Raw genomic sequence first — 57,346 nt, forward strand, 5'->3', positions numbered from 1 at the left:
GGTTTGTCAGGACCACCGCGATCACAGTCAGCGGAATGGCGAGGCCGAGGCCGCCCGTGATGAACTGGGCGCTGCCCGACCATGTCAGGGCGCGCATGCCGCCGAGAATTCCCGTCGCGGCAATGAACACGATCACAATCAGCACGGCCACCCAGTACGCCGCAGGCAGGAAGAGCGCGACCACCATCGCCGCAATTTTCGCTTCGGCGGCCAGCAGGAGAAAGATCGGTGCGATCTGAAGCGCGCTTGCCACCATGCGCGTCAGAGGCGATCGGAAGCGGAGACCAAAATAGGCCGGCAACGTGTAGGTGCCGACACGGCGCAAATAGGGCACGAACAGCACGGCGGCGAGCAACAGACCGCAGACCCAGCCGACACCGATCGCCAGACCGTCGAAGCCGACGAAGAATAGCGCGCCCGTATAGGCGAAGAAGCCCGTGCCCCCGACGGTGATCGCCGCCATGAGGAAGCCATTATAGATTTGTGGAACGCGGCGCCCCGACGTGAAGAAGTCCTCGATATTGAGTGTGCGTGCCGCGACCGCAATCGCCATGTAGAGGACCATGGGCATCAGGATCATCAGCCGCGCGATTGATCCGCCGCCCCACCCCAATTGTTCCGCCATGGCCAGCAGGATCGCGAGCGACACGAAGGCGCTGGCCACGATGCCGTAATAGGCGCCGAGATGGGGGTTCGGCGTGCGCTGGCGCGATTGCAGGGCCATCGCCTAGGTGATCTCCTCGTTCATGCTCCGGGTCAGGTCGATCCGTTCCTGGACGCGCACGTACCAGAACGTGACGAAGACCGCGAAGAGGACGAGGCCCTGCGCGAGCAGGTAGAAGCCGAGCGGGAAGTTCAGGAACCAGATGCGGTTGAGCGGAACCGCATAAAGGATGGCGACGACCACGGCGAACAGCACGACCGAGATGGAGGTGATCGCTACAGCGAGAGTCCGCAGCTGGTGACGGTCGCGGGCTGCGTTCTCGATCTCAAGGTCGTGCTGCGCGTCCTGGTCGGTGTTGTGCGTCGTCACGCGTCCTGCCCCGTTGCATGGTTGAGGTGCCGCCGAGACCGCCTGCCATCAGGGCACGGTAGCCAGACCGCCCCTTAGCGGTACCGTGAATGCACTTAGCAGCCGGGCCAGCCAATGCAAACCGTCCTTCGCCAACAAGGAGGCCAAAATGCGGTGGGCGCAGGAAGCGGACCCCGCGCGACTTGCGTTCCGGGAAGGGAAGCGCCTACCAGGTGAGGCGCATGCCGCCTCTGGCGCTGACGCCTTCCGTCTGATCCGCGAAGATATAGTCCACCTTGGCGAACACGGCGGTTTGGGCCTCCGGGTTGAAGAAATTCACGCCGCCCGATACTTCGCCCCAAACCTCGTCCGGTTTGTCGGTGAAGACGAAGTCCGTCCCCCGGGAGGTCAGCGTCGCGCTGTGTTCTCCGGAGAGCACGCCCCAAAAGCTTCCTGTCACGAAGGGCTCGAACGTGGTGCCTTCCCAAATCTGCGACGACGTGCCCACGCGCAGGCCGAGGCGTCCGCGGACCTGCTCGTCGTCGCCGAAGTCGACGGCATTGCCCTGGTGGGAGAAGTCGTCGACATGCGTCCATGAGATCGCGATCGTACCAAGCGGCTCGACGAACGGCCCGTCCTTCAGACCGCCGAAGCGGTAGCCGCTGTCCATGCGAAGGCCGTAGGTTTGCGTATCGAGCGTCTCTGGATACTCGACCGCTGCCGTCGGCTCGACCGTGCCGAAGAAGGCCTTGAACAACGTATCGAGGAAGAATCCGCCGCGCAGATAGGTTGCGTAGGCGCCTGCTTCCAAGGTGCTGATCTGAAACGAGCGCGCGATGGCGGCGTACTCGAGCGACGACTCCACCGCGCCGCCAAGCAGGCCGAAGACGAGCATATCGTCCGGTGAGAGGATGTTTTCCTTGCCGAAATCCACGCCGGACTCGACCTGCCATATGTCGAGGGTGCGGCCGAGGTCATACCGGTAGGTGCGGCCGTTGGCCTTGGTCGTTCCATTGTCGTCGAGATTAAGCCAGGTGCCGCCACCCCGCGCCCATACAGCGGGGACAAGGTCGTATATATCCTGACAGCGGATCCGTTCTTGAGGATCCGAAATGTCGTCGCATACAGATCCGCGCGCCAGGAGCGCGCGCAAATCGACGCTCTGATCGAACCACGTTTCCGTCGATTGATGGAAGACTTCGTGTGTCGCGGTGATCACATGCGGCAGGATATGGGACCCGCCGCCGGCATGGCTCTTCAGGTCGAAGCGTCCGCTCCCTGTCGGCGTGAACACCAAGTCGTAGTCGAAAAAGCCCGCATCGATCGGCTTCTCCAGGTAGAAGTTGGCGGCATTCACGTTGCCGTCCACAAACACGACCGGAATGCCCTGGCGGTTGAGCTGGCCCGGTCCCGGATTGACATTGTTGACCAAAAGGCGTGTGCGCCCGGTCGTGGTGCCTTCGACGGTCAGCGTATCGGACTTCGATCCCGGACCGCCGAGAAAGGCGTCGACGCCAAGCGTGGATTTGCCGGAGCCTCTGAACCGCAGGTCGGTTCCCCCTGGCGTATTCGACATGGTGAAGGAATCGCCAATCTTCCCGTCCACCAAGGTGATGAGGCCCTTGTTCTGAAAACGCTCGAGGCCGGTGATGCGCGTGCTCTCGCTCGCTGCTGAATCGGCGGTGCGCAGCGTGCCGCCGGCTTGGTTGACGAAAAGGTCGGAGCCGTCTCTGAACCGGCTGGTGCCGCTCGCGTTGAACTCGCCGCCTGACATATTGGTGAACGTGTCGCTGCTGTTCGTCAGGTCCACGAAACCCGTGATCAGGCCTGAGTTGCTGATGGACGAACTCGCGCCGATCGTGTCGATGGCCAAACCCGAACCGGCGGAGATGTCGCCGCTATTGTTGATCTTCGTCGACGTCGCGCTGTAGCTGAAGAGGCCGATGGTCGATCCATACAGCTCACCGCTATTGTTGACGGTAATTTGCGACCCTGGCCCGGTGGACAGGGCGGCGATACCGTAGCCAAGTCTTCCTTCGGCGCGGACGGAGCCCGAGCTATTGATGGTAATGTCGCTGTTCACGTTGCCGGTATAGGCGAAAATGCCATCCGCGAGCGCGCCTCTGACCTGAATGTCGCCGTCGTTGGTGATCGTAATGTCGGACTTGCGCCCAAATGTGCTTGCTCTGATGCCTTCTGCCGAAAAGCCGCTTGTTGCGATTGTGCCGCTGTTGTTGGCGGTGATCGATGACAACTGGCGATACGTCGAGAGATACATACCTTCGGCGTCAAAACCCCGGGTGCTGATGTCGCCGGTGTTCGTGGCGGTGATGTCGCTGTTCCGGCGCAATGTGTAGCCGTAGATGCCTTCCGCGTTGAGTCCGCGCGTGGTGATCGTGCCGTCGTTGGTAACTTTGATGTTGCTGTTGGGGCCGTAGGTGTACGCGTAGACGCCGTAAGCATTGAAGCCGAGGGTCGCGACGTCACCGTTGTTCGTAACTGTGACATGGCTCCGGTTGCCGCCTGTGATGCCCACGATTCCTGCGGCCCGTGCCCCGGCGGTGGCGATTTCGCCGTCGTTGGTGATTTTGACGCGGCTTCTATTTCCGCCCGTATAGCCGACGATCCCTGCGGCGCCGGCGCCCAACGTCGCAATATCTCCGGTATTGGTGATCGTAATCGAACTGCCGTTGCCGCCGGTGTACGTGCTGATGCCCGCGGCGACGAGCGCCAAGGCTGCCAGGTCGCCGTTATTTGTGAGATTGATTGGACTGTTCGGAGAGAACGTCGTTGTCGCAAAGATTGTCCCGGCGACGGGTCCGGTCGCGGCCAGGTCGCCGTTATTAGTGAGATTGATTGGCGCGGAAAAGAAGGGATTGACTGTTGTGACGGACAGGCATGTCACGAGGAACAAGCAATCCGTGTTTTTGGTGAAATTGACGGGGCCTGCCGAGGCGATGATGGTGGCTTGCGCCGCCGCGGGCACGGGATCGGACAGAATGAAGGCTGTCGCCAGGGCTGTTCCCGCCAAGAGAACGCGTCGTCGCATACGATTTACGTCGAAGTGCCTGGCTGTGCCGCCGCACGAACCCCCTGTGCGGCGAAGCGCCCTTTGACGTCCCATGATCCCCCCGGAAACTGTCGGTACGACCGTAGCAAAATGGCGGAAAAGTGTGATGGGTGCCAGGGGATGCGCCCGAATGCTCCACAGCCGAATGCTGATTCACAGCAGCAGTTGCTGGAAAGAAACAGTTTTCCGCATTGCACCCCTGCCGGAGAATTCGTTCGCCAATCCGTCTCGTGAAAGAAAAATTTCCTTCGGTTTAGGTTTATTAGGAACAATTTTGCACTAGAACCAGCGTATGGACATTTATCGGGGAATGATTTTTCTGTAGTTCTTCCTATTTACGGGACTGAAAGTCCTCTGTCGGGGTGTTGGCGCGGTATCCGACCAAGGCAGGTTCCGCCCGGTCCCCGCGGGAGCCGAGCGGGCGGTCAGGATTTGCCATTTTGCGGACTTGCGGGGCGGACCGCCGCCAAGTACACGGGCCGTTCCTTTTCAACCTCGACGCCTTTTGGAAGGTGGCATGAGAGATGTTTATCAACGTGCGCATGCCGGACGGATCCACGCACCGCCTCGAGGCCATGGAGGGGTGGCGTGTGATGGAGGTCATCCGCGATTGGGGTCTGCCCATCAAGGCGGAGTGCGGCGGCGCCTGCGCGTGTGCCACCTGCCATGTCTGGGTGGCGGAGGAGTGGGTCGACAAGCTCGTTCCGCCGACCGACGAAGAGACCGAAATGCTCGATGGTGCTTTTTCCGTGGACGACCGGCGCTCGCGGCTTTCGTGCCAGCTCCTGATGACGCCCGAACTCGACGGGCTCGTGGTTGAGCTTGCGCCCGAAAGCCTCACCGACATTGTCGACAGCACGGCAGCGACAGGAACATCTGGGTGATGCGGACCTTTCCCATCTTTGTGAGATTCGATGGCAAGCCGCCGCTCGTGGTCGGCGGGGGTCCGCTTGCGGCCATCAAGACGCGGCTGCTCCTGAAGCGGGCCGACCGTGTCGACGTGGCGGCTGAAGGGCTGAACCCGGAACTGTCGAGCCTTGAGGCCGAGGGCAAGGTGGTCATGCAGCCGGCTCACCCGGACATGGATCAGATTCGCGGCCGCCCGCTCGTGATCTCGGCCACCGAGATCGAGGACGAGGACGCACGAATCGCCGAGATCGCGCGCGCCTTGGGCGTTCCCGTTAACGTCCCGGACCGCCCGGCTCTGTGCACCGCAGCGCTGCCGGCGATCGTGGATCGCGGCGAGGTCACGGTGGCAATCGGAACGTCGGCCGCCGCGCCGGTCTTGGCCCAGCGTCTGCGTGCTTGGCTGGAGAACGAGTTGCATCCGCGGCTTGGCGACTTGGCCGAACTTGCGGGGCAGTTTCGCGAGCGCGTGGCCGGCAGTCTCGCCGAGGGGACTGGACGGCGCCGCCTGTGGGAGAAAATTTTCGACGGCCCGGCCGCACAGGCCATGCTCCACGGCGACGAGGAGACGGCCCGCAAGCTGATCGACCGGGAAATTGAGAGCGCCGCTTCTGCCGGCAACGACGCAGCCCACGCGCCGCATGGCCGTGTTTTTCTCGTTGGCGCCGGTCCCGGGGACCCCGAGCTACTCACCATGAAGGCGATTCGGGCGCTCAAGGCCGCCGACGTCGTTCTATACGACAAGCTCGTAGGAGACGGTGTCTTGGAACTGGCGCGCCGCGAAGCGGAGCTGATCTCTGTCGGCAAGGCAAAGGGGGCCCATAGCGTGCCGCAGCCGGAGATCAACGCGTTGCTGGTCGCGCGCGCGAAGGCCGGGCGCACCGTCGTGCGGCTTAAGGGTGGCGACCCCTTCATCTTCGGACGCGGCGGCGAGGAACTCGATGCGCTCCGGGCCGAGAACATTGCCGTCGAGGTCATTCCCGGTGTCACGGCCGGTGCTGCTGCTGCGGCGAGCTTGCAGATTCCGCTGACCCATCGCGACGTGTCGCACACGGTGACGTTCGTGTCGGGCCATGAAGCGGGCGGTAAGGCCCCGAGCTTCGAGCATCTCGACCTGAAGGCGTTGGCCTCCGGCAACAACACGCTGGTCGTCTATATGGGCGTCACGACGGGGGCGGTGATTGCACAGCGCCTTCTGGAGGCCGGGTTCCGCGAGGCCCTGCCCGTGATCGCCGTGGAGAACGCGAGCCGTCCGAACGAGCGGCGCGTCGCCACGACGATTTCCACGCTGGCGAACGACGCCGACAGCCTCGGCTTGAACAGTCCCGCCGTCCTCATCTTCGGAGAGGTCGCCGGGCTTCCCGCCGCCGGCGCGGTCGAAACGATTTTGGCTCATGAGGAGGTTGCGCGCGCCTATGCCTAGCGTCGTTACAGCAAACCGCTTGGATGACGGCATCGTTGTCTATCTCGCGCCGGGAGGTGCGTGGACGGAGGACATTGCCGAGGCGGCCCGCGCCGAGAGCGAGGACGAGGTCAAGGCGCTTGAGGCGACCGCGGAAGAGGCCGTCCGCAAGCGCCTCGTCATCAGCGTCTATCCCATGCCGATCGAGGTCCGGGATGACGGCACTGTCGATCCCATTTCCGTGCGCGAACGCATTCGCGCTTCACACCGCACGACACTGACAAAGGACTGGTACGATGTACCGCTATGATGAATTCGATCATGCCTTCGTAAACGAGCGCGTCGCTGAGTTCCGCGACCAGGTCGGACGACGGCTGACCGGGGAGCTTTCCGAGGAAGAGTTCCGTCCCTTGCGCCTGCGCAATGGGCTCTATCTGCAGCTGCATGCCTACATGCTGCGGATCGCCGTCCCCTATGGCCAGTTGTCGCCGCGCCAGATGCGGCAACTCGCGATGATCGGACGCAAGTGGGATCGCGGCTACGGCCATTTCACGACGCGCCAGAACATCCAGTTCAACTGGATAAAGCTCGTCGATGTGCCCGATGTGCTGGCCGCGTTGGCTGAAGTTGAGATGCACTGCATCCAGACGAGCGGCAATTGCGTGCGCAATGTCACCTCCGACCCGTACGCGGCCGCCGCGAACGACGAGTTGGAGGACCCGCGGGTCTGGTGCGAGATTCTGCGCCAGTGGTCGACGCTGCATCCGGAGTTCAACTGGCTACCGCGCAAGTTCAAGATTGCCGTTTCCGGTGCCGCGGAAGACCGCGCTGCCACGGCATTTCACGATATCGGACTGCGCATCGTGCGCGGCCCGAACGGCGAGAATGGGTTCCGCGTACTCGTCGGCGGCGGCATGGGGCGCACTCCCTATGTAGGCCAGGTGATCCGCGAGTTTCTGCCGAAGGAGCATTTGCTCTCTTACGTGGAGTCGATCCTGCGCGTATACAATCTGCTGGGGCGCCGGGACAATCTGTACAAGGCCCGCATCAAGATCCTTGTGAACACCCTCGGCATCGAGAAATTCCGCGAAGCTGTCGAAGACGACTGGAATGCGACGGTCAAGGTCGGCATCGATCTTCCCGACGGCGAGGTCCGCCGCATCGCGTCCTATTTCGCGCCGCCGGATCTGCCGGAACGCGCCCCCCGCGATGAGGCCCTGGCAGCGCGCCGAGAGAGCGATCCGGGTTTTGCGACCTGGTACCGCAACAACGTGCTGCCGCATCGCGTGCCGGGTTATGTCTCCGCCGTGATCTCGCTGAAGGAGCCGGGACGCACGCCGGGCGATGCCTCGTCGGACACGATGGATCTCGTGGCGGATCTCGCCGAACGCTTCGGTCACGACGAGATCCGGGTCAACTACACGCAGAACCTGGTCCTGCCGCATGTGGCGCTGGCGGACATTCCCGCGCTCTATGACGCGCTTGCGGAGGCAGGGCTCGCGGTCGGCAACAACGAATTGCTGGGCGATATGATCTGCTGCCCGGGTCTCGACTACTGCAACCTCGCCAATGCGCGGTCCATCCCCATCGCGAAGGAGATCGCCAAGAAGTTCGAGGATCCCGCGCGGCAGGATGAGATCGGTAAGATCCGCGTCAACATGTCGGGCTGCATCAATGCCTGCGGTCATCACCACGCCGGCAATATCGGCATCCTCGGTGTCGATAAGAAGGGTACGGAGCTTTACCAGATCACGCTCGGCGGCAGCCCGAAGGATGACGCCGCGGTTGGTACCATCATCGGTCCCGGCTTCCGCGCCGAGAAGGTGCCGGAAGCGATCGATACGATTGTCGAGACCTATGTCGAAAACCGAAACGAGGGAGAGAGCTTCCTCGAGACCTGGCGCCGTGTCGGCGCCGCGCCGTTCAAGGAGGCTCTCTATGGTGCTCGTTGATTTGTCGACAGGCGGGCTTGTCGCGGACCCCGATGAGCCGGCCACCGTCTTGGAACCGGCCGCGGACCACGACGCGCTGGCCTCCGCCGCTGGCGGCAATGCCGGGCCGATTGCGATACTGTTCCCGAGTTTCGCGGATGGGCGCGGCTTCAGCCTTGCCCGCATTCTCCGCGATCGCCTCGGCTTCACCGGCGAGATCCGCGCCGTCGGGTCGCTTATTCCGGACCAGTCGCAGTTTCTCTTGCGGTCCGGTTTCGACACAGCCGAGATCGCCGACCCTGACGCGGCCGAGACGTGGAAGAAGACGCTCACCATCATTGGCCGCAGCTATCAGCCCTCGGCACGCAACCCGCTGCCGCTGCGCTGGAACGCATCCGCTACGGCCGCGGCCGAGCTCGATCAAGCGCTCGCCGCGACGGACGATCTCGTCGAGCGCATCAGGTTGATCGCAGAGCGCATCGAAGGCCGCATCGCGTTCTCGACGAGCGTCGGTCTCGAAGACCAGGTAATCCTGCAGGCCATTGCCAAATCGGGCGTGGTGAAGGCGGGCGCCGACATTGATGTTTTTACGCTCGACACTGGCCGGCTGTTCCCGGAAGTCCTGGAGACGATCGAACTGTCCGAGCTGCGCTACCGCACCCGGATCCGGCTTGTCGCGCCCGACGCGCGCGAGGTCGAAGAGCTGGTGTCCCGCGATGGCGTATACGGCTTCCGCCAATCCGTCGAAAACCGGAAGAGTTGCTGCGAGATCCGTAAAGTCCGTCCCTTGAACCGGGCCTTGCAGGGCGCGCAAGGGTGGATCACCGGCCTGCGGCGCGAGCAGTCGCAGGCCCGTGCGGATGTGCCGCTGGCCGAATGGGATGCGGAGCGCGGGCTCATCAAGATCAACCCGATTGCCGATTGGCCCGATAAGCGCCTGAACGACTACATCGACGCCAATAATGTCGTGATCAATCCGCTGCACGCGCAAGGCTTCGTCTCGATCGGCTGCGCGCCGTGCACGCGCGCGATTGAGCCGGGCGAAGACCCGCGCGCAGGCCGCTGGTGGTGGGAAAGCGAAGACAAGAAGGAATGCGGACTGCATGTGGCCGAATCCGAGCGTTCGGTAGCGCCAGTCGCACACCGGGAGAAGGCTGCATGACCGCACTCACATCTCACCTCAAGCTTCTCGAAGCAGAGAGCATCCACATCTTCCGCGAGGCCGCGGCGCAGTTCCGTGCGCCGGTGCTGCTGTACTCGATCGGCAAAGACTCGACGGTTCTGCTGCATCTGGCGCGCAAGGCGTTTTGGCCGGCTAAGCTCCCGTTCCCGCTGCTTCATGTCGACACGACATGGAAGTTCCGCGAGATGATCGCGTTCCGCGACCGGACCGCATCCGAAATGGGGCTCGATTTGATCGTGCATACCAACCATGACGGCGCGGCAAAGAATATCAACCCGTTCGATTATCCGCCGTCTGTCTATACGGACATCATGAAGACCCAGGCGCTGCGCCAGGCGCTCGACAATGGCGGCTACGATGCCGCGTTTGGCGGCGCGCGCCGCGACGAAGAGGCATCCCGGGCGAAGGAACGCGTGTTCTCGTTCCGGGCTGGCGGCCATAGCTGGGATCCGCGCCTGCAGCGACCGGAGATGTGGCAGCTCCTCAACGGGCGTCTGGGCAAGGACGAAACCGTCCGGGTCTTCCCGATGTCGAATTGGACCGAGGCGGATGTCTGGCGCTACATCACGCTCGAGCAGCTCGACGTGGTGCCGCTCTATTTTGCGAAAGAGCGTCCCACGGTCGAACGCGACGGTCAGATCCTGATGGTCGACGACGAGCGCATGCCTCTCAAGCCGGGCGAGAAGCCCACGATGCGCAAGATCAGATTCCGCACGCTTGGATGCTACCCGCTCACCGCGGCGATCGAGTCCGAAGCGGCCGACCTTGACTCGCTCGTGACCGAAACCTTGGGCGCGCGTGTTTCGGAGCGGGCCGGGCGTCTGATCGACCATGACGAGGCCGGTGCGATGGAGATGAAGAAGCGCGAGGGGTACTTCTAATGACTTTGGCAGCGGTCTCTCAAACGGAAGCCTTGCAGCCGGTCCTCCAGCCCGGCGACAAGTCCGAGGCCATGTTGCGGCTCCTCACCTGCGGCTCCGTGGACGACGGCAAGTCGACCCTGATCGGCCGTCTGTTGTGGGATGCGGCCGGCGTGACCGACGATCAGCGTGCGCAGGTCATGCACGCCTCGCACGCCCGTGCCGTCAACGGGGAACGCATCGACTTCTCGCTCCTGCTCGACGGCCTCGTTGCCGAACGCGAGCAGGGCATCACGATCGACATCGCATGGCGCTATTTCGAGACCGAGCGGCGCCGGTTCGTGATCATCGACTCGCCGGGGCACGAGCAATACACCCGCAACATGGCGACCGGCGCCTCGCATGCGGACGTCGCCATCCTGCTGGTCGATGCGCGCCATGGCGTGAAGCGTCAGACGCGGCGGCATGCGGCGATCTGCAACCTCGTTGGCATCAAAAAGGTCATTCTCGCCGTCAACAAGATGGATCAGATCGGCTGGTCCGAGGAGCGCTACCGCGCCATCGAAGAAGACTTCCGCTCCCTCGCGGGCAACTTCAGCTTTACGGATATCACCTCGATTCCCGTGGCGGCGTTGACGGGGGCGAATGTCGTTGCGCGATCCGAGGAGATGCCGTGGTACGGCGGCCCAACGCTTTTGGAATACCTCGAGAGCGTCGAAGCCAGGACCGAGCCCGAGGACGCGCCGTTCCGGATGCCGGTGCAGATGGTCTTGCGGGCGGCGAACGACTTTCGCGGTTATGCGGGCACGGTGACGTCGGGCACGATCCGCGTCGGCGAGCGCATCGTCGATGCGCGCAGCGGACTCGGTGCGACCTTGCAGCGCATCTCGACCATGGACGGGGATCTGGCAAGCGCGTCGAGCGGCGATGCGGTCACGCTCGTACTCGATACCGACCTCGACATTTCGCGTGGCGCCGTGCTGACGGAAACGCAGCGGCGGCCCACCAATGCCGATGTCATCGAGGCGCGTCTCGTTTGGCTGTCCGAGAAGCCGTTCGATCCGGAAGCAGGCTACCTGCTGCGCACGGCGACCGATCTAACGCCGGTCACTTCGGTGAGCGTCTCTACACTGATCGATTTCGAGACGCTTTCCTCGACACAGGCCCACACCTGCAGCATGAACGACATCGCCGACTGCCGCATTCTCCTCGGCCGGTCGACGGCGTTGGACCTCTTCGGCGATCTCCCGCTGACGGGCAACTTCGTCCTCGTCAATGCACTGGATGGCGCGACCGTCGCCGGCGGCGTGATCACATGGGTACAAACTGGTGCGGCGGCCGTTGGGGACAACGTACTGGTGCTTGACCGGGCCCGGCTGTCTGGCCTATGCGCGGACCTTGGCGATTCTCCGGAAGACAGGGCCGAATACGACAGACGTGCCCAAGAGGTGGCGATTCTGTTACGGTCGGCCGGCGTTCCGGTGCTGATTGAGACGGATCGCTGAAAAACCGTTGGATCCGTCTCGGTCCTGATCGTGCGGGATAAGTCGGGGGAGGCCCTCATAGATGATTGATCTCAGCGGGGTCGTCGCCCTGCTGCCCCTCGCTGGTGCCGGATTCGGCGTCGGCTTCTTGGTGGGACTGACAGGCGTTGGCGGCGGCGCACTGATGACGCCGCTGCTTATTTCGAGTTTCGGCGTTCCGCCTTCCGTCGCGGTCGGTACGGACCTTCTCTACGCGTCGGTGACCAAAACGGTCGGCGGCTGGCGGCATCATGTGCAGGAGAATGTCGACTGGCCGATCGTGCTGCGGCTGGCGATGGGATCGCTGCCGGCTTCGATCGTTCTGTTGGCCATCATCGCCTATGTGCCGTTGGACACCGAAGCGATGGCCGGGTGGATTCGCTTCGGCCTAGCCTTTGCGCTCCCCGTCAGTGCGCTGGCGATCGTGCTCTATCCCATCATGATGAAGGCGCACGTGAACGGGACCGAGACGGACGGTCCGCCCAAGCGTGCTGTGCTTACGGTACTGTTCGGCGCCGCCCTTGGGTTTCTCGTTACGCTCACCTCTGTCGGTGCCGGCGCCATCGGTGTGGTCGTGCTGGCGCTGCTGTTCCCGGCTCTTCCGGCCAAACGCATCGTCGGGTCGGACATCGCCCATGCCGTGCCGCTGACGCTCGTCGCGGGGGCAGGGCACCTTGGACTGGGCCATGTGGATTTCGGGATTTTGGCGGCGCTACTGGTCGGGTCGATCCCGGGCATCTTGCTCGGCACGCGCCTTGCGGGTGTCGCACCGGAGTGGCTGCTCCGGCCGCTGCTCGCGATAACTTTGTGCTACGCCGCGTACGCGCTCCTCACCAAGTAAGATGTGAGGAGCGCCCGAGCCCGGCGATCGTAGAAATCGTGCCTTAGGCAACCCGTTTCTCGGGTTCAACGCCGAGATACTCGTCAACATTTTGCTTGGCTGCCGCGAGTGCCTCCTCGGGCGTGGACGAAAGCGTCCGCAAGGGGGACATGGCCAGCATAGGAAGATCGTCCCGTGTAGGGATGATGTTCGCACACCAATTCGACCATTCCTGACGAAGCCGGATTTCGTAGCCTCGGTATTGGGACTTATCGCTTACCATTGTCGCTACCTCCGCGATTCACGTCCCCCGTGCCTCTAGACATTGGGATTGCCACGGAACTTTCAATAGGAACGGCCCAGGATCGCACGCACGGCGGGGCTGGAGACGTGGATCCCGCCTCTATGGTTAAGTAGGACTTATCAGAGTGTTAGCCGCGGCGGTGGTCTTTCCGGACCACTGGAGAGACGCCGATATTGCGAAGATTTAATCTCGGCCGCACCGGCGTTTTTTTTGGCCTACTTGGCCGTGGCGGCTTTTGTCCTCGCCGCCGGGGTTAGCACCTGTTCTTGAGGAATCCGCGGTTCATGAAGCGCGGATTGCGCATGAAGGGCGGCACGGGCGCTTTCTTGCAATCCTTGGCGGCGGTGCTCTTCTTCTTTTGCTTCTTTTGAACGCTCGCTTTTTCATCCGAATATTTCTTCGCGACGACGGGGCCGCTCGCGAGACCCACCGCACCGCACAGAACGATTGCGATGATCGTCGGTAGGCGGACTAGCATTCTCATGTGGCTTCTCCTCCGTGCGTTTTGTCGCGCGTCTTCCGCGCCAGGACGTGCTCGAAAGCAGTCGGCAGCGACACGTTGTGCGGCGCTGTTGCAAACATCGGCGCGATGTCTTCCGGGCTGTAGCCCGCCAGGCGGCAGCCGATGGGTGCGACGTCGAACAAGGCCCAGGGGCGCATCCGCGTGAAGCGGAGAAAGTCGTTCACGCTCGCGGCGATGTCTTGGCGCGGCCGTGGCCTGCCCGTACCGCTCCGTGTGGGAATCGCATAGGCGTTTCCTTGCGGCCCGCAACCCCGACCGTAGACCGCGCCACGGGTGCGCAGCGCGACCAGGGCGTCGCCGTCAGTATGGTGTCCGGCAATATCGGAACCGAACACAAAGACTGGACGGTCCATGTGCATCGTTTGGCCTCCCGATTTTGAGCGGCGCGCCCCGCCGGGCGAGGCGCGCCCGATACTAGCGAATGCAGGCGTTGTATTTATTGCGCCACTTGGCCGCGCGCGTTTCCTGATACCGCTTGCGGTAATACTCGCAGTTCCGCGTCAAAGCGGCGTGGCCCGCGCCGACACCGGCGCCGACCCACAGTGCGCGTGTGCCCCAGCGGGCGCCCTGATACACGCCGCGGCCCACCCCGCGCGCGCCTCGGTAGACACCCCGCGTTGCAGCGTTGAGCCCGTTGCCGACGCTCCTCGCAACGTGCGGCCGTGCATCCACGGGCGCGTGGAAAGTGACCGTCGCGGCAAGCGCGACAAAGCAAAAGATCGCAAGTGCTGTGATTGTTTTCATGGCCCGGTTTCCTCCCTGTCCTAGCCGTCGCAAAGCCTAGCACATTGCCACGGGGTGATCTGCCCTTTGCGTTTGTGTTGATCGCTGCGCGGAGTACTGGGCACCTGACGCCCCAGCAAGGGTCCGGTCAGTGCGCGGTGCCGGGTGCCGGCATCCCCCGCGGAGCCTTCAAACAAGCCGGGCGAGAGTTAAGGATAACAGCGCTTTGGCCTAGCTTGGGATTTTATCCGCATGCTGTATTTGCTGCTGTCCAAGGGAGAGAGATATGACCCGGAAATCCGCACTTTGCTTTTCGGCTGTTTGCGCTTCGATCTTTGCGTTTGCGCTGGTGATGTTCTCGCCGTCCCAGGCTTCCGCCTGCGGCCGCTATGTCGGCTATGGATACGCGACCACGTGCTGTTGTTCCTGCGTCACCTATTGCGGCGGCTATGCCCGTGGACGGGGTTACGGCCGTGCCTATGCTGGCTACAGCTATGCCTATCCCCGTTACGGCTACGCCTACCCGCGTTACCCGTATGCACGGGGCTATGCTCGGCGTCAGTTGCGCCGTGAGGCCATCCGCGGCTGGTAGCGGGCGCGAGTCCCACCCCGCCCGATCTGGGCACACGAGCAGGACCTGAGGCCTGACTGCCGTCGCACGCGGACACGCGTTCGCCGAGCACGAGGCTGCTGGGGCCGCCGCGAAGTTTTTGGAAACCTGGTGCCGCCGGACAGGATCGAACTGTCGACCTCGTCATTACCAATGACGCGCTCTACCACTGAGCTACGGCGGCGTTCCATTGACCTGACGGCGCGGCGCGATCTGTCGTGCGATCGCGAGGCTCCGTTGGTGGTCGGTGGGTCCGCGACGGGCGGGCTGACCTGAGAATCCCTTTTTAGGGAATCGTTGGGGGTGCCCCCTCCCGGTGCGGCGCGCAAACTGCCATAGCGGGCCTTGTGACGCAAGGATTCCGGATCCTCTTACCGCCTTCGAGACAATAGGGTAAAAGGCCCGGGCCCAGAAAGCCTGACAGGGGTGGCGGAATGGCCGGAGAAGACAAGCGCGCGCCGAAATCAGCGCCTATACAGGCAAAGGATGCAAAGCAGGAGCGCCTGGCCCAGGCGCTGCGGGCCAACTTGTTGAAACGCAAAGAGAACGCCCGCGCCAAGCGCACGGGCTCGAAGGCCCCCGATGATGGGGGACAGGGATGACGCGGAAAGGGTAGACTGGCCGCTTGCCGCATCGCCGATCGCGGCCAATCAGGGGAAACGGGGCGCGTAAGACTCAAGGCGCTTCAGAGGGAGTAGCGCGTTATGGATCGTATCCGCATTGTGGGCGGCGAACGGCTCAAGGGCACCATTCGGATCAGCGGTGCCAAGAACGCGGCGTTGCCGCTGATGATTGCGAGCCTTCTCACCGATGAGACGTTGACGCTCCACGGCATGCCGCGCCTCGCGGACGTGGCGTTGCTCGCGCGCATCCTCGGCAATCACGGTGTGGACGTGACCATCGCTGGCAAACGAGCCGGGCAAGACACGAACGATGGACAGACCTACAAGCTGACCGCGGCCGAGATCGTCGACACCACGGCGCCCTACGAGATGGTCGCGCGCATGCGCGCCAGCTTCTGGGTGCTGGCGCCGCTGCTGGCGCGGTGCGGCGAGGCCAAGGTGTCTCTGCCCGGCGGCTGCGCCATCGGCACGCGCCCCGTCGACCTTCATCTTGTGGCGCTCGAGGCGCTCGGCGCCGACATCGAGCTCGACGCCGGCTACGTCATCGCCAAGGCGCCGAAGGGCCTTAAGGGCAACCGGATCCACCTGGCCAAGGTTTCGGTGGGCGCGACCCACAATGCCCTGATGGCGGCGGTGCTGGCCGAGGGCGACACCGAAATCGTGAACGCCGCCCGGGAGCCCGAGGTTGGCGATCTCGCTGCCTGCCTGGTCGCCATGGGCGCAAAGATCGAGGGCATCGGCACCTCAACGTTGCAGGTCCAAGGCGTGTCCTCGCTGCACGGGGCCGAGCATCGCGTGCTGCCGGATCGCATCGAGACCGGCACCTACGCCATGGCCGCGGCGATCACGGGCGGCGACATCTTTTTGGAAGGCGCTCGCGCTGAGCTTCTCCAGGAAGCGCTCGAGGCGCTGCGCTCGACGGGCGTCGAGGTTTACGAAGAGACCGGCGGCCTCCGCGTGTGCCGCAACGGTCACGGACTCGAGGCCGTGTCCGTGGAAACGCAGCCGTTCCCGGGTTTCCCGACCGACCTCCAGGCCCAGCTCATGGCGCTGATGTGCACGGCAAAGGGCGTTTCGGAGGTGCGAGAGACCATATTCGAGAACCGGTTCATGCATGTGCAGGAACTGGCCCGGCTCGGGGCCCGCATAGATCTTCGCGGCGATACGGCGCTGGTGCACGGGGTCAACGGGCTCCGCGGCGCGCCCGTCATGGCGACGGATCTGCGCGCGTCTGTCTCGCTCATCATCGCGGGGCTCGCCGCGCAAGGCGAGACCACAATCGGCCGCGTGTACCATTTGGACCGCGGATTCGACCGGCTCGAAGAGAAATTGCGCAACTGCGGCGCTCAGATCGACCGCATCGCCGGCTAGGCGCCTGATTTTCGGAATGTCTTCCGAAGCAGACCGAAAGCATGGTAGGTCCAAGTCAGTTATGCTCTTACCGGTGATTTCTTCTTATGACGACGCTTAAGCTGCTCGCTCTCGACGAGGAAGACTTGCAAGTCGTGTCCTCGCAACTTCAGGACGCGGTCGTGCGGGTCGGTGATATGGCCTATTTGCCGTCGCAGAAGCGGTTCGCGGCTGTCCTGAACCGGTTCGACTGGCAGAGCGCCGCCGTAGACGCCGATGGAGAGCGTTTTCGCCGGCTGCGCACGGCGCTGCGCTTCGACCGGGTGCTCGGCGCCCGCCACAAGGCTCTCGCCCCGCAGAACAAGGACCGGGTCCTGTCTCTGCTCGCTATTGGCTTCGAGGAGGGCGAGGCGCCCGGCGGCAGGGTCGTGCTGTATTTCGCGGGCGATGTGACGGTGCAACTCGACGTCGAGTGCATCGAGGCGGAGATGCGCGACCTGGGGCCTGCCTGGCGGACCCGCAACAAGCCGAAACACCCAAGCGAAGGCGAAGCCCAAGGCGGCACCGAAGTCGACCCTCAGGTCGACCCGCAAGTCGATGCCCAAGGCGACGCTACGATGTCAGCCGAGACAGAGTCGAAACGCTCCAAAGCCGCGGGCGTTTGAGGTCGTATGGTTCAGATGCTGGATACCCGTGAGGACGGCTTCGCGGCCCGCTTCGAGGCGTTGCTCGGCATGAAACGCGAGTCCTCGGCGGACGTGAACGACGCCGTCGCCAAGATCATCACCGATGTCCGCGCCCGCGGCGACGAGGCTCTCATCGATTTCACACAGAGATTCGATCAGCTCGATCTTCGCGAAGCCGGTATTGCCGTGTCGGAAGCCGATATTGCGGCCGCACTCGCCGCCTGCGACGAGGAGACGGTCGACGCGCTGAAACTCGCTCATGAGCGCATCCTCGCTCACCACAGCCGGCAGCTCCCGTCGAGCGAGACCTATACCGACGCCACGGGCGTGGAACTCGGTCAGCGCTGGTCGCCGGTCTCATCGGCCGGTCTTTACGTGCCGGGCGGCACCGCCAGCTATCCGAGCTCGGTCCTGATGAATGCCGTGCCCGCCAAGGTCGCGGGCGTAGAGCGCCTGGTCATGGTGGTCCCATCGCCGCGCGGCGAGCTCAATCCTCTGGTGCTTGTGGCCGCCGCGCTCGCAGGCGTCGACGAGATCTACCGCGTCGGCGGCGCGCAAGCGATTGCCGCGCTCGCCTTCGGCACCGAAACGATCCGTCCCGTGTCGATCATCGTCGGCCCCGGCAACGCCTATGTCGCCGCGGCCAAGAGGCAGGTCTTCGGCCAGGTCGGCATCGATATGGTCGCCGGGCCGTCCGAAGTGGTGGTCATTGCTGACAACGAGAACGATCCGGCTTGGATCGCCAGCGATCTGTTGGCGCAGGCCGAGCACGACACTGCAGCGCAATCCATTCTCATCACCGATGACGCCAACTTCGCCGACGAGGTCGTGGCGGCCGTGGAGACACAGTTGAAGACGCTCCCGCGTGCGCAGACCGCACGGGCAAGCTGGGAGGATTTCGGCGCGGTGATCCTTGTCGAAAGCCTCGACGAGGCCCCAGCGCTGTCCGACCGGCTTGCCCCGGAGCATCTGGAAATCGCCACCGCGAACGCGGACGCGCTCACGGAAAAAGTCCGGCACGCGGGCGCCATCTTCGTCGGCCGCTACACGCCGGAGGTTATCGGTGACTACGTGGCGGGCACCAATCACGTCCTACCGACCGCGCGCAGCGCCCGGTTCGCATCGGGACTCGGCGTGCTCGATTTCATGAAGCGCACCTCGCTTCTCAAGCTCGACGCCGAGAGCCTCAAGACGCTTGGGCCTGCGGCCATGACGCTTGCGCGGGCCGAAGGGCTCGATGCCCACCGCCGCTCCGTCGGCATCAGACTGAATCTGCCGGATTGATCATGACCGAGACGGACGACGACAGCCCTTTTCCGGATACCGCCCGTTTGCTTGCCGTCACGTTGGACGAGGCCTCGCTGGGCCGCGACAGCGTCGAAGTCGAGCATGAGCGCGAGGTCGCCATCTTCGATCTCCTGGAGAAGAACAATTTTCTTCTGGAGGGCGACGGGTTGGATGGGCCCTACACGCTGCATCTGTCGCTGGCCGACAACCGGCTTGTATTCGCCATCTCCGATGAAGACGGCAACGCGCTGCAGCAGATCATGCTGTCGCTGTCGCCGTTCCGCCGCATCGTGAAGGACTATTTCCTGATCTGCGACAGCTACTACGCCGCCATCAAGACCCAACCCGCCTCCAAGATCGAGGCGATCGATATGGGGCGCCGCGGGCTGCACGACGAGGGGAGCCAGCTCTTGCTGGAGCGCCTGAAGGGCAAGGTCACGGTGGACATCGCCACCGCAAGGCGACTGTTCACGCTTCTTTGCGCGCTTCACTGGAAGGGCTGATCCGTTGAGCGCTGGCGGGGATCTGCCCGGCGCCGTTCTCTTCGCGTGTGCCAGCAACGCTATTCGCTCGCCGATGGCCGCGGCCATGTTGCGCCATCTGGCGGGACGGCGGATTTATGTGGAATCCGCAGGCGTCCGGGCAGGTGAGCCCGACCCGTTTGCGATCGCGGTCATGGACGAGATCGGCATCGACATTTCGGATCACGTGCCGCAGGCCATCGACGATCTCCATGATCTCGGCTTCGACCGCATCGTCACCCTGGCGCCCGAGGCTCAGCACAAGGCGCTCGAACTCGCGCAAGGCTATGCCATCGACGTGGTGTATTGGCCAACGCCGGACCCCACGCTCGCCACGGGGCCCCGCGACGTGATTCTCGATGCGTATCGCGCGGTTCGCGACCGCTTGTTCAGCAAGATCAAGGCCGAATTTCCGGTGCAAGGGGCCGGGGGCGTCTAGGCCTGGTTGCCGGGAGAGGAGATTCTTTCGCCGATCCGGGAACGCCTTGAGCGCGGAGCCGTTTTTCCTTCGTCCCCTAGTAACGATTGGACCGGACGATGAATGAAATTCCGCGAACAAACGGCGCGAGCCCGCACTCAAGCCCGCATCAGGGCCAGCCGCAACGCCTAGAACTGTCCACGGACCAGGCCGTCGAAACCGCCGCTCTTGCAGGCGCTGCCGCCGTTCAGAAATTGGTATCGGAGCGTAATGAGTTGCGCACGCGCCTTGCGGCACAGGAGCAGGAGACCGCTGCCTACCGGGCGCTGAACAACGAGCTGCGCCGGCGCCTGTTGATGGTCCACCAGACCTATGTGGAGATGGCCAAGGGGGTCGTCGGTGATCTCGAACGCTTCGACGCCGCGCTGCGGGATTCCGCGCAAGACGCCCATGCCACGATCGAGGCCCAGATGCAGTGGGAAGAGGGCGCGGCGGCTCCCGCTCAAAACGGCGCCGCAAGGGTCGCTGGAACGCATATCAACGGCGCGCACGCCAATGGCGCTCACCAGCCGAACGGCCCCACACAAATAAAGCCGTAGGCTATACACGGTTGGCGGCGATCTATCCCCCTCGTATCTCGCGGCTGTCTTGCGCCATCTTTCTGAAGTACCACAGCTTTCAGCCATTCTAGGGCTCCAGAACGGCTGTCCGCCGATTCCGCCTGGGCGAAGCCATGGCGCCGCAATCTCTAGTCGAGTGTTGCGCCCCTGCACTAGTTGTATCATGCAGCCTTTGATTACAGTTGGATCCACAAGAACGATCGGCGCGATAGGGTGCGCCGATGGGCAGGGGGTTTCGTGGATTTCGGATGCACTGCGAGGCGGCAGTGGCCGTCTGCGCGAACGCGCAGACGTGCCGGGCGCGTGGATCGCCCTAGACCCGCCCACAAGGTTCTTCATCCCCGAATAACAAGCGCAGCGCGCCATTCGCTGCTGCTCGGCACGGCGCTCGCCTCGACGCTTCTGCTCGCGACAGTCACCGCGCCGACGCCGGCTCATGCGGTCGTCACTTGCCCACCCGGCACTTTTCCGCCGCCAGGCCCGATCACGCTCAACCCTGCTGGAGACAGCGTCAATTGCGTGAATGTCTATGACCGCAACAACGCCGGCGATCCCGTTATCGACCTCGTCACCACCGGTGCTGGTCAATTCATTACGCTCAACAACAGCGGGGACCTGACGTCGCCCGACGACCGCGGCATCCGCGCCTATAGCCAGGGCCTCAACAGTCCCGTCGATGTTTTCAACACCGGCGATATCGACTCCTACAGGGCAGGCATTTATGCCAAGACCCGGTTCGGCGCGCTCGACGTCTTCAACGCCGGCCATATCACCGGCCTCTATTCCGGTATCCAGGCTGCGACCGGCACGGGTGGGGGCCCCAACAGTCCTCTCAGTCTCATCAACACCGGCGACATCGATCTGCAGCAAGGCACAGCCATCAGCGCGAGTACCTACCAGGCGCAGAGCGAACTCTCTGTGGTCAACACCGGTGCGTTGACGGGCGCCGAAATAGGGATACTCGCGAATACCGACAACGACGATAGCGATATCGACGTCACCAACCGCGGCAAGATCTCCGTGACCGGGAACAGCACCGACCCCGTCTTCGGCATTAACACCTTTGCATACGGCGCAAACAGTTCGACCACGATTGACAACACGGCCAATATTCGGGCGACGACGTCCTATGGTCGTGGCTTCGGCATTTATGCCCTTTCGGTTGATGACGACAGTGCCGTCACGATCACCAACAACGCCGCCATTAGCGTCGACGCAAAAAATGGCGCCTACGGCATCGTCGGCCTGACGTACGGAGACAACAGCCCCGTTAAAATCGACAACACCGGGGACATCACGGTGACGTCGACGGTAGGGGGCTTCGAGGCCGATGGCATTGACGCAATCACCGATGACGACGACAGCGCCATCACCGTCACCAATAGCGGCGACATCAAAGCCACGAGCCGGTCGTTTGCGGACGGCATCGACGCAGAGTCCGATGGCACGAATAGTTCCATCACCGTCACCAACAGCGGCAACTTGACCATCAAGGCGACGCTTGGGGGTGCTGAAGGCATCGACGCCGGTGCCTTCGACGACAACAGCGCGGTTGTGGTCATCAACGACGGCAGGATCCATGTCGACGGCTATTATGCGAATGGCATTGATGCGTATTCCACCGACGCTGGCAGCCCCGTCTCGGTTACAAATCGCGGCGACATTACCGCCAAGGCCAAGCAACGGACGTTGGGCATCTATGCCGGGACCTACGGCGACAACAGCCCGATAACCGTCAACAACAGCGGCGACGTCAACGCCACGTCGACGCAAGAGAACGCGGTCGCTATCTCCGCGTACACCTATGGCCGGAACAGCCCGATCAGCATCAACAATTCGGGTTCGCTCTACGCCAAGGGCGCCGCCGCCGACACGGGTATCGCCGCGTACAGCTACTACGCCAACAAGACGATGATCACCAACACGGGTGAGATCGGTGCGGCTTCTCACGTGGCCATTGACGTCAACGGTCAGGGAAGCGCCACGATTTTCAACGCGGGCCTCATCACGGGGCTCGTGGATCTGACGGAACAGAACGACCGCTTCTTCAACCAGGCGGGCGGTGTGTTCGAGACCAAGAAGACGTCGCTGTTCGGCGGCGGCGACGACCTGTTCGTGAACCAATCGGGCGCGACGGTGCTGGCGGCGACCAATCCGAATGGCCGTGAGATGAGCGGCTTCGAGGGTCTCGAGACCTTCAAGAACGCCGGCGGCACGATCTCGCTGGTGGACGGCGGTGTAGGCGACACGTTCACCATCGCCAACACGCCGGGCGGCGCGGACCTGAAGTTCGAAGGCGGCGGTTACTTGGCCGTGGATGCGAGCCTCAGTGGGCCGGGCTCGTCGGCGGACAATTTCATCGTCGACGGCGACGTGACGGGTCAGACCAAGGTGATGGTGAACAACACCAGCACCCAGCCCGGCATCTTCAACTCACAAGGCATCCCGGTCGTGTTCGTGGAGGGCAAGACGCCGAGCGCGGGCAACTTCGTGCTGGCGGACGGTCCCATCGACACCGGTCTGTTCGACTACGACCTGTTCTTTGTGCCCACAGGCAGCGGCTTCTGGGAACTGCGCAGCTTCGTGGGCGCAACCGCTCATGCCCTGCCGAAGCTGCTGACCGCGGCGCAGGACATCTGGCACGAGACCTCATCCACCTGGTTCGATCGCACGGCGGACCTTCGTGTCGTCCTCAATGGGGGCGGCGCCCCGGCCTATGACGCCGGCAGCAAGGGATTGGTTGAACCTTCATCAAACGGTCTCACGCCGGGCGTGTGGATCAAGGGCGGCGGCTCGCGCCTCGACAGGCAGGGCAACGCCACCACGCGGGCCTACGGCAACACGTATAATTACGATCTCGACACCGAGCTCTCCACGATCGACCTGCAGATGGGCGTGGACATGGGCCAGTACGATGTCCTCTCTCAAGGCGATGTGCTGATCTTCGGCGTGCTCGGCGGCTTTGTGGGCGCCGGGCTCGACTACGACAGCCTCGGCGACAATTTCGACTTCTCCGGCGGCCAGGTCGGGGCGTATGCGACCTATCTCAAGGGCGGTCTGTTCGTCGACACGCTGCTGAACGTCCACTTGTATGAGATCGACACGCCCAATCTCGGCTTCCCGGACAGCCTGAACGCCACCACGGTGGGCTTGCGCACCGATGCCGGCTACCGCTTCGGCAGCTTCACCGGCGGGGCCTTCTTCGAGCCGCTCGCCACCATCGAAGTGACCTGGGCCGATATCGACGGCTTCAACGTGGGCGGCAATAAAGTCAGCTTCTCGGACGACGCCAATGTCCGTGGCAGGATCGGCGGTCGTGTCGGCACCACCACCGAAGCGTGGGAAGGCACCATGATGGAGCCGTTCCTGATCGCGAGCCTGTGGGGGAACCTCTCCGAGGACAACTCCGCCACGCTGGTCTCGTCCGGCACGACCTTCAACTTCTCCGACGATCTCGACGACGTCTGGGGAGAACTCTCGGCCGGTGTGAACCTCTTCAACTTCTCCCAGACCACCGCCGTGTTCGCCAAGGTCGACTACACCTTCGGCGAGGACGTGCAAGGCCTCGGCGGCAAAGCCGGCGTGCGCGTCGCTTGGTAGGTCTTGCGACCGCAATGGCACGCAGGGCACCTGCCGAGCCCTCGGTCTCGGTTCGGGGGCTGACCCAGAGCAGACAGTCGGCGCTCCAGACTTCGAAAGCGGCCTTTCGCTGTGCTAAAGCTCCGGATCTCGGAATTAGATTCCGAACTGTGCATTAGAGGCTCGTTGGGTTACCGGCGGCCGCCTGGCGAGAGTTCTTGGCGGAAGAATGACGCAAACGACGAACACTTGGCTCGTAAGGGCGGCCATTGTTGCGATGGTCGCTGGTGCCGCTTACGTGCTGTGGCAGAACTTGCGCTCTGACGGGCCGCCCGAAGGCTTTGCCGAGGGTAACGGCCGCATCGAGGCGACGGAAATCGACGTCGCCACCAAAATCGCCGGCCGGGTCGAGAAGATTGACGTTCGCGAAGGCGACTTTGTCGATGCCGGCCAGGTGCTCGCGGTGATGGATACGGAGGTGCTCGACGCGCAGCTCCGCGAGGCGGATGCCGAACTCCGGCGCGCGAAGGTAGGGGTCAAGACCGCCGAGAGCCAAGTCTCGCAGCGCGAAGCGGAGAAGACAGCCGCCGAGGCCTTGGTGGCCCAGCGCGAAGCCGAGTTGGACGCGGCGGCCAAACGTTTGGCTCGCTCCGAAGAACTGGTCCCGAAAGGGGCGACCTCGGTCCAGGTTCTCGACGACCGCCGGGCGGCGTACGAAGGCGCCAAAGCGGCGGTCGCGGCCGCGAAGGCGCAAGTGTCCGCGGCGGAGGCGGCGATCGGGCTTGCGCAGTCGCAGGTCATTAGCGCCCATGCGGCGGTGGATGCGACCCAAGCCACGATCGAACGTATCAAGGCGGACATCGACGACAGCACGCTGCGCTCGCCGCGCTATGGCCGCGTGCAATACCGCGTCGCCGAGCCGGGCGAGGTGCTGGCGGCGGGCGGCACCGTGGTCAATCTCATCGATCTCAGGGACGTCTACATGACCCTCTTCCTGCCCACGATCGACGCGGGCCGGGTGAAGCTCGGAGCGGAAGCGCGGGTCATCCTCGATGCCGCCCCACAATATGTCATCCCCGCGAACGTGTCCTTCGTGGCGGACGTGGCGCAGTTCACGCCGAAGACGGTGGAGACGGAAGAAGAGCGCCTGAAGCTGATGTTCCGTATCAAGGCGCGCATTGATCCGGCCCTTCTCGAGAAGCATGTCCGCGACGTCAAGACCGGGCTTCCGGGCATCGCCTATGTCCAGCTCGACCCGGATATCCCCTGGCCCGACGATCTGAAGGTGCGTCTCCCCGAATGAGCGCGCCGCCCCCTCACGCCGATGGGCCGGGGACAGCGGCTGCCCCCGTGGCGCGATTGCAAGGCGTGCGGTTGCGCTACGGCAAGGCGCAAGCACTCGCAGGCATCGACCTCGATCTGCCCGCTGGTGTGATGGTTGGTCTTCTCGGACCTGACGGCATCGGCAAGTCGAGCCTTTTGTCGCTGATTGCCGGCGCGCGCGCGATCCAGCAGGGCCAAGTAGAGGTGCTTGGCGGCAGCATGGCCAAGGCCGGCCATCGGCGGCGCGTCTGTCCGCGCATTGCCTACATGCCCCAAGGACTCGGCAAGAACCTCTACCCGACCTTGTCGGTCGCCGAGAATATCGACTTCTTTGCCGCGCTGTTTGGCCACGCTCGCGCCGAGCGGGAACGGCGCATCGCCCTTCTCACCAAAAGCACGGGACTGGCCCCCTTCGTCGACAGACCTGCCGGCAAGCTCTCCGGCGGCATGAAGCAGAAGCTCGGCCTGTGTTGCGCGCTCGTGCACGATCCGGACCTTCTCATCCTCGACGAGCCGACCACCGGCGTCGATCCGCTGTCGCGCCGGCAGTTCTGGCGCATGATCGACGACATTCGCTGCGACCGCCCGGGCATGAGCGTCGTGGTCGCCACCGCCTATATGGAAGAAGCGGCGCGCTTCGATTGGCTGGTGGCGATGGATGCGGGCACCGTGCTCGCCACGGGCACGCCGGAAGAACTTGTCGCCCGCACCGGCACGGACTCACTGGAAGCGGCGTTCATCGAGCTTCTCCCCGACGAGAAACGGCGCGCCTACAAGCCCGTCTCCATCCCGCCGCGTCCATCCGACGATCACGAGACGGCGATCGAGGCAAAAGACCTGACGAAACGGTTCGGCGACTTCACCGCCGTCGATCACGTGAGCTTCGAGATTCAACGCAGCGAGATCTTCGGCTTTCTGGGCTCGAACGGCTGCGGCAAGACCACGACCATGAAGATGCTGACGGGTCTGCTACCGCCGAGCGAGGGCCAGGCTTGGCTTTTCGGCCATAGCTTGGATCCGCACGACCTCGCCACGCGGCGCCGCGTCGGCTACATGTCCCAATCGTTCTCGCTCTACACCGAGCTCACCGTCCGGCAGAACCTCGAGCTGCATGCGCGGCTGTTCGAAGTGCCGGAAGATGAGATTTCCGCCCGCGTCCAGGAAATGGTGGAGCGCTTTGCACTTGCCGGCGTAATCGATGCCTATCCGGCCGCGCTGCCGCTCGGTCATCGACAGCGCCTGTCGCTCGCCGTGGCCATGATCCACAAGCCGGAAATGCTGATCCTAGACGAACCGACCTCGGGCGTCGATCCGATCGCACGCGATGCCTTCTGGCAGATGCTGGTTGACCTCTCGCGCCGTGATGGTGTGACCATCTTCATCTCCACGCACTTCATGAACGAGGCGCAGCGCTGCGATCGCATCTCGCTGATGCATGCGGGCAAAGTGCTGATCACCGAGGCGCCCGACGAGCTCGTCCGCGCGTGCGGCGTCGACACGCTGGAAGACGCCTTCATCCACTATCTGGAAGAGGCTGTCGCAAACGAGCCGGCGGACGAGAAGGCCGAGGCAGAAGCCGAGAAAGCATTGGCAGAGACGATGCGCTGGCCCGAGCCAAAGCCGAGGACCGGCTTCTGGAGCGGCCATATCAATCTACGCCGTCTGCTCAGCTACACGAAACGCGAAGGGCTCGAACTGCGCCGCGACCCGATCCGGCTGACGTTGGCGATGATCGGCAGCGCCATTCTCATGCTGGTGATGGGATACGGGATCAACCTCGATGTGGAGGACCTGACCTTCGCGGTGCTCGATCGCGACCAGACCGCCCTCAGCCAGGACTACGCCTTCAACCTTACGGGCTCACGCTACTTCGTCGAGAAACCGCCCATCGTCGGCTACGAGGACCTAGACAGGCGGATGCGCTCCGGCGAACTCAGTCTCGCCATCGAGATTCCGCCGAACTTCGCTCGCGATATCGCGCGGGGGCGCGATGTTTCTGTGGCGGCTTGGCTGGATGGCGCCATGCCGACCCGCGGGGAAACCGCGCGTGGCTATGTGGAAGGCATGCACGCCCTGTGGCTTGCGGAGAAAGCCCGGCAGGCCGGGGCGGAAGACGCCCATTCGGGGCTCGCCAACGTCGAAATACGATTCCGCTACAATCCGGACGTCCGCAGCGTGGTGGCTATGGTGCCGGGCATCATCCCGCTGCTTCTGATGCTGATCCCGTCCATGCTGACCGCGCTTAGTGTCGTGCGCGAGAAGGAGCTCGGCTCCATCGTCAATTTCTACGTGACGCCGACCACGCGGCTCGAGTTTCTGATCGGAAAGCAAATCCCGTATATCGTGCTCGCCATGTTGAGCTTCTTCGTGCTTGTCATCCTGGCCGTGACCGTGTTCGGCGTCCCGCTCAAGGGAAGCTTACTGACACTGGTCGGCGCAGGGGTGCTCTACGCCGGAGCGGCGACCGGTTTGGGACTGCTCATCTCCACCTTCATGCGTAGCCAGATCGCGGCGATCTTCGGGACCGCGGTGCTCACGCTCCTGCCGGCGGTGAGCTTCTCGGGCATGATCGATCCGGTTTCATCGCTCGAAGGGCTCGGACGCGTCATCGGCGAGATCTACCCGACCTCGCATTTTCTGACCATCTCACGCGGCGTGTTCTCCAAGGCCCTGAGTTTCTCTGACCTGCACGCGCCGTTCCTCGCGCTGGCGGTTGCGAGCCCGGTGCTGCTCTTCGCGGCAACCATGCTGCTCAAAAAGCAGGAGCGCTGATCATGCGGGTAGGGCACGTCTGGGTTCTCGGCATCAAGGAGCTGCGCAGTCTCGCGCGCGATCGCGGCATGCTCGTCCTGATCGTTTATGCCTTTACGCTCGCCGTATACGCATCTGCCACGGCCATTCCGGAGACGCTTCATCGCGCGCAAATCGCCGTTGTCGACGAGGACCGGTCGCCGCTGTCCAATCGAATCGTCAGTGCGTTCTATCCGCCTTATTTCAAGACGCCTGCCCTCATTACCCATGCCGAGATGGATGAACGGCTCGATGCTGGGCTCGATACGTTTGCGCTCGATATCCCGCCCAACTTCCAGCGCGATGTGCTGGCGGGGCACGGCGCGACCGTCCAACTCAACGTCGATGCGACGCGCATGAGCCAAGCCTTCACCGGCAGCAACTACGTTAACACGATCGTCAGCGACGAGGTGCGCGCTTTCGTCGAGCGCTATCGCGAGACCTACGAGTCGCCCGTAGGGCTGACATTGCGGGCCCGCTTCAATCCGGAGCTGACCCAGTCCTGGTTCGGCGCGATCATGGAGATCATCGACAACATCACGATGCTCGCCATCGTACTGACGGGCGCGGCGCTCATTCGCGAGCGCGAGCACGGTACTGTCGAGCATCTCCTCGTCATGCCCGTCACGCCGTTTGAGATCATGGCGAGCAAGGTCTGGGCGATGGGCGCCGTGGTGCTGGTGGCCTGCGCTGTGGCGCTCATCTTCGTCGTACAAGGCATGCTCGACGTGCCGCTTCAGGGCTCGCTGAGCCTATTTCTGGTGGGCGCAGCCCTACAACTCTTCGCCACCACGTCGCTCGGCATTCTGCTCGCGACCTTTGCGCGTTCGATGCCACAGTTCGGCCTGCTACTGATCCTCATCCTTTTGCCGCTGCAAATGCTCTCCGGAGGCGTCACGCCGCGCGAAAGCATGCCGGAAGGGATTCAGATGCTGATGCTCGCAACCCCGAATACCCATTTCGTGCTGGCGGCTCAAGCGATCCTTTTTCGCGGTGCCGGCCTCGATGTGGTTTGGCCCCAGTTCCTCGCGCTTGCAGGGATCGGGCTCGTCATGTTCGGCATCTCGTTGCGCCGATTCCGCACCAAGCTCGGCACCATGGTCTAGGCATCGCCACGATGCTCACTCGTCCAGTCAAACGGGCGGCTTATCCTCCAGTTGCTGCTTGACCGATGGCGGTCTCGATCGCGCGGCCGGAGACGTCGGCCGATCGCACAAACCGGACGTGGCCTCGCCAACGCACGAGAAGAGCTAATGACTCTAATGGGGACTTCAGCGGAAAAATCTTACTCTGATGGTCGATGCTGCGTCTTGAACGGGACCAGGGCGTGCTTACTTTGGGAAAGAAACTATAATTCAGGCAGTTGCCTGGGCATTACGAGTTGCTTGTGTTTTGCCCGAGGTCAGGGATAACGGTTGGATGTTGATCGAACACAAGGTTTTGTCCTCCCTGCGTGAGGATGGGCCGCGTCCGGGCAATGCGCTGCTGCAGTCCCTGCCAGTGCACGAGCTTGCTGTTCTGATGCCTCTTCTCGAACGCGTGCCCCTCGCGCCTCGCCGGGTGTTGCAGCATGCCGGACTTCCTATCGAGCATCTGTTCTTCGTTGAATCCGGCCTCGTCTCTGTGCTCGCCAAGGTGGACGGGCGCAGCGGCGCGGAGGTGTTGCTGATCGGCCATGACGGCGCGGTCGGAGCCACAGTTATGCTCGGCGGCGACACGTCCGATCTAACCTATTTCGTTCAGATCGGCGGTAGTGCCTTGCGGCTAAGCGTCGATGATCTCAATCGAGTTGCGCCGGAAGTGCCGACCCTAAGCCAAGCCCTGAAGGGCTATCTGCATTTGTGCTTGATGCAAAGCTCTCAAAGCGCGGCGTGCAGTTTGCGTCACGCGTTTGTCCCTCGCCTGGCGCGCTGGCTGCTTGACGCGCGAGATCGCAGCGGGCTCGACCGTCTGCCTATTACCCAGGATTTGTTGGCCCGCAGCCTTGGCGTGCACCGTCCAACCGTGTCATGCGCGGTCAAGGATTTCGAGTCCGCCGGCGTTTGCGCGAAGGATCGGGGCGTTGTGCACATCGTCGACAGGCTCAAACTGGAACGCGTCGCCTGCCACTGTTACCGGTTCTTGCGTGCTCAATCAGACAAATGGGAACGGTCGAAGGTGAAGCGAAAGATTGTCATCGCCATGTCCTCCATGTTGGCCGCACTCGAAGCCGAGCTTCTCGCGAGCTAATGCGTGGCGCCCGTGGGGAGAGTCACCAGGGCGCCACGCAAACATTGCGCCGTTAGCCTACGACGACGCCCTCACACTTTTCGTCCTTGATCTCCGCAAGTGCCGCTTTTGCATCGTCCATGGTGGCGTAGCCATCAGTATTCGCGATGGCCGTCTTGCCGGCGCTCAGTTCCGTCCCCGGAATATCGAGGATGACAGAGCACATTCCGACCGTGTCGATGGTGACGAAGTACTTCTCGTCAGCCGCCGAAGCTGGTGCCGTCATGCCGATGGCCAGAAGGCCAACAGCCAGAGCACTGGTGCCAAACACACGCGTCGCGACAGATTTTTTCATGCTTCGCATTTCCTCCAAGTTATTGAACGGAGCTCTTACGAGCCAGCGATATGCATGTAGTCTCTCCCTCGGAGGTGCAAAGGCAGACGGTCCCTTGAGTCGGTATGCTAGATGACGGAGTTCGGTCACAACCGCCGCCCGGGAACCGCCTCTGCCGACCGAACTTGAAAGCGCTAGTCGTACTCCCTCAGGAGGCGCTGGACTTCATCGCGCGTCGGCAACGACGGCTGGGCGCCGTGCCGCTCTGTTGCGGCCGCGCCGGCGGCACAGGCAAAACGCAGGGCCGCGGCGTAGGACTGTCCCTCGACGAGGGCGACGGTCAAAGCAGCCGCAAAAGCATCGCCGGCACCGGTCGTGTCGATAGCCGCCACAGCCGGCGAGGATGCCCGCGCCAATTCTTCACTGCCGCGATAGAGCGCGGCGCCTGAAGCGCCGAATGTCTTCGCCACCAAGCCATCGCGCAACGCCAGACTTTCGCTATACCAGGCCGCTTCCGACTCGTTGACGACGATCAGGTCTGCATCGCGCAGCACGGTCTCGTCGACCTCAGAAGCGGTGGCCAGGACGACGCAAGTGAACCCATTGAACGTCGCGATGGCGCGCGCCACGGCATCCCCTGGCGCAAGGTGTTCACCGATCAGTGCGTCGGCGGCCGGAATTTGGAGGTTCTCGGAAATAAGGCGTAGGTTCGCTTCTGGCGCCACGACGATTTGGTTCTCGCCGCTCTCCGCAACGGCAATCAGTGCGACGCCGGTCGCCTCGTCAGGCACGGCAACCACGCCAGACAGGTCGACCTTACTCTCCCGCAACAGTGCCAAGGCGGCATCGGCCGCGGGGTCGCTGCCCACGCGCCCCATCAGCGACACGTCGGCCCCGAGCCTGCGCGCAGCCAAAGCCTGATTGGCCGCGCCGCCCCCTGGATGCCGCGTCAGCGAAGCATCTGTTACTTTTGCACCCGGGGTGGGCAGACGCGAGGCCGTCGCCACGATGTCGAGGTTGATGGAGCCGACGACGACAACAGACGCCATTTCTGAACTCCTAAGTACAACGGGTGTCGGCCTGTCGTTAGAGGCGGACAGCTTGACCCGTTCGCCACTCGGGACGCAAGCAGTCTGGGAGGAGTTCTTGGTGCGATGACCGGCGGCACTTATGCAATCGCATGCCCGCTCGAGCTATGTGAGTCAACGAAGCGCATTGTGCAGCGAGAGCGAGCGTTCTCTGATGCACTAATTTCACAGACGCGCTCGTTCAGACAGGTGGCCTATCGAGTATTGCCAAGACGAGCGAAACGGCGGCGACCGCGATGACGAACACGACGAATGGCAGCGCGTAAAAAACGGCACGTCGGTGGCCGACGTCCAACCAGTGCTCAAAACGTCTCGCCCACTCGAACGGATAGTCCTCGCCGGTCACATGGTGGCGGGATTGCGTGCCGGCGACAGTCTTCACTTGTGCTTTTTCGTGATCTGTCATTTGCGTGCTCCTTGTCGAATTTCGGGAAGACAGCGCAATCTCAGCGCGTTTGGACGAGCCACGCCAGGGGCTTGTCGACAGATCGTACTTTCTACCTCCGCCGCAGCCCGTCGAAACGTAGGCTTTGACGCTGGCCCCCGCGAGGCAACATTGGCCCGGTATCGCTGGACGCAGGCAATACACCTGCGCCATCGGCACTGCGCCCGCGTATCGTTACGGCCTTGCGGCTGTGGCCCCTTCGTTATTGGGAGCGCTGCGGCCTAGTGGCTGTGTGTTGCCGGCGGCGTATGCGCCACAGCTTCGGATGGCATGTGGGCATCCTCGGCCAAGATAATCAACAGCGTAAAGAGAATGGAATATGTGAGTGCCAGCGCCCAGGTGCGTCCGACGACAATGGCGTTGTTCTTCATGACCCAAGTCTCCCCAAAGCAGTGACAAAGCCTGCCAAAGAAAAATGGCTTTCTCGTGCCGATACGTCACGGTGCGCGAGCCAAGGTGCGGTCTCGAAAACGGCCCACGTCGGAGCTCCGCCCCGTACCCGATGAGAGCGCCCGCATCGCGACCCGAACGACGCCAGACGCGGCAATTTCCCAATGACTTGGCAAAGTAACTTGACTTTCCGCGATGCAAAGGCTCGTTTTGGGGCATGCTTCGCGGTGTTCATCAAGCCATGCGCATGCTTCTCACGATCGCATTCGTGGTCGGGGGTTTCGTCACGCATGCGGGATCTGTGTCCCATGCAGAAGGGGGCGACACGGGCGCTTCTCATCTGCACCTGAACTTGGCAGAAGCGGCGATGACGGAGCGAGCGCCCGATGACCATGTCGAAAGGTTCGCGCCTGGTGGCAAGGATTCGAGCCACGGGGCCGGGCTTTGTCTCGACGCGCACTGCTGCGTACCCGCTATGCAAGCCGCTACGCAGGACAGCCCGCGCCATGCACTCGAACGCGGCCGTCTTCGTGCCGCAGCTCCATCGCAGTACGCGAAGTCCATCGCCTACGGCCTCCTAAAACCTCCCCGCGCCCTCGCCTGATCTCGCGCCTGCCAATCGTGCGGGCGCAGTCTGCCTGATTGGGCGGCGGACGAGGTGAAGGGTGTCACTCCTTTGTGTGTGGTAGTCGCCTGACAAGGCACGCCTGTTCACCACCTGCTGCTCATCGTGTCCTTGCAGTCCAGGTGTAGGAACCATGCGCAAACGACTATTCGCGATCCTTTTACTGGTATCGGCGACGCCAGTACCGACATATGCGGCTTCCCCTCCGTGCGATGGTGCCGTCGTTGACTCCTCCTTACCCAGATCAGCGCGCGTCGAGCAGCTCGCAAACCGGGCTTTCGCGTGCCTTGAGGCGGGTAAATCCGTCCGAGCGATTGCCTTCCTAAGCGAGGTCATCGGTGCGGATCCCAACCGAGCTCAAGCCTATCTTAATCGCGGGAACACGTTCCTGCGATTGGGCGAGCTTGATGCGGGTCTCGATGACTACGGCCGCGTGATTGAGCTCGAGCCAAAGCAGTTCGAGGGTTGGTACAACAGGGGCTCGGCCCACATTGCGGCGCGTCAGTATGACGACGCGATCTCAGACCTCAGCGAGGCAATCCGCCTGAGACCCAATGTCGGCTATGCCTATTGCAACCGCGGCCTGAGCTATCTGCGCAAGGCCGAACGCGTGAAGGCGCTGGCCGACTTCGAGAAAGGGCTCTCGCTCTGGGCCGACATGCCTCTTTGCTACTACGGCCGAGGCGAAATCCGCCTGGCGGACGGCAAGTACCAAGAAGCCATCGACGATTTTACCCGGGGCATCAATTCCAAGCCGACGGCCGAGTCGCTGGCGCAGCGCGCGACCGCGTACGAGAGCATCGGCGAGAAAAAGAAAGCCCTGAAGGACTATCGCAGCGCGCTTTCTCTGCAGCCTCGTCTGAAAACGGCAGCGGCCGGAATCGCGCGGCTCACCCAGAACAACCAGGATTGAATTTGTGGAGAACGACATGACGAAAATCATCACTCTTGCGCGCGCGTCGGCTTGCATCGCAGCCGGCGCCATAAGCCTGGCTGTGAGTTCCAGCTGGGCAGAGGTGGAGAGACCGTCGACGGTCAACGTTGCCGAGGCGCGAGACGATCACGCGGGTCATGACCATGGAGACCCAGGCCAGGGCGCCAAGGACAAGCATGATCATGACGAAGGCCATGATCACGGGGACGCAAAGGATGTGGACGGGTACGAAGATCACGACCACGGCTCGGAGGATTCTCATGGCCACGAAGACGACGATCATTCAAGCCACGAGGGTCAAGACGATCACGGGGATCATGACGAACATGGCAGCGTCGGCCTGACCCAGGAGCAGTTGGACAGGTTCGACGTCCGCATGGTGACTGTCGCGGGCGGTCCGATCCCCGTCACCATCGAGCGCCCCTCGGAAGTCATCTACAACGAGAATGCCCTCGCACATGTCGTGCCGCGCGTCCCAGGCATCGCGCGCACCGTCGAGGCAAATGAAGGAGACGAGGTTTCGGAGGGCGACGTGCTCGCCGTTCTGGACAGCCGCGAACTCGCCGATGCGAAAGCGGCCTATCTGGCGAGTCTCGAACGCTTGGCGCTAGCCAAGGAAAACTTCGATCGGGCGGAGGCGCTCATCGGCAAGAGGATCGTTTCCGAGAGGACGCATCTTACGGCCAAGACAGACTTTGCCGAGGCTCGTATCAACTTGCGCAGTGCACGGCAGAAACTGCTGGCGCTCGGTATTGGCGAGTCGCGCCTGAAGGAGATTGCCGAGCAGGATGAGGCGGATCTCACAGCATACGTCATGCACGCTCCGATCGGTGGGACCATTGTTGCCCGTCATCTCACACACGGCGAATCCGTGTCGACCGACCGTGAGGCCTTCATCGTCGCGGATGTGTCGACGGTATGGGTCGACATCAGCATCTACGCTCACGATCTGGAGCGGGTCGAGAAGGGCCAGCCCGTGACCGTTACCACCGACGGCGGCCTTCAGGTCGACGGCAAGATCGCATTCGTGACGCCGAATGTCTCGGAAGAGACGCGCACGGCAAACGCGCGCGTGGAGCTCGAGAACGCGCCGAGGCACCTGCGGCCCGGCATGTTCGTGACGGCGCAGATCGCGTTGACCGAGGACCCCGTCGACGTCCGCATTCCAGCCTCCGCCCTGCAGTCACACGAAGGCCAAAGCGTTGTCTTCGTCAGGGAAGGCGACGATGGACCGCTAAAGCCGCGGCCTGTCACGCTCGGCCGCAGCAACGACGCCTATGTCGAGGTACTTGGCGGGCTGAAGCCCGGCGAGACGATCGTGGCCGAGGGCGCATTCCTCGTGAAGTCGCAGCTTGCCAAGTCGGATTTCGACGACGGCCACAACCACTAGCCAGGCTCAAAGATGCGCAGGTTTCTCGAAGCAATTCTCCGCCAGCGACTGCTGGTCTGCATCCTCGCTATCGGCGTTCTGGTGGCAGGGTTCCAAAGTTACAGGACTCTGCCCGTGGACGCGTTTCCCGATGTATCGCCGACCCTCGTTCAGGTCTTCACCGAAACGGAAGGGCTCGCTCCCGAGGAAGTCGAACGCTACGTCACCTACCCGATAGAGGTGGCCATGAACGGTCTTCCCGGGCTGAAAACCATCCGCTCCATCTCCAATTTCGGCCTGTCCGTGGTCAATGTGTATTTCGAGGACTCCACGGACATCTATTTTGCCCGCCAACTCGTGGGAGAACGGCTGCAGACAGCGCGCGAGGAAATTCCGGAGGGCTTTGGCGAGCCCGAGATGGGACCGATCACAACCGGCCTCGGACAGGTCCTGTTCTACTACGTCGAAGATAAGAACGCGGCGCGTACGCCCGAAGAGATGCGCGAGATCCAGGATTGGATCATCAAGTTCAATCTGCAAACCGTTCCCGGGGTCACCGAAGTTCTGTCGCTCGGCGGCGAAGTGAAGCAGTTCCAAGTCCAGGTCGATCCGCAAGCGCTGCTGCGCTATCGGATCAGCATCAGTGATGTCGTGGACGCGGTTAAGGCCAACAATGGAAATGCCGGCGCCCAGTACATCGTCAAGAATTCGGAGCAATACCTGGTGCGGTCGATTGGCCTCGCGACCGGGATCGCTGACATCGAGGACACGATCCTGAAAGTGGCGGATGGCGTCCCCGTAAAGGTGCGTGACATCGGTGAGGTCAGAATAGGCGGCGAGGTACGCCAAGGACTTGCCACCAAGGACGGCGAGGGCGAGATCGTCGCCGGGCTTGTGCTGAAGCTGATCGGCACCAACACGTCGAAGGTCATCGCCGACGTGAAGGAGCGCCTCGACAAGATCAACGCCGCACTTCCCGAGGGTGTGCGGGTGGTGCCCTACTACGATCAATCCAAGCTCGTGCTGTGCAGCGTGGAGACGGTGAATGCCGCACTTGCTCAGGGGATCATCCTGGTCGTCCTCGTGCTGCTCGCCTTCATGGGCGGGCTGAGGCCGAGCCTGGTGGTGGCTTTCGCCATCCCGTTTTCGATCTGCGTCGCCTTCATTGTCATGGGGGCTACGGGGCTCTCGGCCAACCTCATGTCCTTGGGCGGCATCGCGATCGCCATCGGCATCATGGTCGACGGCGCGATCGTCATCGTGGAGAACGTCGACCGCTATCTCAAGGAGCAGCATGCCGCGCTGTCCAAGCGGGAGATTGTGGCCCGCGCTTGTGCCGAGGTCGTCAAACCCATCGCCTTTGCCATTGCGATCATCATCGTCGTCTTCCTGCCGCTGTTCACGTTGCAGGGCTACGAGGGCAAGACGTTCCGCCCTCTCGCCTTCACCGTCTCTTTGGCCATGCTGGGCTCGCTGTTGTTTGCGATCTTCGTGGCCCCGGTCTTGTCGGAGATGCTGATGAAGCGGCCGAGCCAGCAAGAGGGGGAAAAAGCCAGCTTTGCGGATCGACTGCTGAGCCGTCTGATCGGTGCCTACCGGCCGTTGATCCAGATGTTCGTGCGCATGAGGATGATCGCTATCGGACTTGCGGTCGCAATTCTCGCGATAGGCCTGGCGATCTTCCCGAGGCTCGGCTCGGAGTTCGTGCCGCGCCTGAACGAGGGTGACCTCTTGGTGCGCGTCACCATGGCGCCTTCCATCGCACTGGAGGAGGCCCGCGAGACGGTCACGCGCTTCGAGCGGCAATTGCTGGAGACCTTTCCAGAGGTCGACCGGGTCGTGTCGCGCGTCGGGCGCGGCGAGGTCGGCGCGCATGCCGATCCGGTCAACAACGCGGAGGCCTTCGTCGGCCTGAAGCCACAAGACGAATGGCCGGGCGATCGTACGCCTGAAGAACTGTTTGCGGCCATGAGTGAGACATTCGAGAGCTTCCCCGGCGCAAAGTTCAACTTCACCCAGCCCATCGCCGCCGCCGTGGACGAGCTGCTGACGGGCACGAAGGCGGAGCTTGCGATCAAGCTTTTCGGCGGTGACCAGGATGTTCTCCTGGAGAAGGCCGGAGAGATCGAACAGGCCGTGCGTGAGCTGCCCGGCGCCGCGGACGTACAGAAGGATCAAGTCACCGGTACGCCGCAGCTCCAGATCCGGGTCAAACGTGGACAAATCTCCCGGTACGGACTCACGATCGACGACGTGCAGTCGGCCGTGCGCACGGCGATCGGCGGAGAGACGGCAGGACAAGTCTTCGAGGGTGTGAGACGCTTCGACATTCTGGTCCGATACGGCGAAAAAGCGCGCACGACACCGGAAGCCATCCGCGAACTTGTCATCCGCACGCCAGCCGGTCTCCTCATTCCCCTGCGGCAGGTGGCCGAGGTAGAGGAGATCGTGGGACCCCGGCAGATAACGCGCGAGAACACCCAGCGCTTCATCACCATTCAAGCGAATGTACGCGGACGGGACATCGGCTCGTTCGTCGCCGAGGGCCAGGAACGGATCGCCGAGGCCGTCGATCTGCCCTCGGGCTACTTTGTGGAATGGGGTGGCCAATTCGAGCTTCAGCAAGAGGCCAACCGACGGCTCGCTATCGTGGTGCCCGTAACACTGGGGCTCGTATTCCTGCTCCTGTTCATGAACTTCGGCTCGCTGCGCGCTAGCCTGTTGATCATGCTCAATATTCCGCTCGCGCTGGTCGGCGGCGTGGTGGCGCTGTGGCTCGCGGACCTGAACCTCTCCGTGCCGGCTTCGGTGGGCTTTATCGCCCTGTTCGGTATCGCTCTGGAGAACGGGATGGTGCTTGTCACCTATCTCAACTGGCTCGTTGAGGAAGGAAAGTCGGTGGATGAGGCAAGCGTTGAGGGCGCGTGCATGCGCCTGCGCCCGGTGCTGATGACCGCCCTGACGACCGCGCTCGGGCTCATCCCGCTGCTCTACGCCACCGGCGCCGGTAGCGAGGTGCAGGCGCCGCTGGCCACGGTCGTGGTTGGCGGGCTCGTCAGTTCCACCGTCCTGACGCTTCTGGTCATCCCTGCCGTCTACAAGTGGTTTGTGCCCGCGCCCTTGGCGGCAAGCATGGCGCCGCAAAAGGCGGACGCGCCGGCCGAATAAAGGAACGCGGCCACAAACCAGCTCTGCCCGGCGTCGCGCCTACCACCTTGCCTTCATGGTCGCGAAGGCTTGGGTGGGGGCGCCGTACGAGATGTTGTTGTTGTTGTGCGACGAGATCCAATATTCCGTGTTGAACATGTTCTCAATATTGACCTGCGCGGACCAGTGCTCGTTGAGATCGTAGTAGACGGCCCCGTCGACGCGGGTGTAGCCCGGCACCTTGACCGCATTGTCCGCCTCCGCGAACCAACCAGCCTGATGGATGACGCCAAGGCCGAAGCCCCACTTCTCCGTGAGCTGATATTTGTTCCAAAGGGAGAAGGTGTCGACCGGCACGGACTCGACGGAATTGCCGACTAGCGCCACGTCGTCGCCCGCAAATACGATTTCCGAATCCGTGTGGGCATAGCCGCCGAACACTTGCCATTTGTCCGTCACGTAGCCGCTGATCTCGATCTCCTGACCGCGCGTACGCGTCAGACCGCGTGCGAATGTATCGGGCCCGATGGTGACGGCCTGATTGTCGCGATCGAGTTGGTAGATTGCGCCTTGCAGCAGCAACCGGGGCTTGATGGTCCACTTGAAGCCCGTCTCGTAGTTCTCAAAGGTTTCGGGCTCGAGCTCCGAAGCCGTGACGCTGAGCGCGCCGAAATTGTCGCCGTTGGCGGGGAGGAACGACCGGGCGTAGCTCGCGTACAGATGGAAGTTCTCCCACGGCTTGAGAACGCCACCGACGCGCGGCGACCACTCGTCATCGACCCGGGACGTCCGAAAGTCGTTGAGCCCATCCTCGAAGCTCACATCGAACCGGTCGAAACGAATACCGCCGATCAACTCGAAGTAACGCGTGATCTCGAACTGGTCCTGGATAAAGGCGCTCGTGGTGTCGAGATCGGTGAAGCGCCGCCGGTTCGGGACGTTGTAAAGGGTTCTTCTAAAGATCGTTGGGTTCGCCGCCGGCACATTGACCGTGAAGATGCCGGAGCCCGGAAAGTCGAAGGTCGGCAGATTGCGGTATGCGTCGTTGCTTTGGATGCCGAACTCAAATCCGCCCACCAACGTATGCCGGAAGTGCTCTCCATGCGCGAACGAGTAGGAGAAGTCGGTCTGATTCACGAAGTTCTGTCGGGCTTCGGAATTCTGATAGCCGTTGAGCTCAACGAGGCCCGGCCCCGGTCCGTTGACCGGCGATGACGCGAAGATGTTCTGGTAGAGCTTGTCGTAGTCGGCGAAGAAGGTGTGGTTGCGCATCTGCACGCCGCTCTTGGTCTCGTGTTCCAGCGTCGCCGTCGCCACGTGCCCGTCGAAGTTCGTGAAGCTCGCATTCGGTTGACCGAAATAGGTCTCGATCGGGTACTCGAACGGTACGCCTGCGATCGAAGGGCCGCCGCGATCGACATTCTGATCGTGCGTCTTGTACTCGTAGCTGAAATGCAGGGTCGTGCGCTCGCCGAGCTTGAAACCCAGGGTCGGATTGATGCCGTAGCGTTCCAACCAGGAGAAATCGCGGAACGTCTCGGAATCCTCATACATCGCATTCAGACGGAACGCAGCATTGGGTGAGATCGCCTGACCGACATCCGCCGTGCCGCGGGCGCGGCCCCAGCTTCCGAGCTGAAGGGTGGCTTCGTAGATGGGGATGCCGTCCGCGCGCTTGGTCACGCGGTTGATGACGCCACCGCCGCCACCACGGCCGAAGATCATGGCGTTTGGCCCCTTGAGCACCTCGATGGTCTGGACGTTGTAGAGATCGCGGAAGGTCTCGATATCGTCGCGCACGCCGTCAACGAAGAAGTCGGCCGTCGTCTCCTGGCCGCGGAACGTAAGCTGGTCCCGGTGTCCTTCGCCCTGCTGCACAGCGATACCCGGAACGTAGAGCAGCGCCTGACCGAGCGTGTTGGCGCCCTGGTCCTCGGCGAGCTCCTCCGGGATGATGGAAACCGTGCCGGGGATGTTCATGATCAGCGTATTGGTCTTCGTCGCTGAGGACGTGCCGGCAGCGTAATAGCCGTCGACGCCGGACGAGCCGCGATTGAGCGTGTCGCCGTCGACCGGAAGATCGAAGATTGCCTCCTCGATGGCTTCCTGCGAGGCGAACCCGCCATCGGCGGTCGACGAAGGTGCCGATGTGTTCGACGGGGCCGGCTGTGCGGCGCGCGCTCGTCTGCTCGGCTCAGGGCGCGAGTAGGGCGTCGGGTCGGCTTCGGCGGCCGCCACTGGAGCCGCCGGCTCGGGATCTGCTTGCTGTTCGATCACCACCGGCGGAACTGAAGTCTCGATGGGGGCTTCTCTTGCAGGGCCGTCCACCGTGCCTTCCGGGGCCGAGCCGGCAGCGCCCGCGCCGGCTTCGCCGTTGGAGCCAGCTTTGTTAGTTATCTCCGCATTTCCTTCCGCCGCGCCGGCGGCCCCCTCTTGCGCGCGCGCCAGCTCGCCCGGAAGAAGCATGAAGGCGGCCGACGCGGAAAGCGCCAGAAGCCTTGATCTGGAGACGGAAAGATAGCTCGAGGCACGCGCTGGCCTAGCGGCGCCGCTGACACGGAGTTCCATGATTATCCCCTCAGTCTGACATACCCCCGAGGGTGCGCTTTGTCTGATGCGAAGCTGTTCCCTCAGCCGCACAGTGCGCGCGGCCCAAACAGCATAGCGGTACCAGCAGGTACGCATGGAGTGCATTGTTCTAAAGACAATAGTTGAGCACGCTGCATGTATCAGGCCGACCCGATATCGGGCCCATACCCAAAGCAAAGAGCAATAAGGCCGGGCGGGAGCCCGCTGAGGCGGCTCAAGACGGCTGCCCTTTTCACTTAGAACTCAGCAAGCGTCCTAGAGAATGCCTTGTTGAACGCGCTCGAGGCAGCGCTGTGCGACCTCCATGACCGAGCCGCTGGTTTCGACGCAGTCGAAATCCATGGGCCCAAGGTCGTATGAAAGCTGTTCGCTGACAACGGATGGCGTAGCGTCGGAGACATCACCGACACGGTTGGCCACGCGCTCTTTCAGGAGGTCTGCAGGCAAGTCGAGCCAAAGCCCCTTGAAGGCGACCCCGTATTCTCCGGCAAGGGCGGCGATTGCCTCGCGCTCCTCGGCTTTGGCATGAACGGCGTCGACGATGACCGACCGGCCGCCTTCGAGGGCGAAGCGGGCGCGTTTGCGGCACACCGCGTATACAAGCGCAGAAGCCTCAGGCGTGTAAGCGCTTTGCGGCAATGTCGCATGGAACTCCACGCCGAACAGGCGCTTGCGCTCGACATCGCTGCGGACGATCACCGCGCCGGGGAATGCTCCGATCTCGTGAGCGATCGCGCGGGCGATCGTCGATTTTCCGCTCCCGGACAACCCACCCAACGCAATCAGCTTCGGCGCGTGAGGCGCAAGAAAAAGGCCCGCGAGCTCAAATAGTTCGCGTGCTTGATCGCGCGCTTTAGCGGCCTGTACGGGCGTAGCATGTTCTGCTCGCAAGAGGGCTACCTTGGCTCTGATCACCGCGCGCATGGAGAGGAACAAGGGCAGCGCAGCGAGGCCAATGAGATTCGCAGTCTCGCTTCGGTCGAGATAGCTGTTGAGGAGCGCGTTGGCGTGGGCCGCGAGGTGCTGCTTGCCGAGATCCATCAGCAAGAAGCCCAGATCGTAAAGTACATCGATTGTTGCGAGCCTATCGTCGAACTCGAGCGCATCGAACAGCACCGGTTTTCCCCTAATCTCGACAATGTTTCCGAGATGGAGGTCGCCATGGCACTGGCGAACGAAGCCCGTGTTCGTCCGGTGCTTCAGGAGCGGCCGGAGTTCATCCATGGCCGTGCGTGTCCGCGATATGAGCGCGTCTGCTGAGGCACGCGGGAAGACGTCGTCAGCCAATTTCTTCAGGACATCTTCGTGCTCGGAGACGATTGCCTCGAGTGGCGCAACGCCCTGGTCGCTGGTCAGGGTGCGGTCCGCGGCGCGATGAAGTGCGGAGACCTCAGACGCAAGCTCGCGCATTGACTCGAGCTTGAGGCGCCCCTCGTGCGCCATAAGGTCATAAAGGCCCTTTTGGTCGAAGCGGCGCATGACCAGCACCCAATCGACGGGCTCACCCGGGCCCCGCAGGCGCAGTTTGCCGTCGGCATCGACCGCAAGTGGGACGACCTCCAAATAGAGCTGCGGTGCTGTTCTGGAGTTGAGGCGAAGCTCGTTGAGGCAGGCCTGGTGCCGTTTTTCGAGCGTGGAAAAATCGAGAAACGGGAGCCGCACGGCGCGTTTGAGCTTGTATGCGAAATCGCCCGCGAGAAACACAAACGACGCGTGGGTCTCTATCCGATCGATGACCGCGGGCGCAGGATCGTAGGCTGCGGCCCGAGACATGAATTCGACGATCTTGGCTTGTTCCAAAAAACTGCCATTCGAGTTTGACTATCCAAACCTCTCATAGCACAGCGACGCGCCTCGGCCTTGGAAGTGCCGACAACTGCTTTGAGACGCAAAGCAGTTGGATTTATGTCGTAAAGCAGCGCGGAGCGCGCGCAACCGACCGGCAGGCCTGCTAGGTGCGGCCACCGGTGGTGTCTTCCGACGTGTCGCCGTCTGCCGAGGCCACGCTCTCGATCTGATCGAACTCGATCTCGTCGTCGGATCGGGTCAAAGTCGCGGACGGTACAAAGCTCAAGCCATAGACGAGGCCAACAAGGACCACGCTGGTTAGTAGCGATAGGATCGACATTTTGTTACTCCCCTCCCTCAATTTGTCTCTATCTGACAGGGGAAGGGGGCACGGGCTCGACAGAATCCGGGCAACTCTGGGGCCTTTGCCGCCTCCCGCGCCACACGGACGCCCCAAGGCTTACGGCTTCGTAAACACCGCCCGCCCGCCGGAGGCCTTTTGGCATCGAGGGCGGCCCCATTCAAAAAACGGCGACTGTGACATGTAGGGCACAGCTTCCGGCCCCGGGTTGGGCTATAAGAGTCCCATCAACTGTCGATTCTGCAGGGAATTTTTTGGGGGATCCAACCATGCGCATGTTCATCGCTCTTGCGATCATCGTTTCTGCCACGCTCGGCCTGGGCGGTTGCTTCGGCCACCACGAGAAGGCCGTCGTCGTTGAGCCGTTGAAGCTCGGCTAAACAGCTGACGACGAGGTAGCTAAGCAGTCTATCTCTACGGCAATGCCAACCCCGGCCAGGGAAACCTGGCCGGGGTCTTTGCGTTTGGGGGCCGCCTTTGCGCAAAGCGCGTGCGCGTCGGGTACGCGGAGCCCCTGGAGCCGACGCCGACGGCCGGTGGCCCGAGTGAAACCGGGCCGCGCGATGCCCGCCATAGCCAAGGGTCTGCGGGGCCCCGAACGGGCCCGCGAAGCAATCGTGTTGTGGGAAGAAATCCGTATCTGCCGAGCGGGCTAAAGCCAGCCGAGCGCCTTGGCTTCGTTGTAGGCGGCCTTCCAAGCTTCGGCCGCAAAGGACGCCTCTTGGCCGCTGATGCTCGGCGCTGTCAGGAGTTCGCTCGCTTCGAGCATGCGCCACTGAGCATTTCGCTGGAATGTCAAAGCATAGGACGTTCCGGGACGGGTCACGCGAAGACCGTTCTCAAGCACTTCTACGTCGATGTCGCTCATGACGCTCGCAATCCTTCTGAAACGACTGGACACGACTCCGGCAGTCTCTGATTGCATGTGTGCAGACAAGAGGCGGAAAATCAAGCGCGGCTTGCCGGCTCCAAATGTCACGGTGGGCCAGGCCTCGCCCGCGAGCCCCGGCCTGGTCCACCTCCCCGTTGCACGTCGTCAAAGGTGACGGGAGCGTTCATAGGTTCGTCACTTGATCTGGCGGATTTGGCCACGATAATCGCCGCTCACCGACTGAGTGGCCGGCAGGGCCTGACGGTTCTTCTGGCGAACCAATCTTTTCCAACAGCTATCAAGTCCAACCGAAAGGAAGGCTTCATGTTTCGGCAAGTTTCGACAGGGCTCTGCGCGACAGCGCTGTTGTGCCTGATCGGCGGCGCTGCTGTCGCACAATCCAATACTCGCGGATCGACGACGGGGCCGACGAGCGCACCCGGCCACAATCATCCCGAGCAATACATCCATCTCGAGGCCAAGAAGCCGGCACCGAACATGTACCCGGTGATCAGGCACGAGGAGCTCGAGCGGAACGCTACCGACAAGCTGGCGGCGCTGGCCGAAAAGACCGGCAAGAAGCCGAATATCCTGATTTTCCTTTTGGATGATGTCGGCTGGATGGATCCGGGCTTCAACGGCGGCGGTGTTTCCGTCGGCAATGCGACGCCCGAGATGGACAAGTACGCAGCGGAAGGACTGATCCTGACCTCCGCCTACTCCACCCCGTCCTGTTCGCCGACCCGCGCGACCATCCACACGGGCCAGAATCCGCTTCATCACGGGATTCTGCGGCCCCCGATGTACGGCGAGGCCGGTGGTCTCGACGGCGCCACGACCATGCCCATGCTTCTGCAAAAGGAAGGGTACGTCACACAGGGCGTCGGCAAGTGGCACATGGGCGAGAACACGGGGTCGCTGCCGCAGAACGTCGGCTATGACGACTATGTCGGCTTCCTGGGCGTGTCGGACATGTACACCGAGTGGCGCGATGTCTACTTCAATCCGGAGGTCGCGCTGTCGCCGGATCGCTTTGCGATGATGGAGAAGGACAACTTTGATCATTACGAGGTGCACTGCACCCCGGCGGACAAGGACAAGTGCCAGAACGGCAGGCTCATCGACCTCGATTACATCAAGGACCTCGATACGCACTGGATGGATGTCAGTCTGGCCTTCCTCGACAAGATGAAGGGCTCGGACAAGCCGTTCTACCTCTATCACGCGACGCGCGGCTGCCATTTCGACAACTATCCGCCGGACGAGTGGGCGGGCCGGTCCATGGCGCGCACGGCCTACTCGGACTGCATGGTGCGGATGGACCATGTCTTCGGCCGCCTGATGAAGAAGCTTGAGGAAATCGGCGAAGCGGAGAATACGCTGGTGATCCTCACCTCCGACAACGGTCCGGAGTGCGAGATCCCGCCCAGCGGCCGTACCCCGTTCCGGGGATGCAAGGGCTCGAGCTGGGAAGGCGGCGTCCGTGTGCCGACCTTCGTATATTGGAAAGGCATGGTCGCTCCCCGCAAGTCGGATCAGTTGTTCGATTTGGCGGACATCTTGCCGACAGCGCTGCATCTTGCCGGCTATCCCGGGGCCAAGCTTGCGGGGCTCTTCTCCGACAAGACCTATATCGACGGCGTCGATCAGGCGGCCTTCCTGGTCGCCGACAAGGGCCTGTCGGCCCGCCGCAGCCGCATTTACACGATGAACCAGTATTACTCCGCGATCCGGATCGACGAGTTCAAGGCGACGATCACGGGCCAGATCGAGGACGGCATCATGAAGCGCGGCTACACGGGCGGCTTTTCCGGGTCTGTCTTCACCGACACCGGCGGGGCGGTCGTGGTCAATCTCTATACCAACCCGCAGGAGGACGTCTCGATCGGCGTCCGCCATATCCCGATGTCCGTGCCGCTCGGCACCACCGGCGGCTGGTACTTGAAGGAGCTGTTCGACTATCCGCCTCAGTTCAAGGTCGGCTTCATGTCCAACAACCCGCCCATCTACGATACGATTCCCATTGGCGAGATGGCGGTGAAGGCCTGGATCAAGAAGCACGGCTTCGGCCGCTTCCAGAACTAGGTAAGCGGTTCATAGATCCGCGACCGGGCTTGACGGTGTGCGCCGGCGCCGGCGCGCCCCGTCTCTTTTACAGGAGAGCCCAGGTTGTTGTTTCCGGGCAACAGGTCTCGGGAATCCCGCGCGCCTGCGGAAATTCGATCAACGCCAAGTCAAAGCGGCATTAGTCTGCCCGATGGCGATATCGGGGGAATTGTCATGTGGCGCAGCGTTGGTATCCGCATCATTGGAGGGCTGCTCTTGGGCGCCCTGGCGCCGCTGGCCGCCCAAGCCGAAGATGCCGCGCCAGCGCCGTCGGAGTGGACCGTGACAGGCGGCTTCTATGGCTGGTTTCCCTGGGTGGAGGGCAGCACCGACGCCAATGGCGAAGACTTTAATATTTACGCGACGCCGATCGACCTCATCGAGAATTTCGATGCCCCGCCGATCATGGTCAATTTCGAAGCCAGCCGGGGGAAGTTCTCGTTCTGGGGTGACGCACTCTACGCGAAGTTCGCCTTTGGGGGCGACTTCGCTTCGGAGGCCCAGCCCATTCCGGTTCTGAGTGTCGGCGTCTCGGGACAGACCGAGACGGACTACACCCTCGGCGTCTATCAGTTTGGCGGGTTTTATCAGGTCGCCGATTTCGTCGGACAGCAAGGCAGCACGACGCTGGAGGTCGGCGCGGGCATGCGCTTCATCCAGCAGGAAATCCGGATCAAGGCGAAGATCGACGCCGCCGCTCAGGTCCGCCTGGGCAAGCTGGCGAACACCATCGAGCGCCGGATCCGGAAGATCGAGAACCAGGAGCAGCGCCTCCAGGCTCTTGCCGCCCTGAACGACGTTCGCCGGCAGGATCTGGACCAGAAGATCATTCGCGCCGGGGACAAGGGGCGCGAACGGCGCGTCGCTCAGCTTGAGAAGAGACTCAAACGCGTCGACGATCGCGGTCAGGCCCTGGCTGCACTTGAGGCGGTCGAGAAGTTTCGTCTCGAACTACTGCGTGCCGCGCTTCGCATCGACGGCAAGGAATTCAACAATCAGTTCGCCTTTGTCGGAACGGGAAACTTGGATTGGGTTGACCCCACCATCGCCCTGCGCCTTCAGCACGACTTCGGGAACGGCCACTCGGTTACGGCTACGGGCGACTTCGGCGGTTACAACGTCGAAGAAGGTCTCTCCAGCCAGATCGTGCTGACCTACGACATCGAGGGGACGTTGTGGGGCTTCGATACGACGACCTCGCTCGGCTACAAGGCCTTGTGGCTCAGCTACGAGGACGAGACGCCAAGAGGCGACGTCGGCATCAGCGCGTGGCTGCACGGTCCCATCGCCGAAGTCGCGCTTCGCTGGTAACGCCGGCGCCAAGCGTATGCGGACGAAACCCGGGACCTCTCTCGGACGTTCTTCCTGTGGTCGGAATGCGGTGTTCTTGAAAGGCACTGCTGGCACGAACTGACAAGGCCGCACCGTGAATCCCGATTAGAGAAACCGCACAGCGACGGTTACACTCTACGTGTGGTTGGGCGTCAGAACCCGACTAACCAATTGGGCCGCAGACGAATTTTCTGGCCCCCAACAGGAGAAGCGTCCCATGAAACTGAAAATGAGAGGCCTCGCTCGAGCCGGCCTTGTGACGGCAGTGGCGGCCTTGCTGTCCATGACAGTCTCTGCCGTTCCGTCCTTTGCGCAAGACGACGACGCGTCCGAAACGGCGACCGATAAGCCAAATGTTCTCGTGATCTGGGGCGACGATATCGGCATCTGGAACATCAGCCACAACAGCAAGGGCATGATGGGCTACGAGACGCCGAACATCGACCGGATCGCCAATGAAGGCCTGTCCTTCACCGACTATTACGGCCAGCAGTCGTGCACCGCCGGCCGTGCTGCATTTATCGGCGGCAACGTGCCCGTCCGGACGGGCATGACCAAGGTCGGTCTCCCAGGCGCCAAGGAAGGCTGGCAGGAATCGGACGTGACGATCGCCACGGTGATGAAGAGCCTCGGCTACAAGACCGGCCAGTTCGGCAAGAACCACCAGGGCGACCTCGACGAGCATCTGCCGACCAATCATGGCTTCGACGAGTTCTTTGGCAATCTCTACCATCTGAACGCGGAAGAAGAGCCCGAGCACCCGGACTATCCGACGAATCCCGCGTTTCGCGAGAAGTACGGGCCGCGTGGCGTGATCCACTCGTGGGCTCAAGAAGACGGCACCCAGAAGATCGAGGATACCGGTCCGCTGACCAAGAAGCGGATGGAAACGGTCGACGAGGAAACGCTCGCGGCAGCCAAGGACTTCATCAAGAAGGCCAATGACGAGGGCGAGCCCTTCTTCGTGTGGTGGAACGGCACGCGCATGCATTTCCGCACGCACGTGAAGGAAGAGCATCGCGGTCTCTCCGGCGAAACAGGCAACGAGTATCAGGACGGCATGGTCGAGCACGACATGCATGTGGGCGAGTTGCTCGCGCTGCTCGACGAGCTCGGCATCGCCGACAACACCATCGTCTTCTACTCGACCGACAACGGGCCGCACTTCAACACGTGGCCGGATGCCGGCACCACGCCGTTCCGCTCGGAGAAGAACTCGAACTGGGAAGGCGCCTATCGCGTGCCGGCCTTCGTGCGCTGGCCCGGCAAGTTTCCCGCCGGCAAGACGCTGAACGGCATTGTCTCGCATGAGGACTGGCTGGCGACATTCGCAGCGGCCGGCGGCAATCCCGACGTCAAGGAACAGCTTGCCCAAGGCGTGGAACTCGAAGGCCGTACCTACAAGAACTACATCGACGGCATGAACATGCTGCCCTATTTCATGGGCGACGTGGAGGAATCGCCGCGCGATGAGTTCATCTATGTCAATGACGACGGGCAGATCGTGGCCATTCGCTACAAGCCTTGGAAAGCCGTGTTCCTGGAGAATCGCGGCAAGGCTTTCGAGGTCTGGCGCGAGCCGTTCGTCGAGCTGCGGGTGCCGCTGATTTTCAATCTGCGGCGCGACCCGTTCGAGCGAGCCCAGCACAATGCGAACACCTATAACGATTGGGTGCTCGACAGAGCCTTCGTCCTCGTACCGATGCAAGGCTTGGCGGCCGAATTCCTGAAGACCATGCAGGACTATCCGCCCAGCCAAACGCCGGGTGCTTTCAACCTCAGCAAGATCGAGGAGCAACTGAAAGCGGGCGTAGGCTCGAACTGATCTGGCAGTCTCCGAGGGGCCGTCGGTTTGCGCTGACGGTCCCTTTTTCCATCCGAGACTTTTCATTTGATTTCGGGGGAGCCGAGATGAAGCGTCTTCTAACTTCGATCGCCGCTACGGCGATGATTCTGTCCGGCCCCGCGCTCGCACAGACGGCCGACCCGCTGCCGTCGTGGAACGACGGGCCGACGAAAGAAGCTATTGTCGGCTTCGTAGAGAAAGTGACGGAAGAAGGTGGGCCCGACTATGTCGCCTCCGCCGACCGTGTGGCGACGTTCGACAATGACGGCACGCTTTGGCTCGAACAGCCCATGTATACCCAGCTCGCCTTCGCGCTCGACCGCGTGAAGGCACTGGCGCCCGAGCACCCCGAATGGAAGGACACACAGCCGTTCAAGGCCGTGCTCGACAACGACATGAAGACGCTTGCCGCCTCCGGCGAAAAAGGCCTGGTTCAATTGATAGCCGCGACCCACGCCGGCATGTCGCCGGAAGAATTCCAGCAGATTGTCGGCGATTGGCTCGAACAAGCGAAGGACAAGCGTTTCAATCGCCGCTACACGGACCTTGTCTATCAGCCCATGCTCGAGTTGTTGTCCTACATGCGGGACAACGGCTTCACGACCTACATCGTTTCGGGAGGGGGGATCGAGTTCCTGCGGAATTTTTCCGAGCCGGTCTATGGCATCCCGCCGGCCCAGGTCGTCGGCTCTAGCATCGAGACGAAGTACGAGGTCGTCGATGGCAAGCCGACGCTCCTGCGCCTGCCGGAAGTCCACTTCGTCGACGACAAGGAGGGCAAGCCGATCGGCATCAACGAGTATATCGGCCAGCGCCCCATCGCGGCGTTCGGCAACTCGGACGGCGACTATCAGATGCTGGATTGGACCACTTCGGGAGACGGCACGCGGCTCGGCGTCATCGTTCATCACACCGATGCGGAACGCGAATACGCCTATGACCGCGATTCGACCTTCGGCCGCCTCGACAAGGCTTTGGATGACGCACCTGCCAAGGGCTGGATCGTGGTCGATATGAAGAAAGACTGGAACACGGTATTCCCGCCTGCTCAATAACGCGCGCGTGCGCTCCCAAACATGCGTTGCCCGATGTCGCGGACTGGGCGATATAGCAACGGTAGTTTTGGGCTCCTCGGAGGGGGTGCCCGATAATGGTGTCGGGTTGGCACCGAGTAGAACGGCGCCCTAACGGCGCTGCCCAAGGAGAAGTATCCCATGAAACGATTGAGCCACGTCTTGTGTGGTGCCGCGGCCGCGCTGATGGTCGTCGTCATCGCCCCCGTCGCCAACGCACAGGCCTTGCTGGTCTACAAGGAAGGCGCAACCGACGCCCAGATCAAGAATGACCGGGTCGCCTGCCACGAATGGGCTGTGCAGCAAACGAACTTTGACCCGACCGCTACCTTCATCGCGCAGGAGGCCGGAATTCGCACGAGGACGATTATGGAAGTCTCGACGGCCCTGAACACCGCATCCGGCGGAACGGACCCACGCTGGACCGCAGGCGGCTTCGGCAATACGCGCACCTCCGCGGACGTGCGCCGTCTCAATGCACTTTATGCCGACTATCTCAAGGCCGGGGCGCTGTGCCTCGAAGGCCGCGGCTACGTCGTTACTCAATAGGAGCTCAGACCATGCGATCGATGATTTTCAAAGCGGGCTTCGGGCTCATTTGTCTGCTTGCGGCTCCCGCGACCGTTTCCGCCGCCTCGGGCACTTACATGTGCGCCGTCACGGACGTGTATGAATGCATGGAAGTGGCCGGCTGCAAGCGCGTATCGCTCGACTTTGCCAACCTGGCGCCCGTGCTCAAGTTCGACTTCGACAAGAAGGTCATGACGTCGGACGACATCGGCAGCGAGCCGCGCGAGATTGACATGACGAACATGGAGGAGATGGGCGATGTCATCCTGTTCCATGGCATCGGCCAGAACACCGACTCGCCCCGCTCGTTCAGCGCGGCCATCTCCAAGAAGACGGGCAAGATTCGCGCCGGCATCACGACGGCCGATGCGACGCTGTCCCTGTCGGGCGACTGCGTGGACAGTTTCTAGGTTGAGTTCCGGCGGCAAGCCGTAAACGACAGACTTCGATGCAACGGGCGGGTGCTAGCACCCGCCCGTTCTTCGTGGGAAGGTCTTAGCGCTGATACCTGCACTCCATCCGACGAGCGGAGTCATTTTGGACAGTCGACGCAGATCTCCTGGCATGAGTGAGCCATCGAACGCCGTGCCGGCACGCGCCGATGATCCGGCGCTGCCCTTGCGGTCGAAGCTGTTCCTGCTGATCGGTGTCGCCGCGCTCGCGGCCATGGCCGTCCTCGCCATCGGGCTGATCGCGAACATTCTCTCGTCGGACCCGGCGGCGACGGCCGACCGTGCCGCTGACGCCGGTTCCAGTTCGTCCAGCCAGTTGAGTTTCGTTGGGACCGAGACCTGCATTGGGTGCCACCAAGAGGCGGGGAATTTGTGGCGGCCGTCGCAGCATGCCCATGCCATGGCCCATGCCACGGCAGATACGGTACTCGGGGACTTCAGCGGCGCCACGTTCGATTACTACGGAACGACGTCGCGCTTTTTCACGAAGGACGGCAAGTTCTTCGTCGAGACCGACGGGGCGGACGGAGGCCTCGAAACCTTCGAGGTCAAATACACGTTCGGCCTCGATCCGCTGCAGCAATATCTCATCGAGTTTCCCGACGGGCGCGTGCAAGCGCTGACCATTGCCTGGGACAGCCGGCCCAAAGCGGACGGCGGGCAGCGCTGGTTTCACCTCTATCCCGACGAGAAGATCGGCCATGACGATCCGCTGCATTGGACCAAGCTGAATCAGAATTGGAACTTCATGTGTGCCGAGTGCCACTCGACCGGCGTCGCCAAGAACTACGATCCCACGACAAAGCGCTACCACACGACCTGGAAAGAAATCACCGTCGGCTGCGAGGCCTGTCACGGCGAAGGTTCGGCGCATGTCGCCTGGGCGGAAGAGGGTGCCAAAAAATCCCCAGACGACAATGAGCTCGGTCTCTTGGCGCGATTCGACGAGCGCAAGGGCGTCTCCTGGACACTGGACCCGAAGACGAAGCAGCCCCAGCGCAGCGCGCCGCCAATGAGCGTCCGAAAAGAAGTCGAGATGTGCGGACGCTGCCATGCGCGCCGCGGGATCCTCTCCGAAGTGTTCGTGCCCGGCCAGCCCTTGTCAGATAGCCATCAGGTGGCGCTGATTTCGCGCGGTCTGTTCCAGGCCGACGGGCAGATGCTCGACGAGGTCTACAATTACGGCCAGTTCAAACAGTCCAAGATGTTCGCGGCGGGCGTCACGTGCAGCGACTGCCACGATCCGCACAGTGCCAAGCTGCGGGCGCCGGGGGCTGAGGTGTGCACGCAATGCCATGCCGGGAGCTACGCACAGCCGAGCCACACCCATCACGAGGGCGCCGACTCTCCCAATTGCATCTCCTGCCATATGCCGTCCCGCGAGTTTATGGTCATCGACACACGGCATGACCATTCCTTCCGGGTGCCGCGGCCCGATCTGTCGGTGACGCTCGGCGTCGACAATGCCTGCACCGATTGTCACACGGACAAGACCGCCGCATGGGCGGCCGAAGCCATCGAGGATTGGTACGGGCTGGAGCGCAAGGGCTATCAGACCTTTGGTCCGGCCTTCCACGCGGCCTGGACCGGCGCGCCTGATGCCGCGGCCTTGCTCGCAGCCGTCGCCGAGGACGATGCCGTGCCGGCCTTCGTGCGGGCGAGCGCCGTTGAGGAACTGACCGCGTATCCGTCCGAGCGGACGGCGGACATGGTGCGGAAGGGACTGTCCGACCCCGATCCGCTTGTGCGGCTCGCGGCCCTCGATCATCTGGAGACCGCTTCCGGGGAGCAGCTCTGGCCGCTGATCGCACCGCTCCTCGACGATCCGGTCCGTGGGGTGCGGAACGGCGCCGGTTTTCTGCTTGCCGGAACGCCGGAGGCCAACCTATCGGAGGCCGATCGCTTGCGGCTCAACAAGGCCGAGAAGGGGTTCGTCGCCGCGCAGATGCTGAACGCTGACCGTCCTGAGTCTCAGTCCCTGCTGGCGCGCTACTACATCCGCAAGGGAGAGCTCGACAAGGCGGAGCAGGCCTACAAGAGGGCCCTCGAACTCAGCCCGCATTTCACCCCAGGCGCCGTCAATCTTGCCGACCTGTACCGCGCGCAAGGGCGCGACGAGGAGGGGATCGCGGTCCTGCGCGAAGCGCTTCGTCTGTCGCCGAACGACGGGGGGCTGCACCATGCGCTGGGTCTGGCACTGGTCCGCCAGAAGATGTCGGACGAAGCCATCGCGGAGCTGGCACGAGCCGCGGAATTGGAGCCGGACCGGGTGCGCTACACCTACGTCTATGCGGTTGGGCTCAACTCCGTCGGCCGCCGCGTCGAGGCCATTGCTGCCCTGAAGGCCGGCCTCGAGCGCCATCCTCAAAACGCGGATATCCTGACCGCGCTGGTAAACTATTCCCGCGCGGAGGGCGATCTGAAAGGCGCGCTCCTCTATGCGCAGCGCCTGGCCAAGGCGGACCCGGCCAATCCTGAGGTCAAGTCGCTGGTCGAGGCGCTGACGAAGCAAATCATGGAACAGCGAAGCGCGCAGTAACGCTCAGGCTGCGCGCGCGCCGAGGATCAGCCACATACCGAACAGGACGACGAGGGTGGCGCCGCCGATCTCCAGCACGCACCCCAGCCACCGCCGTGCGCCTTCCGTCCGCGAGAAGAAAGACAGAAGACGCTCGCGCGAGAGGGTGGCCAGAACGGCGACGGCCGAAATGGTCAGCACCATACCCGCCGCCATAGCGGCCGTGACGGCAAGCCCCGCGGCAAGGAGCCCACGGGCCAGCGCATAGCTCATGATGAACGTCGTCAGGGGGCAGGGCACGAGACCGGTGACGAAGGCCAGCGTGCGGCCCTTTTGCGGGGACTGGCCGTGCGGGCCGTCCGGGGCCGCGCGGCGGACGGCCCGCCAAACCAAATAGCCGCCGATCAGGACCACGAAGAAGCCGCTCGCCAGTTCGAACTGGGGTGTGCGCCCTCCATAGGCAAAGGCCCGCGAGATGACGGCGAAGCCGGCCAGAACCAGTAGAACGGCGATTCCCACATGTGTCAGTGCGAGGATCGCGCCGTTGGCGATGCTGGAGAGCAGGCTGCCCTTTTGGCCAAGGTGGTAGGAGAACAGCACGGTCTTGCCGTGCCCGGGCATCATGGCGTGGAGGATGCCGAATAGGACGGCAGCGGCCATGGCGGCGACGAGCGCCGGCCAGCTTCCACCGGCGACATCGCGCAGCCCGCTGGCCATGCCTTCGTACAGCCAGCGCTGAAGGGCAATAAGGTCGTGCATGGCCCAGGCTGTTTCACACGAGGGCGCGCGCGCAGCAAGTCACAGGCATGCACGATGCCGCGAACGCCGAGCGGCTGTCAGGAAAAACGGTCTATCGGAAGTAAGGACCCGACCGCCAAGCCGGGGTGGGCTGGGATATCCCAGGCGCCGGAATGGCGATGCCGTTGCCGTAGTCCGTCGCAAAGGCCGAGCTCTCGCCGTTGTTGGCGAAGGGCATGGCCAGGGAGCTGCCTTCGAACTGGGGCAGGCTGTAGGTCGGCGACAGGCCAAGATGCTCGGCCGCGCTCTTCGGAATTTCGGCGTCCTCGCCCTGGATTTCAAAAGCACCGGCGCTGAGCGGCATCAGTGCCACGCTCGAAGCGGCGACTAGCGCTAGATAGAAAGCACGCATCAGTGTCATCCCTCGTCCGGCGATCCCCATCTCGCCATATCTCGCCCGGATTCCGGACGCTATCGGAGCAAAGTTTACCGCGATTTGCAACGCAACGCCAGATACCGCCGGGGCCTCCCAACATTGTGATGCCCCGGCGTGACCTCGGCGCCACAAGTGTCGGATCCAAGAAAAGTTCGGTCTCACGGCGAAATTGCGGCAGGCTCCGCAAGCGGCTAAAGCATGGCCCATGGCGCCGCGCATCCTCTACATCGTTACCGAAGATTGGTATTTCCTGTCCCACCGCCTGCCGATGGCGCGCGCGGCCAAGGAGGCGGGCTACGAGGTCCATGTCGCTGCCCGGATCCCCGATGGCGCGGCGGCGATCGAGGCCGAAGGTTTCGTTCCACACAGGTTGAGCTGGAGCCGGGGCAGCATCTCCGCGCGCGATAGTCTTTCTGCCGTCCTGGAGTTGCGGCGCCTGATTCGCGATGTTGCACCGGACCTCGTGCACAACGTGGCCCTGAAACCGGTCCTGCTCGGCACCCTGGCGGCCGTCGGCCTCAAGGACGTCGCGATCGTCAACAGTCTTACGGGCATGGGCGCGCTCTTCGTGGACGGAGGCGGGGCCAGCCCGCTCACGCGGAAACTCGTCGTGATGGCCCTGAGCCGCCTCCTGCGGCGCAAGCGCTCCGTCACCGTCGTCCAAAACCCGGAGGACCGTTCCTTCGTGGCGGGCCTCGGCGTGCCCGACGAGGCGATCACGATCATTGCGGGGTCGGGCGTCGACATCGACAAGTACCAGCCGCTGCCCGAGCCCGAAGGAACGGTCACGGCCGCTTTCGTGGGCCGCATGCTTCACCACAAGGGGGTACTGACCCTGGTCGAGGCCTTCCGGCGGGCCACAAGCGACGCTGCGAGCGGCGAGCCGCCCGAGTTGCATTTGCTGCTCGCCGGCGATTGCGATCCCGAAAATCCAGGTTCGCTCGCGCCCGAACAGCTGCGGGAATTTGCGTCGGCCTACGGGATCGACTGGCTCGGCCATGTGAAGGACGTGCGTCAGGTTTGGAGCAAGGCCCATTTCGCCGTGCAGCCGTCCCGTGGAGGAGAGGGCCTGCCCAAAAGCCTGCTGGAGGCGGCGGCTTGCGGCCGGCCCATGGTGGCGACGGACGTTCCCGGCTGCCGGGAAATCTCCATTCCCGGCGAGACCGGGTTCTTGGTGCCCGTCGACGACGCGGACGCTCTTGCCGCCGCGATGTTGGAACTCGCGCGCGATTCAAGGCTGCGGCAGCGCTACAGCGCCGAAGCGCGGCGGCTCACGGAGGACAAGTTCTCCTCGCAAGCGATCGGCCAGGAAACGGCTGCGCTCTATGGGCGTTTGATCGCCAGCTAGGGCGCTGGCGTTTGCGGCGCGCGCATCATCTGCTTGATGCCTTCGGCGCTATCGATCTCGGGCTTCCAGCCCGTCGCTATTAGCTTGGCGGGGTCGATCTCGAACGTGCCGCAGACCCGTTCCCAGTCGGCTTCGCGCCCGAACGACTTCATCAATCGCCGGATGGCCTTATGGGGCATTTTGACGAGTTGCGGCGGGCGTCCTAACCCCTCGCGCATGGCGGCGACCATGCCAGCGACGCTGATTGGCTCTGCATCGGCCACCAGGTAGGTCTGGTTGAGCGTCTCCTCCGTCTGGAGGACGTGGGCGACGGCGGCGATGAGATTGTCGATCGAGAGCAGCGACCGCCGATTGTCCAGCCCGCCGAAGGGGAGCGGCATGGGCGTCTTGGCGATGGTGGCCAGCGAGGCGATATTGCCTTTCACATTGGGGCCATAGACGACGGCCGGCCGCAGCACCGTATAGTCCACGCCACTCGCCGCAAGGCGCCGCTCCGCGTCCAGCTTGGTACGGCCGTAGATCTCGGTAGGCGCCGGTTCATCCGCTTCCGTGATGACGGTCGGCGACGAAAGTCCAGCTTGCGCACGAACCGACGACATCAGCACGAAGCGCGCGATCTTGCCTTTGGCTTGTTCGGCAAGTTCGCCAACGGCCTCGGTGTTGATTCGCGCATAGATTTCGTCGGGCAGCGTACCGGGGGCGTGGGCTATTCCC

The 57,346-nt window shown here is 62.9% G+C and carries 50 protein-coding genes and 1 tRNA gene (2 of these 51 cut by a window edge); 32 read left to right on the forward strand and 19 right to left on the reverse strand.

The window, feature by feature from the left end:
• The 3 genes from GL4_RS04260 to GL4_RS04270 all read right to left on the reverse strand — a co-directional run.
• Positions 1-724, reverse strand: the beginning of a protein-coding gene (locus tag GL4_RS04260) for a solute symporter family protein (protein WP_045364914.1). It extends 1,121 nt beyond the left edge of the window; only the first 724 of its 1,845 coding nucleotides appear in the window; it begins with the start codon at positions 722-724; the stop codon falls past the left edge of the window.
• 3 nt (positions 725-727) lie between these two features.
• On the reverse strand, positions 728-1,033 hold the full coding sequence (locus GL4_RS04265) for a DUF4212 domain-containing protein (protein ID WP_045364916.1): 306 nt from the start codon (positions 1,031-1,033) through the stop codon (positions 728-730).
• 205 nt (positions 1,034-1,238) lie between these two features.
• The gene (locus GL4_RS04270; protein ID WP_045364920.1) at positions 1,239-4,061 is read right to left on the reverse strand and encodes an autotransporter outer membrane beta-barrel domain-containing protein; all 2,823 of its coding nucleotides are present in this window, start codon (positions 4,059-4,061) and stop codon (positions 1,239-1,241) included.
• Positions 4,062-4,606: 545 nt separating this feature from the next.
• On the opposite strand from GL4_RS04270, the gene GL4_RS04275 reads away from it, so the two are divergent.
• The 8 genes from GL4_RS04275 to GL4_RS04310 all read left to right on the forward strand — a co-directional run bounded on the left by GL4_RS04275 (position 4,607) and on the right by GL4_RS04310 (position 12,728).
• Positions 4,607-4,966 carry a 2Fe-2S iron-sulfur cluster-binding protein gene (locus GL4_RS04275; protein ID WP_045364922.1) on the forward strand — a complete coding sequence of 120 codons (360 nt, stop codon included), beginning with the start codon at positions 4,607-4,609 and terminating at the stop codon, positions 4,964-4,966.
• Positions 4,966-6,411, forward strand: a complete 1,446-nt coding sequence (gene cysG, locus GL4_RS04280; protein WP_045364925.1) for a siroheme synthase CysG — start codon at positions 4,966-4,968, stop codon at positions 6,409-6,411. The genes GL4_RS04275 and cysG overlap by 1 nt, the downstream gene beginning before the upstream one ends.
• Positions 6,404-6,700: a DUF2849 domain-containing protein gene (locus GL4_RS04285; protein WP_052464109.1), complete on the forward strand. Its 297-nt coding sequence runs from the start codon at positions 6,404-6,406 to the stop codon at positions 6,698-6,700. The genes cysG and GL4_RS04285 overlap by 8 nt, the downstream gene beginning before the upstream one ends.
• Positions 6,687-8,342, forward strand: a complete 1,656-nt coding sequence (locus GL4_RS04290) for a nitrite/sulfite reductase (protein WP_045364931.1) — start codon at positions 6,687-6,689, stop codon at positions 8,340-8,342. The genes GL4_RS04285 and GL4_RS04290 overlap by 14 nt, the downstream gene beginning before the upstream one ends.
• Positions 8,329-9,483: a phosphoadenylyl-sulfate reductase gene (locus GL4_RS17100; protein WP_172653292.1), complete on the forward strand. Its 1,155-nt coding sequence runs from the start codon at positions 8,329-8,331 to the stop codon at positions 9,481-9,483. The genes GL4_RS04290 and GL4_RS17100 overlap by 14 nt, the downstream gene beginning before the upstream one ends.
• The gene (gene cysD / locus GL4_RS04300) at positions 9,480-10,385 is read left to right on the forward strand and encodes a sulfate adenylyltransferase subunit CysD (protein ID WP_045364933.1); all 906 of its coding nucleotides are present in this window, start codon (positions 9,480-9,482) and stop codon (positions 10,383-10,385) included. Before GL4_RS17100 ends, cysD begins: the two co-directional genes overlap by 4 nt.
• Positions 10,385-11,869, forward strand: a complete 1,485-nt coding sequence (locus tag GL4_RS04305) for a GTP-binding protein (protein WP_045364936.1) — start codon at positions 10,385-10,387, stop codon at positions 11,867-11,869. Before cysD ends, GL4_RS04305 begins: the two co-directional genes overlap by 1 nt.
• A 61-nt stretch (positions 11,870-11,930) precedes the next feature.
• A complete protein-coding gene (locus GL4_RS04310) occupies positions 11,931-12,728 on the forward strand; it encodes a sulfite exporter TauE/SafE family protein (protein ID WP_045364939.1) in 798 nt (265 codons plus the stop codon).
• A gap of 43 nt (positions 12,729-12,771) precedes the next feature.
• On the opposite strand, the gene GL4_RS17400 is transcribed toward GL4_RS04310, so the two are convergent.
• The 4 genes from GL4_RS17400 to GL4_RS04325 form a co-directional block, all read right to left on the reverse strand.
• Positions 12,772-12,990, reverse strand: coding sequence for a hypothetical protein (locus GL4_RS17400; RefSeq protein WP_156137379.1), 219 nt, complete (start codon positions 12,988-12,990; stop codon positions 12,772-12,774).
• A 274-nt stretch (positions 12,991-13,264) separates the two neighbouring features.
• Entirely contained in the window at positions 13,265-13,495 is a 231-nt protein-coding gene (locus tag GL4_RS04315) for a hypothetical protein (RefSeq protein ID WP_156137380.1), read from the reverse strand.
• Positions 13,492-13,887 carry an A1S_2505 family phage non-structural protein gene (locus GL4_RS04320; protein ID WP_045364944.1) on the reverse strand — a complete coding sequence of 132 codons (396 nt, stop codon included), beginning with the start codon at positions 13,885-13,887 and terminating at the stop codon, positions 13,492-13,494. The genes GL4_RS04315 and GL4_RS04320 overlap by 4 nt, the downstream gene beginning before the upstream one ends.
• Before the next feature lie 61 nt (positions 13,888-13,948).
• Positions 13,949-14,278 (reverse strand): hypothetical protein, encoded by a 330-nt coding sequence (locus GL4_RS04325; RefSeq protein ID WP_045364947.1) that lies wholly within the window; start codon positions 14,276-14,278, stop codon positions 13,949-13,951.
• A gap of 265 nt (positions 14,279-14,543) precedes the next feature.
• Here GL4_RS04325 and GL4_RS04330 point away from each other — a divergent pair, with 265 nt between their 5' ends.
• Entirely contained in the window at positions 14,544-14,849 is a 306-nt protein-coding gene (locus GL4_RS04330; protein ID WP_045364950.1) for a hypothetical protein, read from the forward strand.
• A gap of 127 nt (positions 14,850-14,976) precedes the next feature.
• On the opposite strand, the gene GL4_RS04335 is transcribed toward GL4_RS04330, so the two are convergent.
• Positions 14,977-15,051, reverse strand: a tRNA-Thr gene (locus GL4_RS04335).
• A 250-nt stretch (positions 15,052-15,301) separates the two neighbouring features.
• Here GL4_RS04335 and GL4_RS17405 point away from each other — a divergent pair.
• The 12 genes from GL4_RS17405 to GL4_RS04390 all read left to right on the forward strand — a co-directional run bounded on the left by GL4_RS17405 (position 15,302) and on the right by GL4_RS04390 (position 30,293).
• Positions 15,302-15,469: a hypothetical protein gene (locus GL4_RS17405; protein WP_156137381.1), complete on the forward strand. Its 168-nt coding sequence runs from the start codon at positions 15,302-15,304 to the stop codon at positions 15,467-15,469.
• Positions 15,470-15,571: 102 nt separating this feature from the next.
• Positions 15,572-16,861, forward strand: a complete 1,290-nt coding sequence (gene murA, locus GL4_RS04340; protein WP_045364953.1) for a UDP-N-acetylglucosamine 1-carboxyvinyltransferase — start codon at positions 15,572-15,574, stop codon at positions 16,859-16,861.
• Between the two features lie 86 nt (positions 16,862-16,947).
• Positions 16,948-17,505, forward strand: coding sequence for a DUF2948 family protein (locus tag GL4_RS04345; protein WP_082025463.1), 558 nt, complete (start codon positions 16,948-16,950; stop codon positions 17,503-17,505).
• Positions 17,506-17,511: 6 nt separating this feature from the next.
• Positions 17,512-18,810, forward strand: a complete 1,299-nt coding sequence (hisD, locus tag GL4_RS04350) for a histidinol dehydrogenase (protein WP_045364956.1) — start codon at positions 17,512-17,514, stop codon at positions 18,808-18,810.
• A gap of 2 nt (positions 18,811-18,812) precedes the next feature.
• On the forward strand, positions 18,813-19,316 hold the full coding sequence (locus GL4_RS04355; protein ID WP_045364959.1) for a UPF0262 family protein: 504 nt from the start codon (positions 18,813-18,815) through the stop codon (positions 19,314-19,316).
• 85 nt (positions 19,317-19,401) lie between these two features.
• The gene (locus tag GL4_RS04360; RefSeq protein ID WP_244462678.1) at positions 19,402-19,773 is read left to right on the forward strand and encodes an arsenate reductase/protein-tyrosine-phosphatase family protein; all 372 of its coding nucleotides are present in this window, start codon (positions 19,402-19,404) and stop codon (positions 19,771-19,773) included.
• A 98-nt stretch (positions 19,774-19,871) separates the two neighbouring features.
• Positions 19,872-20,351, forward strand: coding sequence for a hypothetical protein (locus GL4_RS04365; RefSeq protein WP_045364962.1), 480 nt, complete (start codon positions 19,872-19,874; stop codon positions 20,349-20,351).
• A gap of 324 nt (positions 20,352-20,675) precedes the next feature.
• Positions 20,676-23,972: an autotransporter domain-containing protein gene (locus GL4_RS04370; RefSeq protein ID WP_156137382.1), complete on the forward strand. Its 3,297-nt coding sequence runs from the start codon at positions 20,676-20,678 to the stop codon at positions 23,970-23,972.
• Positions 23,973-24,180: 208 nt separating this feature from the next.
• Complete coding sequence (locus GL4_RS04375; protein ID WP_045364968.1) at positions 24,181-25,254, forward strand: HlyD family secretion protein; 1,074 nt, start codon at positions 24,181-24,183, stop codon at positions 25,252-25,254.
• Positions 25,251-28,046, forward strand: a complete 2,796-nt coding sequence (gene rbbA, locus GL4_RS04380; protein WP_045364971.1) for a ribosome-associated ATPase/putative transporter RbbA — start codon at positions 25,251-25,253, stop codon at positions 28,044-28,046. Before GL4_RS04375 ends, rbbA begins: the two co-directional genes overlap by 4 nt.
• 2 nt (positions 28,047-28,048) lie before the next feature.
• On the forward strand, positions 28,049-29,170 hold the full coding sequence (locus tag GL4_RS04385; protein WP_045364974.1) for an ABC transporter permease: 1,122 nt from the start codon (positions 28,049-28,051) through the stop codon (positions 29,168-29,170).
• A 313-nt stretch (positions 29,171-29,483) separates the two neighbouring features.
• Positions 29,484-30,293 carry a Crp/Fnr family transcriptional regulator gene (locus tag GL4_RS04390; protein WP_052464111.1) on the forward strand — a complete coding sequence of 270 codons (810 nt, stop codon included), beginning with the start codon at positions 29,484-29,486 and terminating at the stop codon, positions 30,291-30,293.
• Between the two features lie 52 nt (positions 30,294-30,345).
• On the opposite strand, the gene GL4_RS04395 is transcribed toward GL4_RS04390, so the two are convergent.
• The 4 genes from GL4_RS04395 to GL4_RS17410 all read right to left on the reverse strand — a co-directional run bounded on the left by GL4_RS04395 (position 30,346) and on the right by GL4_RS17410 (position 32,510).
• Entirely contained in the window at positions 30,346-30,627 is a 282-nt protein-coding gene (locus tag GL4_RS04395) for a hypothetical protein (protein WP_045364977.1), read from the reverse strand.
• Between the two features lie 173 nt (positions 30,628-30,800).
• Positions 30,801-31,655, reverse strand: a complete 855-nt coding sequence (locus GL4_RS04400; RefSeq protein ID WP_045364980.1) for a PfkB family carbohydrate kinase — start codon at positions 31,653-31,655, stop codon at positions 30,801-30,803.
• A 220-nt stretch (positions 31,656-31,875) separates the two neighbouring features.
• The gene (locus GL4_RS04405; protein WP_045364982.1) at positions 31,876-32,100 is read right to left on the reverse strand and encodes a hypothetical protein; all 225 of its coding nucleotides are present in this window, start codon (positions 32,098-32,100) and stop codon (positions 31,876-31,878) included.
• Positions 32,101-32,360: 260 nt separating this feature from the next.
• Entirely contained in the window at positions 32,361-32,510 is a 150-nt protein-coding gene (locus GL4_RS17410) for a hypothetical protein (RefSeq protein WP_156137383.1), read from the reverse strand.
• Positions 32,511-33,548: 1,038 nt separating this feature from the next.
• Between GL4_RS17410 and GL4_RS04415 the strand changes: the two genes are divergently transcribed.
• Genes GL4_RS04415 through GL4_RS04425 form a run of 3 tightly spaced genes read left to right on the forward strand, consistent with a single transcriptional unit; the run spans position 33,549 to position 38,625 of the window.
• Complete coding sequence (locus GL4_RS04415) at positions 33,549-34,067, forward strand: tetratricopeptide repeat protein (protein WP_045364987.1); 519 nt, start codon at positions 33,549-33,551, stop codon at positions 34,065-34,067.
• A gap of 16 nt (positions 34,068-34,083) precedes the next feature.
• Positions 34,084-35,478 (forward strand): efflux RND transporter periplasmic adaptor subunit, encoded by a 1,395-nt coding sequence (locus GL4_RS04420; protein ID WP_156137384.1) that lies wholly within the window; start codon positions 34,084-34,086, stop codon positions 35,476-35,478.
• 12 nt (positions 35,479-35,490) lie between these two features.
• A complete protein-coding gene (locus GL4_RS04425; protein WP_045364990.1) occupies positions 35,491-38,625 on the forward strand; it encodes an efflux RND transporter permease subunit in 3,135 nt (1,044 codons plus the stop codon).
• A 39-nt stretch (positions 38,626-38,664) separates the two neighbouring features.
• Here the strand turns inward: GL4_RS04425 and GL4_RS04430 are convergent, their stop codons facing one another.
• The 4 genes from GL4_RS04430 to GL4_RS04440 form a co-directional block, all read right to left on the reverse strand.
• Entirely contained in the window at positions 38,665-41,172 is a 2,508-nt protein-coding gene (locus tag GL4_RS04430) for a TonB-dependent receptor (RefSeq protein ID WP_156137385.1), read from the reverse strand.
• Between the two features lie 276 nt (positions 41,173-41,448).
• Positions 41,449-42,966: a bifunctional aminoglycoside phosphotransferase/ATP-binding protein gene (locus GL4_RS04435; protein WP_045369433.1), complete on the reverse strand. Its 1,518-nt coding sequence runs from the start codon at positions 42,964-42,966 to the stop codon at positions 41,449-41,451.
• Positions 42,967-43,144: 178 nt separating this feature from the next.
• Positions 43,145-43,321 (reverse strand): hypothetical protein, encoded by a 177-nt coding sequence (locus GL4_RS17415; protein ID WP_156137386.1) that lies wholly within the window; start codon positions 43,319-43,321, stop codon positions 43,145-43,147.
• A gap of 673 nt (positions 43,322-43,994) precedes the next feature.
• A complete protein-coding gene (locus tag GL4_RS04440; RefSeq protein ID WP_045364993.1) occupies positions 43,995-44,210 on the reverse strand; it encodes a hypothetical protein in 216 nt (71 codons plus the stop codon).
• Positions 44,211-44,537: 327 nt separating this feature from the next.
• Here GL4_RS04440 and GL4_RS04445 point away from each other — a divergent pair, with 327 nt between their 5' ends.
• The 7 genes from GL4_RS04445 (at position 44,538) to GL4_RS04475 (ending at position 54,131) form a co-directional block, all read left to right on the forward strand.
• Entirely contained in the window at positions 44,538-46,298 is a 1,761-nt protein-coding gene (locus GL4_RS04445; protein WP_082025467.1) for a sulfatase-like hydrolase/transferase, read from the forward strand.
• Between the two features lie 195 nt (positions 46,299-46,493).
• A complete protein-coding gene (locus GL4_RS04450; RefSeq protein WP_045364996.1) occupies positions 46,494-47,630 on the forward strand; it encodes a hypothetical protein in 1,137 nt (378 codons plus the stop codon).
• A 238-nt stretch (positions 47,631-47,868) separates the two neighbouring features.
• A complete protein-coding gene (locus GL4_RS04455) occupies positions 47,869-49,476 on the forward strand; it encodes an arylsulfatase (RefSeq protein WP_045365000.1) in 1,608 nt (535 codons plus the stop codon).
• A gap of 86 nt (positions 49,477-49,562) precedes the next feature.
• Positions 49,563-50,552: an HAD family hydrolase gene (locus tag GL4_RS04460; RefSeq protein WP_045365003.1), complete on the forward strand. Its 990-nt coding sequence runs from the start codon at positions 49,563-49,565 to the stop codon at positions 50,550-50,552.
• A gap of 159 nt (positions 50,553-50,711) precedes the next feature.
• A complete protein-coding gene (locus GL4_RS04465) occupies positions 50,712-51,119 on the forward strand; it encodes a hypothetical protein (RefSeq protein ID WP_156137387.1) in 408 nt (135 codons plus the stop codon).
• A gap of 11 nt (positions 51,120-51,130) precedes the next feature.
• Positions 51,131-51,550, forward strand: a complete 420-nt coding sequence (locus tag GL4_RS04470) for a hypothetical protein (RefSeq protein ID WP_156137388.1) — start codon at positions 51,131-51,133, stop codon at positions 51,548-51,550.
• 154 nt (positions 51,551-51,704) lie between these two features.
• The gene (locus tag GL4_RS04475; protein ID WP_045365012.1) at positions 51,705-54,131 is read left to right on the forward strand and encodes a tetratricopeptide repeat protein; all 2,427 of its coding nucleotides are present in this window, start codon (positions 51,705-51,707) and stop codon (positions 54,129-54,131) included.
• Positions 54,132-54,134: 3 nt separating this feature from the next.
• On the opposite strand, the gene GL4_RS04480 is transcribed toward GL4_RS04475, so the two are convergent.
• Both GL4_RS04480 and GL4_RS04485 read right to left on the reverse strand, forming a co-directional pair.
• A complete protein-coding gene (locus tag GL4_RS04480; protein WP_045365014.1) occupies positions 54,135-54,869 on the reverse strand; it encodes a nickel/cobalt transporter in 735 nt (244 codons plus the stop codon).
• Between the two features lie 91 nt (positions 54,870-54,960).
• Positions 54,961-55,260, reverse strand: coding sequence for a hypothetical protein (locus GL4_RS04485; RefSeq protein ID WP_156137389.1), 300 nt, complete (start codon positions 55,258-55,260; stop codon positions 54,961-54,963).
• Between the two features lie 229 nt (positions 55,261-55,489).
• On the opposite strand from GL4_RS04485, the gene GL4_RS04490 reads away from it, so the two are divergent.
• Positions 55,490-56,632 carry a glycosyltransferase family 4 protein gene (locus GL4_RS04490; protein ID WP_045365021.1) on the forward strand — a complete coding sequence of 381 codons (1,143 nt, stop codon included), beginning with the start codon at positions 55,490-55,492 and terminating at the stop codon, positions 56,630-56,632.
• Here GL4_RS04490 and GL4_RS04495 read toward each other — a convergent pair.
• Positions 56,629-57,346: the 3' portion of an NAD-dependent epimerase/dehydratase family protein gene (locus tag GL4_RS04495; RefSeq protein ID WP_045365024.1), read on the reverse strand. Its footprint extends 212 nt past the window's final position; the window shows 718 of its 930 coding nt (coding positions 213-930); the start codon falls outside the window, past its right edge; the stop codon is at positions 56,629-56,631. The genes GL4_RS04490 and GL4_RS04495 overlap by 4 nt on opposite strands.

This window comes from Methyloceanibacter caenitepidi, assembly GCF_000828475.1.
GTDB lineage: Bacteria > Pseudomonadota > Alphaproteobacteria > Rhizobiales > Methyloligellaceae > Methyloceanibacter > Methyloceanibacter caenitepidi.

What these genes read in the sequence shown, in the direction of transcription:
- GL4_RS04270 (WP_045364920.1), bottom strand. Translation starts at nt 4,061, where the DNA reads ATGCGACGACGCGTTCTCTTGGCGGGAACAGCCCTGGCGACAGCCTTC.
- GL4_RS04275 (WP_045364922.1), top strand. Translation starts at nt 4,607, where the DNA reads ATGTTTATCAACGTGCGCATGCCGGACGGATCCACGCACCGCCTCGAG.
- cysG (WP_045364925.1), top strand. Translation starts at nt 4,966, where the DNA reads ATGCGGACCTTTCCCATCTTTGTGAGATTCGATGGCAAGCCGCCGCTC.
- GL4_RS04285 (WP_052464109.1), top strand. Translation starts at nt 6,404, where the DNA reads ATGCCTAGCGTCGTTACAGCAAACCGCTTGGATGACGGCATCGTTGTC.
- GL4_RS04290 (WP_045364931.1), top strand. Translation starts at nt 6,687, where the DNA reads ATGTACCGCTATGATGAATTCGATCATGCCTTCGTAAACGAGCGCGTC.
- GL4_RS17100 (WP_172653292.1), top strand. Translation starts at nt 8,329, where the DNA reads ATGGTGCTCGTTGATTTGTCGACAGGCGGGCTTGTCGCGGACCCCGAT.
- cysD (WP_045364933.1), top strand. Translation starts at nt 9,480, where the DNA reads ATGACCGCACTCACATCTCACCTCAAGCTTCTCGAAGCAGAGAGCATC.
- GL4_RS04305 (WP_045364936.1), top strand. Translation starts at nt 10,385, where the DNA reads ATGACTTTGGCAGCGGTCTCTCAAACGGAAGCCTTGCAGCCGGTCCTC.
- GL4_RS04310 (WP_045364939.1), top strand. Translation starts at nt 11,931, where the DNA reads ATGATTGATCTCAGCGGGGTCGTCGCCCTGCTGCCCCTCGCTGGTGCC.
- GL4_RS17400 (WP_156137379.1), bottom strand. Translation starts at nt 12,990, where the DNA reads ATGGTAAGCGATAAGTCCCAATACCGAGGCTACGAAATCCGGCTTCGT.
- GL4_RS04315 (WP_156137380.1), bottom strand. Translation starts at nt 13,495, where the DNA reads ATGAGAATGCTAGTCCGCCTACCGACGATCATCGCAATCGTTCTGTGC.
- GL4_RS04320 (WP_045364944.1), bottom strand. Translation starts at nt 13,887, where the DNA reads ATGGACCGTCCAGTCTTTGTGTTCGGTTCCGATATTGCCGGACACCAT.
- GL4_RS04325 (WP_045364947.1), bottom strand. Translation starts at nt 14,278, where the DNA reads ATGAAAACAATCACAGCACTTGCGATCTTTTGCTTTGTCGCGCTTGCC.
- GL4_RS04330 (WP_045364950.1), top strand. Translation starts at nt 14,544, where the DNA reads ATGACCCGGAAATCCGCACTTTGCTTTTCGGCTGTTTGCGCTTCGATC.
- GL4_RS17405 (WP_156137381.1), top strand. Translation starts at nt 15,302, where the DNA reads ATGGCCGGAGAAGACAAGCGCGCGCCGAAATCAGCGCCTATACAGGCA.
- murA (WP_045364953.1), top strand. Translation starts at nt 15,572, where the DNA reads ATGGATCGTATCCGCATTGTGGGCGGCGAACGGCTCAAGGGCACCATT.
- GL4_RS04345 (WP_082025463.1), top strand. Translation starts at nt 16,948, where the DNA reads ATGACGACGCTTAAGCTGCTCGCTCTCGACGAGGAAGACTTGCAAGTC.
- hisD (WP_045364956.1), top strand. Translation starts at nt 17,512, where the DNA reads ATGGTTCAGATGCTGGATACCCGTGAGGACGGCTTCGCGGCCCGCTTC.
- GL4_RS04355 (WP_045364959.1), top strand. Translation starts at nt 18,813, where the DNA reads ATGACCGAGACGGACGACGACAGCCCTTTTCCGGATACCGCCCGTTTG.
- GL4_RS04360 (WP_244462678.1), top strand. Translation starts at nt 19,402, where the DNA reads ATGTTGCGCCATCTGGCGGGACGGCGGATTTATGTGGAATCCGCAGGC.
- GL4_RS04365 (WP_045364962.1), top strand. Translation starts at nt 19,872, where the DNA reads ATGAATGAAATTCCGCGAACAAACGGCGCGAGCCCGCACTCAAGCCCG.
- GL4_RS04375 (WP_045364968.1), top strand. Translation starts at nt 24,181, where the DNA reads ATGACGCAAACGACGAACACTTGGCTCGTAAGGGCGGCCATTGTTGCG.
- rbbA (WP_045364971.1), top strand. Translation starts at nt 25,251, where the DNA reads ATGAGCGCGCCGCCCCCTCACGCCGATGGGCCGGGGACAGCGGCTGCC.
- GL4_RS04385 (WP_045364974.1), top strand. Translation starts at nt 28,049, where the DNA reads ATGCGGGTAGGGCACGTCTGGGTTCTCGGCATCAAGGAGCTGCGCAGT.
- GL4_RS04390 (WP_052464111.1), top strand. Translation starts at nt 29,484, where the DNA reads ATGTTGATCGAACACAAGGTTTTGTCCTCCCTGCGTGAGGATGGGCCG.
- GL4_RS04395 (WP_045364977.1), bottom strand. Translation starts at nt 30,627, where the DNA reads ATGAAAAAATCTGTCGCGACGCGTGTGTTTGGCACCAGTGCTCTGGCT.
- GL4_RS04400 (WP_045364980.1), bottom strand. Translation starts at nt 31,655, where the DNA reads ATGGCGTCTGTTGTCGTCGTCGGCTCCATCAACCTCGACATCGTGGCG.
- GL4_RS04405 (WP_045364982.1), bottom strand. Translation starts at nt 32,100, where the DNA reads ATGACAGATCACGAAAAAGCACAAGTGAAGACTGTCGCCGGCACGCAA.
- GL4_RS17410 (WP_156137383.1), bottom strand. Translation starts at nt 32,510, where the DNA reads ATGAAGAACAACGCCATTGTCGTCGGACGCACCTGGGCGCTGGCACTC.
- GL4_RS04420 (WP_156137384.1), top strand. Translation starts at nt 34,084, where the DNA reads ATGACGAAAATCATCACTCTTGCGCGCGCGTCGGCTTGCATCGCAGCC.
- GL4_RS04425 (WP_045364990.1), top strand. Translation starts at nt 35,491, where the DNA reads ATGCGCAGGTTTCTCGAAGCAATTCTCCGCCAGCGACTGCTGGTCTGC.
- GL4_RS04430 (WP_156137385.1), bottom strand. Translation starts at nt 41,172, where the DNA reads ATGGAACTCCGTGTCAGCGGCGCCGCTAGGCCAGCGCGTGCCTCGAGC.
- GL4_RS04435 (WP_045369433.1), bottom strand. Translation starts at nt 42,966, where the DNA reads ATGTCTCGGGCCGCAGCCTACGATCCTGCGCCCGCGGTCATCGATCGG.
- GL4_RS17415 (WP_156137386.1), bottom strand. Translation starts at nt 43,321, where the DNA reads ATGTCGATCCTATCGCTACTAACCAGCGTGGTCCTTGTTGGCCTCGTC.
- GL4_RS04440 (WP_045364993.1), bottom strand. Translation starts at nt 44,210, where the DNA reads ATGAGCGACATCGACGTAGAAGTGCTTGAGAACGGTCTTCGCGTGACC.
- GL4_RS04445 (WP_082025467.1), top strand. Translation starts at nt 44,538, where the DNA reads ATGTTTCGGCAAGTTTCGACAGGGCTCTGCGCGACAGCGCTGTTGTGC.
- GL4_RS04450 (WP_045364996.1), top strand. Translation starts at nt 46,494, where the DNA reads ATGTGGCGCAGCGTTGGTATCCGCATCATTGGAGGGCTGCTCTTGGGC.
- GL4_RS04455 (WP_045365000.1), top strand. Translation starts at nt 47,869, where the DNA reads ATGAAACTGAAAATGAGAGGCCTCGCTCGAGCCGGCCTTGTGACGGCA.
- GL4_RS04460 (WP_045365003.1), top strand. Translation starts at nt 49,563, where the DNA reads ATGAAGCGTCTTCTAACTTCGATCGCCGCTACGGCGATGATTCTGTCC.
- GL4_RS04465 (WP_156137387.1), top strand. Translation starts at nt 50,712, where the DNA reads ATGAAACGATTGAGCCACGTCTTGTGTGGTGCCGCGGCCGCGCTGATG.
- GL4_RS04470 (WP_156137388.1), top strand. Translation starts at nt 51,131, where the DNA reads ATGCGATCGATGATTTTCAAAGCGGGCTTCGGGCTCATTTGTCTGCTT.
- GL4_RS04475 (WP_045365012.1), top strand. Translation starts at nt 51,705, where the DNA reads ATGAGTGAGCCATCGAACGCCGTGCCGGCACGCGCCGATGATCCGGCG.
- GL4_RS04480 (WP_045365014.1), bottom strand. Translation starts at nt 54,869, where the DNA reads ATGCACGACCTTATTGCCCTTCAGCGCTGGCTGTACGAAGGCATGGCC.
- GL4_RS04485 (WP_156137389.1), bottom strand. Translation starts at nt 55,260, where the DNA reads ATGCGTGCTTTCTATCTAGCGCTAGTCGCCGCTTCGAGCGTGGCACTG.
- GL4_RS04490 (WP_045365021.1), top strand. Translation starts at nt 55,490, where the DNA reads ATGGCGCCGCGCATCCTCTACATCGTTACCGAAGATTGGTATTTCCTG.